Raw genomic sequence first — 56,066 nt, 5'->3', positions numbered from 1 at the left:
GGCACCATTGAACTGTGCAAAGGACTGCATGTGCTGCGAGCTTGCGATGTGGCTGCCAACTATGCGCGTGTTGATGCCGTGCTGTTGACACGCGACGAAGGCCTCGACCCCAACCAAATGACCTACACACAGCTTACAAAATACGAGATACAACCCATCCCCACGCCCCTGGAAAAGCCGTCGACAACAATGGTACAAAACGCTCTTGCCTTGCTCAACACAAGTTCGCCTGTGGTTGATGAAATCTCAAACGGTCTGTTAAGGCTCCGTATTCATACGGCAAACAACCAATTGGTGCAACACATATCGGTACACACAAAGGGACAATGGCGCAGCTGGGACAGCCCCCAACCTCACAACCGCTTATACATCATTAAGTCGGCACGGCCCCAATTGGGCTACAACTCCATCTTTCCACTATGGTCGGGCGGGCAAGCGCCTTTGCTTCGCGTGGGCAACAACACCTATCCCGTATTTGAGCAAGCCCACTTGCAAAACCCCTTTCTAGCAGGTAAGGTTTGTCCAATGCACATCTTCCGCCACGAAAAGGCTGGCCAAAACACACTACGCGTATGGTACGCATCGAACGATAACGACACAATAACCTCTACATGGACTCTACATGCCAACAGCCACGTGGTGGACGTGCAGTTAGAATATGTTGCACGCACGCCACAATATTACAGTTTAGCTTTCGAAGCCTTTCAGCCACAGGCAGAAAACGCGGTAACGAATGTTCTGCTTTCGCCCCTTTACCAGTTCAAACGTCTGCCAGTCACCCCCAATCTCTTGCCTATAACCCTCACGCCACAGCCCGTTAGCATCATCGAGACAGGCAACCTAAGCTGTTTCTTGGCACCCAACCCCCACCATCTGAAACGCAATTGGGGCATATACGATATGGGCTTATCGCTTAAAAACGCAGCCAACCAGGTGCAATCCGTGGCCTTTTCACCCATATTGGGCGAAAAAGACTCGTACAAAAAGAGAGGCGAAAAGCTTACAGTCCACTTCAAACTGGGACTATTGCCACTGCAATGGCACAACACCCTGCAATATCTGTCTGACAGTGTGTTTGCTGTTCGCGATTACAGAGTACAAACAACACCGCTCACCGATGCCGTTTTCCACACCATCAACTTAATAAAGAACGATGAGGCAGCAGGCTGGGATGCCGCCATGAGGGGGGTTCTAGACATCGAAAGCAACCCAAACGTACGCACGGAAGTGGTTCAGGCCGCACCTTTGGCACTGGTTTCGGCTGCAGTCATTACCCACGACGAACAGTTATACATAACACGTGCCCTACCCGCCATAGAGTACATGCTCTCGCGAAAGGGCTTCAGATGGGGCTACCCGCAGGCCAACGACCCGCAAACACAAACTCCAATGAACACGTTCTCGCCATTTGGGTCGCAATACAACACGGCTCACTTCGAGGCTTTACACCGACTTTTGGGTCATAACAACCCGTGGTTGGCCGACATCGCCATGCCCGAAGGCAAACCCAGATACAGCAAAGGCTACGGCGTAGACCAGACTTGGGCAGACGACTTGGCTGCCTTTCGGCTCACAAAAGCAGACAAATGGCTGGTGAGAGCCACTATCAGGGCCAACCACGAACTGCATACGGCACTATACAACAACCCCTCGAAGCCCATTTTGCCGTGGATGTTCTACCATGCGCAGGCTTATCCGCAGTGGTTCGACCTGCTCGACCTCTATGATGTATGCAAAGATAAGGCCTTACTTGCGGCCTCTGCCTACGCCGCGCACTTCACTATCGCGGGCATCCGCACTTATCCCCCTGTCGGCAACGACACCATCCTCATCCACCAAGGAGGCAAATATGTGGGCAATGCCAATGTGTTTTGGAAGAAAGACAAGCCTTACAAGCTGGGCTATCCGCGGAGAACGGGCGATGTAAGCGAGAAAAAGGTGGCCCAACACACGCTTTCGCCCGTAGGACTGGGCTTTGAACAGCCCATGACCTTCTTCAACCGCGAGGGCAACATCAACCATACCTTCATGTCAACATGGGCATCTTCGCTCTTGCGGCTTAGCGGTTTGTGTGGAAATAGCCTGTTCGAGACCTATGCGCGCAACGCCGTTATTGGGCGTTTCGCCTCTTATCCGGGTTATTATGCCGCCGGCTACACCGACCTCCCGCTGGATTCGGTTTATCCTTACAAAGGTCCCGACGTCACATCTCTCTACTATCACCACATCCCCTCGCACCTCAGCTTCGTGCTAGATTACCTACTTACCGAAGCAACACAACGTTCCAAGGGGGCCATCGGCTTTCCTTATGGCAAGCAAGAAGGTTTCGTGTGGTTCAACAACAGGGTGTATGGCGGCGAGAAAGGCTACATCCTGAACGACCGCGACGCACAACTTTATATGCCACAAGACATGTTGAGGCTATCTTCCACCCACGTAAACTGGCTCTCGGCAGTGTCTGCCAACAATCTTTGGCTCATTCTGATGAACGAGAAAGATAGCGCGCTGAACGTAAGCTTGCGCTTAAACACGCCGCTGGTATCGCCTAACGGCATGGCTACCGAACACCATTTTGCGCAAACCAACTCGGTTATGAGCGAAGAACGTAGCCTGAACCAAAACGCACTTACCGTCACTATCGCGCCCAAGGGCATAACGTTCGTGTCGTTGCCCTTGGCTAAATCGCTGCCAACTTACCCCTTCTCGCCCATTAGCAGTGGGTTTAAGATGATGCAACTAGACTCAAACCACAGGTTATACCTCTTCCGCATACGGTCGCCTTTTGGCTGGGATTCGCTCTACGGATACATAGACACTCCCTTAACAAAGGGTTACTCGGCCAGTTTAGCCTGCCAAGCAGGTAGCGCGAAGCCACAGATGGACGAGCGCATGGCCTTTCCCTACGAATGGAGCATAACCCACTTGCCCGCAACCATGGCCCTAAACATAACGATGAAGATTGGCAACCAGCACAAGACTATCATCACTAAGCTGATAACAATGTAATTACCTAAGTAACAATCTATATGAAAAAGTTTCTTTTAGCATGGGTAGTATTCGTTACTACTAGTTTAAACGCACTGGCCCAACACACGATTGAGGGTACAGTGGTAGACGACACGCGAACGCCTTTGTTAGGTGTAACCGTGATGGAAGAGAACACATCCAACGGAACTGTGACCAACCAAGATGGGCATTTCAGCCTTTCGGTATCAGGACAGAAGGCCGTACTGGTGTTCTCGAGTATTGGAATGAAGGCCGTTCACCAACAGGTGGGCAAAGCCAAAAGCATGTACATCGTGCTAGAACCCGATGCCAAAGACCTAGGACAGGTGGTGGTTATCGGCTATGGCTCGATGTTGAAGAAAGACCTAACAGGCGCTGTGGGGGCGATAGACATGCAAGACCTACGCAAATCTAATTCGGCATCGCTGCTTAACTCGATGGCGGGTAAGGTTGCAGGCGTAAATGTAACGGCTTCGTCGGGCGAATTGGGTGGAGATGTAAACGTGGTTATCCGCGGAAACAACTCCATCAACGCCGGAACGCAACCGCTTTATGTGATAGACGGCACACTTATCGACGTGAACAACGGCGAAGTGGCGACCTCTACCATATCGGGTCGTGCCACATTCAACCCGCTCGCGGGCATCAACCCAGCCGACATCGAGTCTGTGCAGGTGCTTAAAGACGCGTCGGCCACGGCCATTTATGGTTCGGCAGGAGCAAACGGAGTTATCGTTATCACCACGAAGAAAGGTCAATACAACAAGACCGAGGTGAGCTTCGATGCCCGTTTCGGCATCAGCAAGGCCACCAAGCACGTTGAGATGTTGCAAGGACAAGAGTTTGCCGACTATCGTTTCTCGCGTTTCCCCAACAGTCTTGAATGGGGAATAGACACAGACGGCGACGGGAAACCCGACCGCGCACGCATCTTTGGCCAAGAATTTGAAGACAACACATCGCACGATTGGCAACGCGAGCTACTTCGTACAGGCTTTTCGCAGAACTACAACCTCAGCATTAACGGTAGTAGCAAATCTAATTCGCTGCTGTATTCGCTCAGCGGAGAGTATCTTAAGCAGAACGCCATAGCCAAAAACAACAGCTTTACGCGCTATACGGGTCGCTTTAAGGTGGAATACGCACCCAACGAAAAGCTGCGCATAGGCGGTAACGCCACCATCGCGCGCACCGAACTCTATGGACCGGTGAGCATGGGAGGCGGACTTCAATACAACGGTTGGCTAGAAGCGATGTTCGTTTACAAGCCCTTCAACTTTAAAGTAGACCCAGGCGACCCCGATAACGGCAATGTATCAAACCCTGCACAATCACTGTTCGACTCGTATAAGAAAACGCCACTCACGCGTATTCTCGCTAATGGCTTCCTGCAATACAAGCCATTGCCGGGGCTAACCCTACGCACAAGCCTCAACACTGGCCTTACCTTCTCCAAATCAGAAGAGTGGTACCCCTCAAGTACATCGTGGGGATATGCCCGAAACGGACTAGCCAACGTACTGGAAACGACAACCGAGCAATGGCAAAGCACCACAACGGCCACCTATGTTAAGAGTTTTGCTGGCGGTCACAGCCTAACGGCCATGCTAGGTTTTGAAACCAGCAGCTACGTTTGGGCCAACCTGAACGTAACGGCCGAGAATTTCCCCGTGCAAACCTACAATCCCGTGTTCGACTTGCAGCAGGGTGGAGCCGCCATGCGCAAGCCCTCTACCGATAAGTATCGACAAACGCGCATGTCAGAGTTTGGCCGACTATTCTATTCGTTTAAGGATCGCTATCTAACTACGCTCACTTTACGTCGCGACGGCTCGTCAAAGTTCGGTGCCGACAACAAGTACGCCACCTTTCCATCGGTAGCCTTGGCTTGGAAAGCCCACAACGAGCAGTTCATTAAAGGCATAAAGGCCATTGATGAGTTGAAACTCCGCCTCAGCGCAGGTGTTTCTGGTAACGACCGCATCACGCCTTACCGCTCGCTTCAACGATTAGACAACACTTATTACCTCAACCTTAACGATGCAGCCGTATTGGGTTTGGCTCCATCAGAAAAGTCTAACCCCAACCTGAAATGGGAATCTACCGCCCAATACGACCTAGGACTCGACGTTAGTCTGCTGAAACACCGTCTCGGTTTTACGTTCGACGTCTATTACAAGCGCACCTCCGACATGCTTTTGCAAGGCGATGTGCCAGGTCAAAGCGGCTCGTACAAGCAGTGGCAGAACATCGGCGAGGTTGAGAACAAGGGCGTGGAACTATCCATTAATTCGCTCAACATCAACTCACGCAACTTTAAATGGCGCACAACATTCAACATTAGCAGCAACAGCAACAAGATACTTTCGCTTGGCAATGTAACCGCCATACCAGTAAACATCAACGACGGCACCATCAACGAAGTGTCGCGACTGAAAGTAGGCTCGCCCATTGGTGGTGCATGGGGCTACGTATGGGATGGCATTTACCAAAAAACAGACTTCGACGAGCACGGAAAACTCAAGCCCGGTGTGGTTAGCATCAAGGGCATTAAGGTTAAACCCGGCGATTTGAAATACAGAAGTCTTAACAGCGACAACGAGGTAGACCCTGTAAACGATAAAACCTTCATATCGCGAGGCGAGCCAAAGTTCTTCGGCGGCTTGCTAAACAGCTTCGAGTATAAAGACTTCTCGCTCTCATTCTTCTTCAATTACAGCTTTGGCAACGAGGTTCTCAACATTTCTCGCTGGAAATTTGAAGGCTATTCGGCCCACTACAACGTGGCTGCCGAATACTACCACAACCGCTGGACCGAAACGAATCCCACCAATCGCTACCCCGACATCAAATCGCCCAGAAAGAACGACGTGTCGTCTTACTATGTGGAGGATGCCTCCTTCCTGCGCTTACAAAACCTGACCTTTACTTACAGCTTGCCCCAAAGCGTGCTTAAACCCTTGAAAATAACCGTTTGCCAATTCTCGCTCTCGGCCGACAACCTATTTGTGCTTACCAAGTACACAGGCTTCGACCCCGAAGTGTCTTACCACAACAAGCTCATCACAGGCCTAGATAACGTAACCTACCCCCGCAGTCGTTCGTTCTCGCTGGGCATCAACATTAACTTCTAAACACATAGCATTATGAATACAAAGATAATGGCAGCCTGCCTGTCGCTCACACTACTTTGCAGCTGTGGCGATTTCCTTGACGAGAAGGTATATTCCTTTGCCGAGGGCAACACGCTCTTTGCAAATGCCAGCAACACAGAGAAAGCATTGACGGGCGCTTACGATGCCCTAAACGCCAATGCCATACAAAACCAAGCACCACATGCCTTATTCTCGCGCAACATCCACTTGCTTACACAACTAGGGTGCGACGAAATGATTGGCCGAACCGACTATATTGGCATTGCAGACATCAAGCCCTTCTGCAACTACACCTACAATTCCGAGTCGCGTTTTCTAGGCGATGCGTGGTTTGCACTTTACGCCGGCATATACAGAGCCAACGGCGTAATAGAGAATGCGCCCAAAGTGGCAGACATGACCGACGAACGCCGCAAAGAGGTTGTGCTAGAAGCACGTTTCCTGCGTGGGTTCTACTACACTTACTTAGCATGGTTCTGGGGGGGCGTCCCCCTGCAAAAGTCGGTAAACGACAGCGAATTGACACCCCGTTCTAGTTTAAAAGACGTGTACGAACTTATCATTAACGACTTAAAGAGCGCTTACGAGGGTTTGCCCGAACGCAACACTTACGACTCGCGCGCCAACAAATACACGGCCGCGGCCATGCTGGCCAAGGTGTATTTATACTTGGCTGCCTGTAAAGAAAACAATGTTGGGGCCGACCTTAACTTCACGCTCAACTCCTTCGACTGGGTAGACAGCAATGCGATGTATGCAGAAGCCAAGGCTCTTTGTGCAGACATTTACGCAAATGGCGCCTATATCTTAAACCCCGAATATGCCTATAACTTCATTGCCGACCGCCCCGCGCTGAAAGCCGAGCAAGCAAAAGAAGCGGTAATGGTGGCTACCTTCGGAAAAGAAGCACCAAAGTATTTTGTCTTCGCTCATCTCACGGGAACTGTAGGCAACATCACACAAGACGGAGGGGGTGCAGGCTGGTTTCCAGCTCTGGGCGAACTAATAAGCCTTTACGATAAAACGGATGTGCGCTACAAGCAAAACATTGGTGGAGCAAATACCAAGAACAAGGTAAATATTATGGGCGTGGAATACTATGTTCCCTCGGGACTCTACCAAAGCGGTGTAAACACCTTCCTCACAAAGTTCCGTCAGAGTTCGCCGGCAGCACGATTGGCCGTGGGCATACCCGCTGCTTCCAGCGTACTAAACTTCCCCATCCTGCGATTTGCCGATGTTATCCTGATGTATGCAGAGGCTACTTACAAAACAGGTGATGAGGCCGAAGCCCGCAAACTGCTCGAACCCATCCGACTACGCGCGGCAGGCAACAACGCTGCCGCTGCCCAAAACTTGGCAACGGCCTATCACAAAGACAACTTCATGGACGAGTTGAAGGACGAACGTTCGCGTGAACTCTGTGCCGAAGGCTGGCGAAGAATGGACCTTATTCGTTGGGGACGCTTGCAAAACGTGGTGCAAAACCTCAAAACTAGCAACGAAAGCGGTGTAAAACCCAACATTTTCCACTATAACACCAAACATGCACAAGCTGTTAAAGACAATTTCCAAAGCTACAAGATATGGTACCCCATACCCAAACGCGACAGGGAGGCCAACCCCAACCTGGTGCAAAACCCTGGATGGGAATAAGAGAAGTGTGTAGATAAATACACTTGCTATAGATTTGCCGTTAGAAAACATGAGGCAAGTGTAAGAAATATACTTTAACATGCGCCTTCAAGCGTCAGTACAAGTGGCTTGTAGTCCCACTACAAAGGGCTTGTACTGACACTACAAAGGGCCTTGTACTGATAAATTGCCGATAACTTTGTTGGCAAACTGGTTCATCAAGCCATTCTCGCCTTACCGCAACAGCTTGCCAACTAGCTAGCACACCCCGTCAACCCATAAAAATCATATATACTCATACATGCGAACGTTTATCACATCATTAGTTCTAAGTGTTGCAATTATCACTCAGGCACAAACATTTAGGCAGATAGAGCCTGGCGTATACTTACTCGCAGCTGGGCAAGAAGACGTCCACACGCCCCTGCGCTATAAAGAACCAGTGGCGAAACAGCTGAAAGATATGCCCGCAACGGATAATCCCTTCGCCAAAGAAGGGGTACACATCGAGGTGAATGCACGCGGGTGCGTGGTAGATATTCCGCTTGCAGCCGACGAAAACATCTATGGATTTGGCCTGCAAATGGGGTCGTTTGTGCAGAACAACAAGAAAAAGCGCCCTTTGGTAAACGACCATCCCTTGAAAGACCTTGGCTATACCCACGCACCGCAACCATTCTACATCTCTAACAAGGGATATGCCGTGCTGATAAACACCGCACGATATACCACTTTTTACATCGGAACGAACCGAAAGAACACAGACTATACGCCATCAGAAGACAGCCAAAAGGCAAAACTATCTACCGACGAGCTGTACCGTTCGTCAACACAAAGTAGTTCAAAGCCACGCGTACAGGTTGACATTCCAGGCGCAAAGGGGATTAGCGTACTGGTGTTTGCCGGGCCCGACATGAACACGGCACTTCGCCGATACAACCTTTTTGCCGGCGGAGGAAGCATGCCAGCACTCTGGGGACTAGGCATGAAGTTTCGATTGAAAACCGATTCTAAACAAGAAGATGCCTACCGCATAGCACATTATCTAAGAAACAAGCACATACCCTGCGACGTAATAGGCTTGGAGCCCAAGTGGCAAACACGAGCCTACTCCTGTTCGTACGTGTGGAACAACGAGCATTTTCCCAACCCCAACGAGCTAATAGCCCGCACACGTGCTATGGGCTACAAGCTCAACTTGTGGGAACATGCCTTTGTTCACTCCTCTTCGCCCCTGCACCCGCTGCTTAAACCCAAATCGGGTAGCCATTTGGTGTGGAACGGATTGGTGCCCGACTTCGCCGACTCTGCCACACAACACATCTTCGCCGCATACCACGACAGCTGCTTTGTGCAAAAGGGCATCGCAGCCTTTAAGATGGACGAGTGCGACAATTCTAACATTACACGAGGCGACCTGAACTGGAGCTTCCCCGAATTGTCGGCTTTCCCTTCGGGCATCGATGGCGAACAGATGCACCAACTCTTTGGACTGCTGTACCAGAAAACCCTTTACGGCGTTTTTCGCAAACACGGCATGCGCACCTGTCTAGACGTTCGTGCATCGGGTGCATTGGCCTCGCCCTATCCCGTTTCGATTTATAGCGACACTTACGACTTGGAAGACTACGTGCGCATGGTATGCAACGCAGGACTGACTGGCCTGCTGTGGTCGCCCGAGGTGCGCGAGTCGGCCGATGAAGAAGACTTCTTCCGCCGCGTGCAAGTGGCCGTACTATCGGCCCAAACCCTCTTTAATGGTTGGTATCTGCGCAACCCTGCTTGGCTGCAATTTGATAAACAGCTGAACAACGAAGACAAATTCTTGCCTACGGCCACCAAAAACGAAGATGTGGTGCGCCAGTTGCTCAACTTCCGCATGTCGCTGGTGCCATACCTCTACGCCCAATTCGCCCGCTATCGCACAGATGGCACACCGCCTTTCAAGCCCTTGGTGCTGAACTATCCAAAAGACAAGACCGCAGCGGCGATAGATAACCAATTTCTTATTGGCGACGAGTTGCTTGTCTGCCCCATTGTGGGCAAAGGCAACGAGCGAATGGTGTACCTGCCCGAAGGCAACTGGTACAACTTCAACACCAACGAAAAGCTGGAAGGTGGCCAAAGCCACAAAGTGCACTTCGCACTACACGAGGTGCCGCTCTTTGTTCGCGAAGGCACCATCTTACCCTTGGCCGAGCCCACAGACTGCATTACACCCCAAACAACGTTCGTACTGAATTGCCGCGTTTATGGCAAACAACCCCGCAGCACATCGCTTTTCGAAGACGACGGCATTAGCTATGGCTTTGAAAGCGGCATATATAATAAGGTGTGGCTTAGCTGGAACGGGCGCGGAAGCATTAAACGCACAGGCAGATTTAAGAGTGTAAGGTATAAGGTAAAGAGCTGGACGTTGATTGAATAAGCATATCATTGCACCCTTTCAACCATTCGCCACACTCGTAGCAACTGTACACATGTCTCATTTGTCAATTAACTCGCACTCAAAAAATGAAACGACCCAATAGCTATCTCCTTGCATACCTCCTTGCATTTGCAGGTACAATGCTCTGCAAAGCAGAGGGACTGACCCGCTATGTGAACCCCTTGATGGGCACACTTTCGAGCATGGAAATATCCAACGGCAACACCTACCCAACCGTTTGCCTACCCTTCGGCATGAACAACTGGGCACCCCACACGGGAAAGCTAGGCAATGGCTTTCTGTATACCTATCAAGAGAACTTTCTCTATGGCTTTAAGCAGACCCACCAAGCCAGTCTTTGGATTAACGATTACGGCCAACTATCGGTAATGCCCATTACGCACCGCAACGATTTTACCGAAGAACGCCGCCGCAGTTGGTTCTCGCACAAAACAGAAATAGCCCTACCCCATTATTACCATGCCTACCTAGGCGATGCCCAAACCAACGTGGAGCTTACGCCCACCGAAAGGGCAGTGGCATTTAGAATGCGGTTTAACGGCGGCGACAGTTCGTACGTGGTGATAGATGCCTGCAATGGCGGATCGTATGTTAAGCTCATACCCGAGCAAAGGCGTATTGTGGGCTATTCTACGAAAAACAACGGCGGGGTTGGCCCTGCCTTTAAAAACTTCTTCGTGATAACCTTCAACCGCCCTTTCCTCAACGCCACCATCTGGAAAGACAAGCAATTGCTGGATGGGCAATACGAACAGCAAGGGCAACATGTGGGAGCCGTGGTGGGATTCGACCTTAAACGGGGCGAAACCGTTGAGATGCACATCGCCACTTCGTATATCAGCGAAGAGCAAGCTGAGCTTAACTTACGCGAAATTGGCAGCCAAAGTTTCGACGAGGTGAAAGCAAAGGCCGAACAAACATGGGATGCGGAATTGGCCAAAGTAAGCGTTGCGGGCGGCACCGACGATGATATGCGCACCTTCTACACCTGCCTTTATCGCATGTTGATATTTCCACGCAAGTTCTACGAGGTAGATGCAAAGGGTGACACCCTGCATTACAGTCCATATAATGGGCGCATCATGCCTGGCATCCTCTATGCCGACAACGGATTTTGGGACACGTTCAGGGCGCAATTTCCTTTCCTCAACCTGATGTATCCCAACATCGTGTCCGAAATTTTACGTGGGTTGGAAAACGTTTATAAGGAAAGCGGATGGCTGCCCGAATGGTTCAGTCCCGGACATCGCGATTGCATGATTGGGCAACACTCGGCATCGGTTATCGCCGATGCTTACCTCAAAGGCATTCGCGGGTACGACATAGACTTGCTTTACGAGGCTATTCGCAAGAGCACGGAAGGCGTTGGCCCTGTTAGTTCGGTTGGCAGGAAGGGCTTTGCCCAATATAACGCATTGGGATATGTGCCTTGCGATGTGGACGTTAACCAAAACGTGTCGCGCACCTTGGAGTATGCTTACGACGATTATTGCATCTATCGCCTGGCCCAAACATTGAACCGCCCCAAGAAGGAGCAAGAAACTTTCCGCCAAAGAAGTCTTAACTATCGCCACTTGTTCGACAAGAACACGGGATTGATGCGCCCCAAAGACAGTAAAGGGCGTTTCTTAACGCCTTTCGACCCATACCGCTGGGGCGACCACTTTACAGAAGGCAACAGCTGGCAATACACTTGGTTTGTTCCGCACGATGTTATTGGGCTGCAAAAGCTGATGGGCGGACAAGCCAAGTTTGTGGAAAAGCTCGACTCGGTGTTCTCGCAAACCCAGCGTTACGACATTTCTTATTATAAGCGTGGCATCATCCACCTCATCAGGGAGATGCAGAATGCCGACATGGGACAATACGCCCATTTGAACGAGCCTATGCACCACGTGCCATACCTCTACGCTTTTTGCCAGCCGTGGAAGACACAACGCCTGGTGCGAACCATCATGTCGCGCCTTTATGCGCCACGTCCCGACGGCTATTGTGGCGACGAAGACAACGGGCAGATGTCTGCTTGGTACGTATTCTCGGCCTTGGGCTTTTATCCTTTGTCGCCCATCAGCGGCGAATATGCAGTGGGCAGTCCGCTGTTTAGGCAAGCCACCCTGCATCTTCTCAATGGAAAAACCATCCATATTGTCGCTCCGCAAAACAGCCCCACAAATATATATGTATCGCAACTTTTGCTAAACGAGCAACCATATCACTCTCAATTCGTGAAGCATAGCGAACTGATAAAGGGTGCAAAACTGGAATTTAAAATGCGTGCAGAAGCAAATGTGCCAGCCATTCTCCATCAATAAGCCCAAGCCTTTACCCACAAAATAAACAAAACATAAGTTCATGACATTCAAACAAGCCCTCCTCCTGGCAGCCTTTTGCCTGCTGTCCATCACCACCCACTCGGCAACAGCCAATTACAACGTAGTGCCTTTGCCGCAATCCATCACGATGACCAAAGGCAAACCCTTCGTGTTGAACGAAAGTACAACCATTACTTGCACCACTTCCAACGAACTGATGCAGCACAATGCCCATTTCCTGGCAGAATACATCGCAGATGCCACAGGCATAAAGCTGGCCCACACAACCACAGCTCCCAAGGGTGCAGGCCATATCTTGCTCACACTAGACAATAAGATTGCCGGCAAAGAGGCCTATCGCATAACTGTGACACAAAAGCAAGTGACTATCGCCGGCAGCACTGCAGCTGGTGTTTTCTATGGCATTCAAACACTGCGCAAGGCCTTACCCGTAGCAACGAGCAACAAGGCTGCTGCCCCAGTGGAACTGCCTGCCGTGCAAATTGCCGATGCCCCTTTGCTGCCTTATCGAGGCATGATGCTCGACTGCGGCCGACATTTCTTTCCCGTAAGCTTTGTTAAGCGTTTTATCGACATGATGGCCCTACACAACATGAACGCCTTTCACTGGCATCTAAGCGAGGACCAAGGCTGGCGCATTGAGATAAAGAAGTATCCTAAGCTGATGGAAGTTGGCGCTTGGCGAAGTGGGACGGTTGTGGGGCACAACTCGGATGTAGACGATCATCAACCGCATGGCGGCTTTTATACGCAAGAAGAGATAAAGCAGATTGTGGAATATGCCCGACAACGGCACATCGAAGTAATACCCGAGATAGACATTCCCGGACATACCAAAGCGCTATTGGCTGCTTATCCCGAACTGGGATGCACCGGCGGCCCCTACACCGTGGGCCACAACTGGGGCGTACACCACGATGTGCTCTGCGTGGGCAACGAGCGCGTTTATGCTGTTTTGCAAGACATCATCGACGAGCTAAACCAAGTTTTCCCCTCTGCCTACTTTAACATCGGGGGCGACGAGGCGCCTTCCACACGATGGCAACAGTGCAAACGCTGCCAAGACAAGGCCAAAGAGCAAGGCATAGACACCAAACACCTGCAACAATATTTTACCAAGCGCATGGAACAATACATCAACGGAAAGGGAAAGACGATGATTGGCTGGGACGAAATACTGGAAGGCGAACTGGCCAAGTCTACCATCGTGCTTAGTAGACGTTACCTATCCACTTGGACAAAGGCGGCAAAGGCAGGGCACAACGTCATCACTTGCCCTGGTAAATATGCCTATTTCGACTATTATCAGGCGAAAAACACACTTCACGAGCCGCAAGCCATCGGCAGTTTCTTGCCCGTGGAACAGGTGTATAGCTTCAATCCGCGCCCCGACACGGTGTCGGCCGACATCACAAGCCGCATCATCGGCGTGCAAGGCAACCTTTGGACCGAGTATGTGCCCACCACAGCGCAAGCCGAATACATGGTGTTGCCACGCATGGCGGCGCTTGCCGAGGTGCAATGGATGCCGGCTGCACGTAAGAATTACACCGAATTTGTGGAACGCGTCACACGTCTGGCTCGTCTTTACAACCATTACGGCTACACCTACGCCTTACACATCTGGCCCGAAAGGTACAACCACAATAGAGATGATTGGTAATCCAGATGACAAGTAATACGAAGTTTTCCAAAGCTTTGTTGTAATGGAAAAAATGGTAGTGTAATTTCAACTGCTTCGAGACTCAAATTCTCGATGTAATAGACATTTTGTAAGCTGAACCCTCTCGGAATCCTTTTATTTATTAGCTTTGTAACATTTGAAAACCCATGAATTAAAATCGTATCTTCTGCAATGGTCCAAATGTTAAAAAGAGAGAGGGTATCGGCGTGATTTTAGATGTATCTTTGCAAGGATTATGGTTGGCAATTTCAAGGTAGTTTCCGTATAAGTAATCGTTCTCTATGGAATGACCAACCAAATGTCTATTACTAAAATTAGAGAGGTTTTAGCTTACCAAATGTTATTACACTGATTTTTATAAATCACTTGGTTTGCACCGCTTGTGATATGCATTGCCTCTGGATGCTCTTTGACATAGCTATCAATGTGGCGAACGCGTTTATCTTCAAGGATTTCGTCGACAGCAATGAGGATACCGGTCTCCTCAACTTCGCCAAATCCGTAGTTGATGGCAGTGCCAAAGAGTTTCATTGTAGGGCTAAGGCCCATGTAAGCATTAATCAACGGCGGTATGTTATAACCGAATTCACGTATATGTTTATTTAGGATTCGGTAGTCTTCCTTAAAGTTGTCTTTGCAGAATAAGGCTGATAACTCTTGCTCAGGAGTTTCAATTTTCAGCGGTTTTATCGGCATAATGAGATGTTCTTTGTCGTCAAAATGCTTCTTCAAGAAATAGAGAATCATGTCTCTTCCCTTACGAATATATGACGGATACATCGTCATTTTGCCAAAGAAATATTTGCAATTAGGGTTTATTACGGTAAGCGCTCCGAGTCCATCCCATAGATTGTCGAGTGCAAAGATACTCTTACTATTAGTTCGAGCATTTTGATATTCGAGAGAAACAAAGCTTCTTCCTAATTCAACGGTATAGGGAGCATACTCTTTCATGAACTTTTCGGAGAAATGGAACATGTGACTTGTGGCAAGAATGGGTTGCCCTTTGTCGTCTATTTTCCAATCCGATCCGAAGAGATAACGATATCCTCCGATGATTTCTTCAGCCTCGGGGTTCCACACAATGAGTTGTTTGCAACAGTTATCCATCGTGTCGAATTCATCGATATCCATAGCTTTTCCAGTGCCTCCTCCTGCACTTCGGAACGCAATCTCACGCAGTCTGCCTATCTCTTTCATGACATTTGGTGCCTCGTGTGACGTCACAACATAAATCTCATTGTTGCTTTTGTTGGTCATACGAAGCTGTCGTTCAAGAGTGAGTTCACGCTTTAGGAGAGCTCGGTCAATGGGTTGGATAATCTCTTCTTCCATTTCTTATCTTCTCTTATTAGGATCGTTATTCTTTATTGTCATTCGATGAAAGTGCATAAACGCGTTCTTCTACGAAATTAGCCCATTCCATCGGTGTTTTCGTTTTATTGAAAGTCTGCCATGGAATAGGTTTACCAATGGTGATGCGAAACGTCTTTCCAACATTCCGATACATCTCATCCACGAGGAAAAGCATGGCTAAATTGAAGGGTAAATAGCGGTCACTGAACTTGGCAATGCGGTAGAATCGTTTTGAGTTTTGACCGCTAAAGTGGATAGGAACCACGTCTCTGTGGGTCTCAACGCTTTTGGTTATGAACGTCTTTTTCCATGGAAGATCGTGGATTTCTCCATTGATTCTACGGCTATTTAACCCTGCAGGAAACATCAATAAGTGGTTATCGCTGTTGAAACCTGCCTCTACCATGCGTGGAAAGTCACGGCTTTGCTTGCCTGTTTTGTTGATTCCTATGCTGACAGGCTTTAGTCCTGGAAGGTTCAATAATAGGTCATTAACCAGATATCTGAACTTACCATCATAGTGGCGACCGATGATTGAGCCTAATGAAACGCCGTCTTGACCTCCTAATGGGTGATTAGAGACGAAGGTATATAGCTTTCCATCGTTCTTATCGGGTAGGTTTTCAGCTCCTACAATGTCAAGCGTCATGTCGAGATATTGCACGCAAGCAGTAAGCCATTCAGTGCCTTTTAGGTTGCGATTCTCCCAAAGAAAGCGATTAACTTCATCTTCGTGAATAATCTTTTTCAGCCAAGCAACAAGAAAACAAGGCACAAAGCGTGCCTTACTACCCATCTTGTCTTTAAGAATTCTTTTGATGTCTATGGTCTTCTCTACACTTTCTTTCATCCTCGTTTCCTACTAACATCATGCAAAAATAACATAAGTTTTTCTAAAAAGTTACTTTTTCAACCAAAAATATTCATTTTTCCCGTTTGATGATTGATTTTCTTTCATTTTGTAATTAAATGCGATGGAGGATGATGTTAAACATCTGTGAAGATGTTGTTACATTTGAGAAGAAAACTAAAATAAGTGGAGAAAAGTGGGGAAGTGTGGAGAATTTTATGTATCTTTGACCCCGGATACCCTATATTTAGGTACGCATGCGCTTTTTAGGTAACATAGAAGCTAAGGCCGATGCCAAAGGAAGAGCTTTCCTTCCGGCCATATTTCGCAAGGTGCTTCAAGCTTCAGGCGAGGATAATCTTGTGCTTCGCAAGGATGTATTTGAGTCTTGTTTGGTGCTCTATCCTGAGCGTGTGTGGAATGAACAACTTGATATTCTGAGGCAACGGCTAAACCGGTGGGATAAAGAACAATGGCAAATCTTTCGCCAGTTTGTGTCGGATGCCGAAGTGATTTCGCTTGATGGCAATGGTCGTTTCTTAATTCCTAAGCGCTATTTGAAGTTTGCTGGTATAGAACAAGAATTGAAATTCATTGGTGTCGACGATACGATTGAGATATGGAGTAAGGATAACAGCGAGACTCCTTTCGTTAATCCACAAAATTTTGGCAGTGCTTTGCAGTCACTGATGGAATTGAAAGAAGAAAAGTAATAAACGAAAATAGATAGTGCGTAAGCACAAAACATCTTGGTTATGATAAAAAAAGCAGAGACCTATCACGTGCCTGTGCTCTTGAAAGAGAGTGTTGATGGACTGAATATTCAGTCTGGGGGTGTCTATGTTGACGTCACTTTTGGTGGTGGCGGGCATAGTAGTGAGATCTTGTCTCGGCTGGATGAACAGGCTCATTTGTATAGTTTTGATCAAGATGCTGACGCAGAACAGAATGTGATGCGTAGTGAAGTTGGTGCAGAACGAAGGTTTGTTGATGATTCAAGATTTACGTTTGTGCGTAGCAATTTCCGTTATTTGAAAAACTGGATGCGCTATTATGGCGTTGAGAGTATTGATGGATTGCTGGCTGACTTGGGGGTTTCGAGTCATCATTTTGACGACGAAAGTCGTGGTTTTTCTTTTCGTTTTGATGCGCAATTAGATATGCGTATGAATAAGAGAGCAGGCAAAACGGCGGCTGATATCGTGAATGATTATGACGAAGAAGCACTTGCAAATCTATTCTATCTCTATGGAGAAATAAAACAATCTCGGCGCCTTGCAGCCGCTGTTGTAAAGGCTCGGTCGCAGCAACACATAGCAACGACACAAGATTTACTTGGAATATTGGAGCCAATATTCAAGAGAGAACGTGAGAAAAAAGACTTGGCAAAGGTGTTTCAAGCCTTGAGAATAGAAGTCAATCATGAGATGGATGCACTGAAAGAGATGCTAAAGTCTGCAACAGAACTGCTGAAGCCAGGAGGTAGATTGAGTGTGATTACCTATCATTCACTTGAAGATCGCATTGTAAAAAACATAATGAAGACTGGTAATGTGGAAGGAAAAAGGATACAAGACTTTTATGGAAGGATTGAGACTCCTTTCACTCTCATAAACAATAAAGTGATAGTGCCTTCTGAAAATGAGCAACAGGAGAATCCCAGAAGCCGCAGTGCGAAACTAAGAATAGCAGAAAAGAATGAATGACGAAAGACTAAATAAGCTGAAAAACGAAACGGCTGAAGTGTCAAATACAGCGAAGGAAAAGGAAAGAGACCAAGAGAATAGCACGAAGAAAGAATCGGAAGCTGTAAAAAGTGAGGTCACAACTTCGGTTGATGGCGAAGGTCCTACGCTGAAAGAAGTGATAGAAAAGCAGGCCACAGAAGATGAATCGCCGTTTGCTTCGCATTTCACGTTGAAGAAAATCCTTGGTGGTGACGTGCTAACCACACAGACAATACGTCATCAGATAGGTGTGTTTCTGCTTATTACGGGTTTCTTGATAGTGTATATTGCTAATCGTTATAGTGTGCAGAACGACCTTATAGAGATTGATAAGCTACAAGATGAATTGCAAGATGCCCGATATAAAGCACTATCAAGTAGTAGTTCGTTGACGGAAAAGAGTAGGGAAAGCCACGTGCTCGAGCTGTTGAAGAACAATAAAGACAGTGTGTTGAAGATAGCAAGTCAGCCACCTTATATTATAAATGTACCCGAAGAATGAGTAAGTTTGATAGTAACAAAGTAATGCCGAGATACAGTGCCATCGCCATTTTGATGACGGTGATTGCTGTGTTAGTCGTAGGTAAGATGTTGTTCTTAATGACTGCGAAGCGTGATTACTGGATGAAGGTGGCAGATAGAGTAAAGAGAGATAGTGTCAGTGTAAAGCCGATGCGAGGCAATATCTTAAGTTGTGATGGACAATTAATGGCGAGTTCATTACCTGAATTCAAGCTGTTCATGGACTTTAAGGCCTTGCATGACGCCAAGAGTGATTCGCTTTGGGATGTTAAAATCGATTCTGTCTGTATGGGGTTGAATCATATCTTTCCCGAGAAATCAGCTGCTGCATTCAAGCAAGAGCTTGCTGAGGGACGGAAAAAGCAAAGTCGTCATTGGGCGATATGGAATAAACGTGTAGACTATAACACGTATACGGAGGTGAAAGCACTGCCTGTTTTTAACCTCTCTCAAAACAAAAGTGGCTTTCATGTTGAGGAGTATAACGCGCGAAAACGTAGTTATGGTTCTTTGGCCGGACGTACAATTGGGGCAATGTTTGGTGCGAAAGATACGGCGCGCTTTGGCTTAGAACTATCTTACGACTCTATACTTAGAGGATCAAATGGAATCATTCATCGCCGAAAAGTACTCAATCGATTCCTTGATATCATGGATACTCCGCCAATAGATGGTGCAGATATCGTCACAACTATAGATGTAGGCATGCAGGATTTAGCTGAGCGTTCCGTCATTGATGAACTGAAATTGATAAATGGAAACGTAGGCGTTGCTATAGTAATGGAAGTCGCAACAGGAGATATTAAGGCTATAGTCAACATGGAAAAGTGTGTAGATGGCGAGTATAGAGAAATCCATAATCATGCTGTAAGCGACCTTCTTGAGCCGGGATCTGTATTTAAAACAGCCTCAATCATGACGGCATTAGATGATGGAGTGGTTGATACAAACTATCAAGTCAATACGGGATCCGGTGTGTGGCCTATGTATGGACGTGAAATGAAAGACCATAACTGGAGACGAGGTGGCTATGGTGTGCTTACTTTACCACAGACTTTGATGGTGAGTTCGAATATAGGTGTGAGCAGAATTATTGATGATCATTATCGTAATGACCCTGAAAAGTTCATACGAGGAATATACCGTACGGGCCTCGCGGATAACCTTCGGATTCCTTTAGTGGGTGCTTCTCCGGCACGAATTCGCATGCCTAAGAAGAATGAAAGAGGTGAATGGGTGAACTGGAGTCATACAGCTTTGCCTTGGATGAGTATTGGATATGAGACTCAAGTGCCTCCAATCTCGACGCTAACCTTCTATAATGCGATTGCAAATAATGGCAAAATGATGCGTCCACGCTTTGTGAAAGAGGTAGTAAAGAATGGCGAAGTCATCATGGAATTCCCTCCAGAGGTGATGCGAGCACATATATGTAAGGAGAAAACTTTACGTGAAATACAAACGATTCTCGACCATGTGGTCAGTCAAGGACTTGGTAAGAAGGCTGGCTCTCCATCGTTTAGAGTTGCAGGAAAGACAGGAACGGCCCAGATGTCTAAAGGTGCTCAAGGATACAAGAATGGCGGAACAAACTATTTATTGAGCTTTGCGGGTTACTTTCCTGACGATGCTCCCCGCTATAGTTGTATTGTTTGTATTCAGAAATCAGGCCTTCCTGCAAGTGGAGGTGGCATGAGTGGTGTTGTCTTTCATAACATTGCAGAAGGCATTATGGCACAGAGCTTGAAGTTAGATGTTAAAGATGCGCGTGACACTTCATCGGTATTGATTCCTGATGTGAAAGCCGGTAACATCTTAGCTGCCGACTATGTGCTCACACATTTAGGCATAAATACAAATAAAAGCTGGAGCGGCAGTTATGCAGATGGCAATCCTATCTGGGGAAAAGCAGAGAAAAAGAATGGTAATAAGACCATACTCTTGGAACGCGAGACCATAAATAATGGAAAGTATATCCCTAATGTGGTTGGTATGGGAGCACGAGACGCAGTCTTTTTATTAGAGCGTCGTGGTGTGAAGACCATTGTTTCGGGACGAGGAAAGGTTGTTAAGCAGAGCTTAGAACCAGGACATTATATAAAGAAAGGTGAGCGTATCACGCTTGTTTTGGATTAAAAGAGAAACTGAAATACATACAATATGAAATTAAACGAAGTTCTCAAGAACATCACTCCGATAAAGATTGTCGGAAATGATAATGTAGAAATCACGGGTGTTAATATTGATTCACGCCGCATTAAGGCTGGACATCTCTTCGTTGCCATAAGGGGAACGCAGGTTGATGGACATCAGTTTATCGATAAGGCCATTGAGCTTGGCGCAGACGCTGTACTTTGTGAGGAGCTGCCTGAAAAGCTTTCAGACCACGTAACCTATGTACAGGTGGAGTCAACTGAGGATGCTGTTGGCAAGGTTGCTACCTTATTCTATGGTAATCCATCGCATAAGTTGAAGTTAGTTGGCGTGACAGGAACCAATGGAAAGACTACTATTGCCACCTTATTATATAATATGTTCCGCAAGTTTGGCTACAAAGTAGGACTTCTTTCGACGGTATGTAACTATATAGATGACGTGGAAGTACCAGCCGATCACACGACACCTGATCCCATAGAACTTAATGAGTTATTGGCTAAAATGGTTGAAGCTGGATGTGAATATGCCTTTATGGAGTGTTCAAGTCATGCCATTCATCAGAAGCGTATTGGTGGTTTGAAGTTTGCAGGAGGCTTGTTTACCAATCTCACTCGCGATCATTTGGATTATCATAAGACATTTGAGAACTACCGAAATGCCAAGAAAGCTTTCTTTGATGGCTTGCCAAAGGATGCTTTTGCCATAACAAATGCCGACGATAAGAATGGAATGATCATGGTGCAGAATACCAAAGCAACCGTTAAAACCTATTCTATCCGTTCGATGGCAGACTTCCGTGCACGTATTCTTGAATGCCATTTTGAAGGCATGTATCTTGAGATTGACGGCCGAGAAGTAGGCGTTCAGTTTATTGGTAAGTTTAATGTCAGCAATCTTTTGGCTGTTTATGGTGCTGCAATCATGTTAGGTAAGAAGCCTGAAGATATCCTTTTAGTGCTCAGCACACTTCATAGTGTCAGCGGACGACTTGAACCTATCCACTCACCTGAAGGCTTTACGGCTATTGTTGACTATGCACATACGCCTGATGCACTGGCTAATGTGCTCAATGCTATTCACGAAGTGCTCGACGGAAAAGGTCATGTGATTACCGTATGTGGTGCTGGTGGAAACCGTGATAAAGGCAAACGACCCCTTATGGCACAAGAGGCGGTGCGCCAAAGTGACAAGGTTATCATCACAAGTGATAATCCCCGATTCGAAGATCCACAAGAGATTATCAATGAAATGCTTGCAGGATTGAATGAACAACAGATGCGAAAGGTGATATCAATTGTTGACCGTAAGGAAGCCATTCGCACTGCTTGCATGATGGCTCAAAAGGGAGATGTTGTGCTGGTTGCCGGAAAAGGCCACGAGAACTACCAGGAAATAAAGGGCGTGAAACATCATTTTGACGATAAAGAAGTGCTTCATGAGATTTTCAAAGCATAAAAATAAGGGTTAAATTAAAAGCAAATGTTATACTATCTCTTTAGATTTCTTGAACAATATGGCATCAGTGGGTCACGTATTTGGGGGTATATCTCATTCCGTGCCCTATTGGCTTTGATTCTCTCCTTAGTCATTTCAGCATGGGCAGGAGAGCGGTTTATCAAGTTCTTAAAGCGTAAACAGATTACTGAAACACAACGGGACGCATCAATAGATCCCTTTGGTGTGAAGAAGATTGGCGTTCCTTCGATGGGTGGAGTGATTATTATTCTGTCCATTCTTGTACCAGTTCTCCTGCTTGGAAGGCTGCGTAATGTCTATCTTATCTTAATGATTATCACCACTGTTTGGTTAGGATTCTTAGGTGGTATGGATGATTATATTAAGATTTTCCGCCGTGATAAAGAGGGACTTAAAGGCAAATATAAAATCGTTGGGCAAATCGGTATAGGCTTAATCGTAGGACTTGTGCTATGGATGTCGCCCGATGTGAAGATAAATGAGAATATAGCCATAGAGCGACAGGGCAAAGAAATGGTGGTGAAACACCGTACTCAGGCCCATAAATCGTTAAAGACTACCATCCCATTTGTTAAGGGTCATAATCTAAGTTATAGCAATTTGATGAGTTTTTGCGGCAAACATAAGGTTGCTGCAGGCTGGATTCTCTTTGTAATTATGACGATTTTAGTCGTGACGGCAGTCAGCAATGGGGCTAATCTCAATGATGGCATGGATGGGATGTGTGCTGGAAACTCCGCGATTATAGGTGTTGCGCTTGGTATTCTGGCTTATGTGAGCAGCCATTTACAATTCGCTGCCTATCTAAACATCATGTATATACCTCAAAGCGAAGAGCTTGTGGTCTTCATGTGTGCCTTTATTGGTGCGCTCATTGGTTTCCTTTGGTACAATGCTTACCCTGCACAAGTGTTCATGGGAGACACAGGTTCGCTCACAATTGGTGGCATTATAGCCGTGTGTGCTATTATCATTCACAAGGAGCTTTTACTTCCGATACTTTGTGGAATCTTTTTCGTTGAGAGCTTAAGTGTCATCATTCAAGTTTACTATTTCAAGCTTGGCAAGCGGCGAGGCATCAAGCAACGCATCTTCAAACGCACGCCAATTCATGATAATTTCCGTGTCACCGACGACCAGCTTGACCCTGATTGCAAGTATCTTCTTAAGGCTCCACACAGTCCTAAGCATGAAGCCAAGATTACAATACGCTTTTGGATTATCACGATTATCCTTGCAGCGTTAACCATTATCACATTAAAGATTAGATAAGATGAGTAGAATCGTTATATTAGGAGCCGGCGAAAGTGGTGCCGGAGCAGCTGTTTTGGCAAAGCAAAAGGGTTTTGATGTGTTTGTTTCCGACATGTCTTCAATCCAAGATAAATATAAAAACTTGCTTGATAAGCATGGCATTGAGTGGGAAGAAGGACATCACACGGCCGATAAAATCCTTAATGCCGATGAAATAATCAAAAGCCCCGGCATTCCAAAAGAGGCGCCGATGATACAGAAACTCATGGCCCAGGGCACACATATCATTAGTGAAATCGAGTTCGCGGGACGCTATACACAGTCTAAAATGGTATGTATCACGGGCAGTAATGGCAAGACAACAACGACCTCTTTGATTTATCATATCTTCAAAACTGCAGGTTATGACGTTGGTTTAGCAGGCAATATAGGAAAGAGTTTGGCGTTACAAGTGGCCGAGGATCCACACGAATACTACGTTATTGAGCTTAGTAGTTTCCAGTTAGATAACATGTATGACTTCCGCGCTAATATCGCAGTACTCCTCAATATCACTCCCGATCACTTGGATCGCTACGACTTTAAGTTCGAGAACTATGCCGATGCGAAGATGAGAATCCTTCAAAACCAAACGCAGGAAGATAGCTTTATCTATTGGAATGATGACCCAGTGATTCAGAAAGAGCTTGAAAAGTTTGAAACCAAAGCCTTTGTTTGTCCGTTCTCTGAGCACAAAGAGCAAGGTGCTTTCGGCTATATTGAAGATGGAAACTATAAGCTTGACTATCCCACGCCATTCAATATGAAGCAAGAAGAGCTTTCGTTGACCGGCAAACATAACCTTCATAACAGTCTCGCGGCAGGCTTAGCAGCCAACATTGCAGGCATAAAGAGCGAGGCAATTCGTAAGGGATTAGGTGACTTCCCCGGTGTAGAACATCGTTTGGAAAAGGTTTGCAAGGTCAATGGAGTGCAATATATCAATGATTCGAAGGCTACAAATGTAGACGCCTGTTGGTATGCTTTAGACAGCATGACCACGCCAACGATTCTCATTCTCGGGGGTAAGGACAAGGGCAATGACTACACTCCGATTAAAGAACTCGTGAAGAAGAAGTGTCGAGCAATCGTTTATCTCGGTGCAGACAACAAGAAATTGCATGATAACTTCGATGACTTGGGCGTCATAATCAAGGATACCCACAGCATGAAAGATTGTGTTGAGGCTTGTCATACCTTGGCACAGCCCGGCGATACTGTGCTGTTAAGCCCATGTTGCGCCAGCTTTGACTTGTTCCACAATATGGAAGAGCGAGGCAATATGTTTAAGGATATGGTAAGAAAGCTATAGAAGAGAAGGCAAAGGAAGCTTTATTAATTCAATTTATAGGCTCCTTTAAGCTCGCTGAAAGCAAGAAAGTGTGAACCCTTGAAAGCAGTTTAACCCCTCTTTTAGGTGGGACACATGATTTCATGAAACTTAGATGATGAGTCGTGCTTAATGCATGAGGGATAATCCTATAGTCAAAGCGGCACACAATATAGGCCGTTTTAGTGTGCAATATGGCTCAAAAGACGGCATGAAATGCCCCAAATGATGGCATGAAAAGGCTTAAATCAGAAGATGGGGCGTAGGATATTGAGAGTCAATAGGTTAGCGGTTGACTCTCGCATGAAATGAAAATGAGCATTGACGCGTAGCGAGCGATGCTTTTAGAATAAAGAAAATATAAAATAATATTTGATAGACGGTGATGGCTTCTGACGCCAATCCTCTATTGCCAAAACCTTCCTCAGCATGCGATGTGGCACTTATTGTAATGGGATACATCGCGTGTTTAGTTGGTATTACAGGGTAAATAAAAGACAATGTTAGGCAATGATGGCGCGGATAAGACTCTCTTTTTCGAATAGTTATGGACAAAAAGACGCTTAGTAATATTTTTAAGGGCGACAAGGTCATTTGGATGATCTTCTTCTTCCTGTGCATTATTAGTGTTGTAGAGGTGTTTTCGGCCTCTTCAGGACTAACTTATAAGAGTGGAAGTTATTTCTCTCCATTGATCAAACACCTTGGAATCTTGTTGATGGGCATATTCTGTATGGTCATCACGCTTAACATAAAGTGTAAGTATTTCAAGATACTTACGCCCTTCATGTTAGTCATTTCGTTCATCACTTTGATTTGGGTTTTCTTCGCAGGTCAGTCTACCAACGGCGCACAACGATGGGTAAGTTTCATCGGAATACAATTCCAGCCGTCGGAAATTGCCAAAGGTACTCTTGTATTGGCTACGGCTCAGATACTTAGTGCGCTACAAACGGATCATGGAGCAGATAAGAATGCCTTTAAGTTTATCCTCATAGTGTGCGCCTTTATCGTGCCCCTTATCGGATTGGAAAACCTTTCAACGGCGGCACTTTTGTGTTTAGTTATCTTGTTGATGATGGTCATTGGCCGTGTGCCTATGCGTCAGTTGGGGAAACTAATGGGCGTAACTCTTGTGCTAATCTTAGTCATTTTTGCCGGTGTAATGTTGCTCGGTACAGACCGAGGTGACGTTGAAACATCAAAGAATATGACTGAACAGGTGGCGCAACAAAAGAAAGATGAGGGACTGTTGGGCAAGATTTTCCACCGTGCCGACACGTGGAAATCGCGCATTGATAAGTTCACTTCTTCAAAAGAAGTCACGCCGGCTGAGGTCGACTTAGATACAGATGCTCAGGTGGCTCATGCCAATATCGCCATCGCTTCATCGAATGTGGTGGGTAAAGGACCAGGAAACAGCGTCGAACGAGACTTTCTTTCGCAGGCCTTTTCAGACTTTATCTATGCTATTATCATTGAAGAGTTGGGCGTAGAAGGGGCAGTTGCCGTTGCAGTTCTTTACATTATGCTGCTCTTTCGCACTGGGCGCATTGCCAGCCGATGCGAGAATAACTTCCCCGCTTTACTGGCTATGGGTCTCGCTTTGCTGCTTGTCACGCAGGCATTGTTTAATATGTGTGTCGCCGTGGGACTTGCTCCAGTCACTGGTCAGCCTTTACCGCTCATCAGTAAGGGTGGAACTTCGACGATGATTAATTGCATCTATGTCGGTGTAATCCTGAGTGTTAGTCGCTCGGCAAAGAAGAAAGGTGAACCAGGTCAGGGCGAGACAAAAACAGAAGTAAGCATAACGGAGTGAGCTTCTGTATTGAAACGTCAGTAAAACGCATTGTAAAAGGAGTGAAAAAAGAAAGTAAAATGGTATAAAACTAATTTTTTTGATTACTTTTGCAATATCATAGTAATTCGTAAAACATGGATAAGGAATTGAGAATAATCATCAGTGGTGGAGGTACTGGAGGGCATATCTTCCCGGCAGTATCTATTGCTAATGCTATCAAAGCAAAGCAACCAGAGGCTAAGATTCTTTTCGTTGGGGCGTTGGGACGCATGGAAATGCAGCGTGTTCCAGCCGCAGGATATGAGATTAAGGGCCTTCCCATCTGTGGTTTCGACCGCAAACATCTGTGGAAGAATATCGCTGTGCTCTTCAAAATATGGAAAAGCGAGCGCATGGCACGTCAGATTGTGAAACAATTCAAGCCAATGGTTGCCGTAGGTGTAGGTGGATATGCCAGTGGACCGACACTAAACGTGTGTGCAAAAGAAGGAATTCCTTGTCTGATTCAAGAGCAAAACTCCTATGCCGGAGTAACAAACAAGTTGCTTTCTAAGAAAGCTGACAAGATATGTGTAGCCTATGAAGGCATGGAACGCTTCTTTCCTGCAGACAAAATCATCATGACTGGTAACCCCGTTCGGCAGAATGTGCTTGATTCAAAGCTTACCGTTGAGGAAGCACGCGAGTCATTTGGCCTCAATCCAAACATGAAAACAGTTCTCTTAGTGGGTGGAAGCTTGGGTGCAAAGACTATCAACGATAGTATGTTGCAACATCTTGATATCATCGGAAAGACTGATATTCAGTTCATTTGGCAAACAGGTAAGGCCTATTATGAAGGCATTCAACAACAACTTCAGAATGAAGAGTTGCCAAATCTAAAGGTTACTGACTTTATCAGTGATATGGGAGCAGCTTACAAAGCAGCCGATTTGGTCATTAGTAGAGCAGGTGCAAGCAGCATCAGTGAATTCTGTTTGATAGGCAAACCCGTAATCCTTGTGCCTTCACCTAACGTTGCAGAGGACCATCAAACAAAGAATGCGATGGCCTTAGTCAATAAGAATGCCGCCATATATGTAAAGGACAGTGAGGCTGTTAACGTACTACTGAAGACTGCAATCCAAACAGTTGGCAACGCTTCTACACTCGAATCATTAAAAGAAAACATATTAAAACTCGGAAAAAAGAACTCGGCCGACGTCATCGCCGACCAGGTAATAAAGCTAGCATTAAATTAAATGGAACTGAAAGATATTAAGGCTGTGTACTTCATTGGGGCTGGAGGTATTGGCATGAGTGCCTTAGCTCGTTACTTCATTCATCGTGGTTTGGTTGTTGCAGGCTATGACAAGACGCCGTCAACCCTAACACATCAACTTGAGAAAGAAGGCATGTTGATTCATTACGAAGAGGATATTGAAGAGATTCCTCACGTGTGTAAGAATCCTCAATCGACGTTAGTCATCTACACACCTGCCATTCCTGACACGCACAAAGAACTGCAATTCTTCCGTGAAAAGGGCTTTGAAATCCAGAAACGGGCTCAAGTTTTGGGAACGCTTACACGCAGTCATAAAGGTCTTTGCTTTGCAGGCACGCATGGAAAGACCACTACTTCGACGATGTGTGCACACATAATGCATCAGAGTCACATGGATTGTAATGCCTTCTTGGGAGGCATTTCAAAGAACTATGGCACTAATTATATCTTGTCAAAGAATAGTGATTACATCGTTATTGAAGCCGATGAGTTTGATAGAAGCTTTCATTGGTTGAGGCCATGGATGAGTGTTATCACTTCAACCGACCCCGATCATCTTGATATCTATGGTACAAAAGAGGCCTATCTTGAAAGCTTTCGCCACTATACGGAACTCATTCAACCAGGTGGAGCATTGATAATCCATCGCAATCTTGAGATGAAACAGCATGTGCAAGAAGGCGTAAAAGTATATGATTACAGTCGTGAAGCAGGCGACTTCCATGCAGAGAATGTTGTGATTGATAACGGAGAGATTTGTTTCGACTTTATTTCTCCGATTGAAAATGTAGCGCGTGTTAATCTCGGTCAGCCCATTCCAATCAATATTGAGAATGCCATCGCCGCCATGGCAATGGCACAATTGAATGGATGTACAGCCGAAGAACTACGTTATGGCATGAGAACTTATGCCGGTGTTGACCGCAGATTCGACTTTAAAATCAAGGATAATAGACATGTGTTCTTGTCTGATTATGGTCATCATCCAAAGGAAGTACTTCAAAGTGCGAGGAGTCTTAAAGAACTGTTTAAGGGCCGTAAGATTACGGTTATGTTCCAACCACACCTCTATTCGCGTACACGTGACTTCTATCTTGAGTTTGCTGATGCACTAAGTAACTTTGATGAAGTCATTCTTACAGAGATATATCCGGCACGAGAAGAGCCTATCGAAGGGGTAACGAGTATGTTGATTTATGATCATCTGAAACCAAACGTAGAAAAAACGATGATTAAGAAGGACGAAGTTCTTGACTATGTGAAAGGTCGAGACTTTGATGTTCTTGTCGTTCTTGGTGCAGGTGACCTCAACAACTACGTTCCTCAGATTGCCAAAATCATTGAAAATAAGTAATAAAACGAAACTAACGGATGCGCATCAGCTGGAAAAAGACCTTCATTGTAACATCAGATGTATTGATAGCAATATATCTTTTGTTAGCATTTACGGCTTTTAATAAGCCCGATGAAGCAGCTCGTTTGTGCACGAAAGTAAACATAAATATTCAAGATGAGGCTACAAATGGCTTCATAGATGCGCGAGAAATTAAGGCAAGATTAGAGAAAGAACAGCTTTATCCATTGGAGAAGCCAATGAAATATGTCAATCTTCGCAAGATGGAAGAGGCGTTGAAAGCCAGTCCTTTCGTTAAAACCGCCGAATGTTATAAAACAGAAGATGGCGAGGTTAACATCTCTTTGACTCAGCGAATGCCTGTTGTCAGGATCAAAGCTGCCAATGGTGATGATTATTATCTTGACGATAATGACTGCATTATGCCTAATTCTCATTACACATCTGACTTGATTATCGCCACGGGTAATATCAATAAGTGGTTCGCATCCAATTATATTTCGCCTCTAAGCAAAGCTCTGATGGGCAATGAACTATGGCGTAATCAGATAGAACAAATCAATGTGTTACCCGATCTCGGTGTAGAGCTTATTCCACGCGTGGGAAATCACATTGTTTATCTTGGTCAAATGCCTTTCTATAAGAATAAGGAGAAGCGCAAAGCTGCCGTAGTTGACTTTGTAAACAGAAAGATGAACCGACTTGAAAAGTTTTATAAGTATGGACTTTCTCAGGCTGGTTGGAATAGATATAGCTACATAAACCTTGAATTTGACAATCAAATCATCTGCAAACGACGCGACAAACGACGTGATGATAATGAGAGTCTTGGTGAGGCGTTAGCAGCAAGTGATGTCATCGGAAACGTCGAAGCTGAACCTAAAAAGGAAGAAAAGCCTGAATCTTCTGCAGCAGAATCGCCCACAAAGGCTAAGGAAGAACCGAAGAAAGTAGCTGAAAAGAAATCAGAAAAGCCTTCAACTTCTTCACCAAAGGCTAAGGAAGAACCGAAGAAGAAGACCGAAAAGAAATCGGAGAAAAGCTCAACCTCTTCTTCGAAAGACAAGGAGGAACCAAAGAAAACAACGACAAAGAAGTCGGAGAGTCATACAGATAAAAAAACCGATAAAGCCGAAGTAAAGAAACAAAAGCCTAAGGATAAATCATCAAAAGACGCTCCGAAGTCGAAAGATAAAAAGAAACAGAAGTAGAATAGATAAAGAATTACGCATGGCAGAATTTATCGTTGCAATAGAACTGGGGTCAACTAAGATCACCGGTATCGCTGGAAAGAAGAACCTCGACGGCAGTATTACCGTGCTTGCTGTGGTCAGAGAGAACTCAACGCAATGCATCCGAAAGGGTGTTGTGTATAATATTGACAAGACGGTACAGTGTCTTACCAATATTGTTACAAAGCTAAAGACAGCGCTCAAGACGGATATCGCCCACGTATATGTAGGAGTTGGTGGGCAGTCTATGCGCAGTGTACGTAATGTTATCGTTAAAGATCTTCCCTCAGATACCATTGTTTCTCAAGAGATGGTTAACCAATTAATGGATGCTAACCGTACAATGAGTTACCCAGATCGTGAGATTCTTGAAGCCGCTACACAGGAATATAAAGTTGATCAGCAATATCAGCTTGACCCAGTAGGCATTCAATGCACGCGTCTTGAAGGCAACTTCTTGAACATTCTCTGGTTGCGTACCTACTATCGTAACCTTAATAAGTGTTTCGACCAGGCAGGAATAGCCATAGCAGAGATGTATCTTGCACCAATGGTTCTGGCCGATAGCGTGTTGACCGAAGCCGAAAAGCGAGCTGGTTGTGTGCTCGTTGACTTGGGAGCAGAGACAACTACAGTCTCCGTTTACTACAAAAACATTCTCCGTCACTTAGCCGTTATCCCACTTGGAGGCAATAACATCACCAAGGATATTGCCTCTTTGCAGATGGAAGAGGCTGATGCTGAGAAGATGAAGATAAAGTATGCCAGTGCTTTTACAGACAATAGTGACATCGATAACAATCTAATGCTCTCCATAGATGCCGAGCGTCAGATTGAAAGTCGTAAGTTTATAGAGGTCGTTGAGGCTCGTGTTGAAGAGATTATAGAGAATGTTTGGTTCCAGGTTCCAGCCGAATATGCCAACAATCTCTTAGGAGGTATCATCCTAACCGGTGGTGGTTCTAACCTTAGAAACATTGAAACGGCTTTCCGAAATCATACACATATTGACAAGATTCGTACTGCAAAGTTCGTCTCACAAACGATAAATTCTACCAACGAAAGCATCAATGCACACGATGGAATGATGAATACCATCTTGGGTATCCTGGCAAAAGGTGACATGAATTGTGCCGGACCAGAAATCAAGAGCGATCTCTTTGGAACAACACCTGATGCTAAAACCACCACAACAACAGTGGATTTACACCAGAAACCACGTACACTCAATGAGACAACTGGTAGTGGAGTAGTGCGTACAGAGGCTGAAAAGCAAAAGGCTGAAGAGGAAGAACGCCGTCGTAAGGAAGCCGAATTGCAGGCTGAACTCGAGGCAAAACGTCAGGAAGAAGAGCGACTTGCCAAAGAGAAGAAAGAGAATAGTACGTCTCATAAGCTATTCAAGGAGTTGAAAAGCTTCTTTGGTAAGATGATTTCTGAAGACGAATAACAGCATAAATACATAATTCTGACATCATAAATAGACAATATGGCTGACAATAATCATAAAACTTCGATCTTAGATTTCGGTGAACCCGATAAGGCAGATAGCATCATCAAGGTCATTGGTGTAGGCGGAGGAGGCGGTAACGCCGTTAACCACATGTATCGAGAAGGCATACATGACGTCACGTTTGTACTCTGTAATACGGACAATCAGGCGCTAAACGACTCGCCTGTACCCGTGCACTTACAACTTGGAAAAGAGGGACTTGGCGCAGGAAATAAGCCAGAAAAGGCGCGTCAAGCAGCCGAAGAAACACTCGACGACATTAAATATGCGTTGAGTGATGGCACAAAGATGGCATTCATCACTGCCGGAATGGGTGGTGGAACAGGTACAGGAGCGGCACCAGTCATTGCTCGTGTGTCTAAGGAACTTGGCATTCTGACGGTCGGAATCGTTACAATTCCTTTCCGTTTTGAGGGCGATCGCAAGATTGATCAAGCCTTAGATGGTGTTGAAGAGATGTCAAAGCATGTCGATGCACTATTGGTTATCAACAACGAACGCCTCAGAGAAATCTATCCAGACCTTACCGTTCTCGATGCTTTCGGTAAGGCTGACGACACGCTTAGCATTGCAGCAAAGAGTATTGCGGAAATAATCACGAATCACGGACTTATTAATCTCGACTTCAATGATGTCAAAACCGTACTTAAAGACGGTGGAGTGGCAATCATGAGTACGGGATATGGCGAGGGCGATGGACGTGTAAAGAAAGCTATTGACGATGCTTTGAACTCACCATTACTCAATGATAACGATATCTTTAATGCCAAAAAGATTCTCTTAAGCATTAACTTCTGCAATGAAAAGAACGATAACTCGGGCCTCATGATGGAGGAAATGAACGATGTTAACGACTTCATGGCGAAGTTTGGAAGTGACTTTGAGATCAAATGGGGACTTGCTTTAGACCCTGAACTCGGTAAACGCGTCAAGGTAACTATACTTGCTACGGGCTTCGGTATAGAGGATGTAGACGGCATGAACAGCCATCTTAAGAAACATACTCAAGAAGAAGCCGACCGCATTGCACAGGAAGAGGAACGCAGAGCAGAGCGAGATGAACGACGAGGACACTATTATGGCAACATCGGTAAGACCAATCAATACAAGCGTAGACCTCATATCTTCTTGTTCCGACCTGAAGATCTTGACAACGAAGACGTCATCTTGGCGGTTGAAAACACACCAACTTATAAACGAACACGCCAGATGTTAGAGGAAATTCGCAATATGGCATCGGGTGCTCACTTGGTGAAGAACGACGAAAAGAATAGTGAAGAGCCCGAACAATCGGTCATTCGCTTCGATTAAGTGTGATTTTTCGGATTGGTAAATGAGGTAAATAAAGCCTCACCCCCAGCCCCTCTCCGAAGAGAGAGGGGAGTAGTTAGCCTTTGAAATGTAGGAAGTTATTTTGGGGGTAATTAGTGATGGCGCCATTGCTGATAATAAAAAGCAAAATGAATTGATGTAAAAGGCAATTCAATTAGGCTTGTTTTATGCGATAAAATGACGCAAATTGTGTCGCGAAATGACGCAGTTTGCAAGCCAAAATGACGTGGTTTATTGCATAAAATGACGCAAATTGTATGATGAATTATATTCTTCAACACCATAGGTGTTGAGCTTTTGATAACCCAGGATTGCCAAACGATAGTGTAGGCTACCCTGGGTTTATGTATATTGTGTGGGGAACAACGCCGTAGGTGTTACGCTTTCTAAGCGTAATCCGTCATTAATCTTCTTGTTATAACCATACTTTCATAACAAGCTTTGGCCTTATTTTGAGCACCTTATTCAATTACTGAACGATGAAAAAGATAGAGAAAGATTTGCACATTCACTCGAAATGTCTTATTTTCGCAATAGTTCTATAATGGGAAAGCATGAAAACTATCATGAAAAGTCCCTATGTAAATTTATAAAAACGATAAACTATGCCCATAAACATGAATCAACAACAAAACCGACTAACATCAAACAACGAAAGAAGAAATGTTTAGTTACAATATAATTACTCCCATTTTGGTCATGGTTTGCATTGCATCAATCTTGTCTTTGATAGTACCTCACATGCTGCATAACATGAAATATGGGGAATTTCGCACTATACCTGGCGTGTTGATTGTGCATTCTTTTCCGAAGTATAAACCGATTTTGATTCATGAAATAACAAAGGTTGAATACTCGATACCACCTCGTTCTTTCGGCGCTTTTTGGTTTTCAATTTATACATCGAATGGAAACGTGGTGAAATTCAGCATTGATTTGCACAAAACAGCAGAGCGAGAGCGCCTTGAAAGAGAGCTGCGCATGAATGGATATGAAGGTCCTTTTCAGTATATTCCTCGTTAAATAGCGTTGGAAATCCTATCGGTGACTCCTAAAAACGAATTTCCTGAAAATGGGTTTGCAGGCAAAATCAATCCTTGTTTTCCTTTGCAGTATCGCTCAATTCTACTATCTTTGCAAGTATCAACAAAGAAAAAACTATGCAAACGAAATGTCATCTTTCGGTATTAATACATAAGCAGGCCGAGAAATATGGTGACCGTGACGCGGTCACCTTCCGCAAATTTGGCAGTTTAGAGTGGCGTTCCATCTCATGGAATCAGTTCTCTCTGCGTGTAAAACAAGTCAGTAATGCTCTTCTTAACCTTGGAGCTAAGCCACAAGAAAGCATTGCTGTCTTCTCACAGAACTGCATTCAATATCTCTATACGGACTTCGGCGCTTATGGAATACGCTTGGTTTCTATTCCATTCTATGCCACATCAAGTGAACAACAGATTCAATACATGGTCAATGATGCCCAGGTTCGTTTCCTGTTTGTAGGCGAACAAGAGCAATATGACAAAGCCCATCGTGTGTTTCCGTTATGCCCCTCGCTTGAACGCATCATCATATTTGATCCCAGTGTGCGTATAAGTACACACGACCCCAATGCACTTTATTTCGAAGATTTCATTGCTTTAGGTGAACAACTGCCTCGACAGAGTGAGGTAGAAAGGCTTTGGCATCAGGCAAACGATACGGATCTTTGTAACATTCTCTATACCAGTGGCACGACAGGAGAAAGTAAAGGCGTGATGCTTACGCACGGACAATATCGTGCTGCGATGGATGCGAACGACAAATGTGTGCCCGTTGGTGAAAAAGATCGCGTCATAAATTTCTTGCCTTTCACGCATGTCTTTGAACGAGGTTGGGCATATTTGGCGCTGACGGAAGGCGCTCAACTGATTATAAACACTTATCCTAAGGAGATACAACAAAGCATGCGCGAGACACATCCAACGTGTATGAGCGCTGTTCCGCGTTTCTGGGAGAAGGTGTTCATAGCAGTTAAGACGAAGATGGATGAGTCGAATGCTATTCAACGCAAGCTTTTCAATCATGCATTAGCCGTAGGACGGAAGCGAAATGTAGAGTATTTGAGTCGTGGAAAGCGTGTTCCGATGAATGTAGAACTTGAATATCAGGTTGTAAACAGAACGATATTGAGTCTTGTTCGCAAACAGATTGGACTTGAAAATCCCAATATCTTCCCCACAGCTGGAGCCTATGTGTCGCCGGAAGTCGAAGAGTTTGTGCATTCGATTGGCATTTGTATGATTGTTGGCTATGGCTTAACGGAAAGCTTAGCAACGGTTTCTTGCGACCACAAAGATGAACCTTACACGATAGGTTCAGTCGGACGACCGATTGATAACATTGAAATCAAGATAGGAGAAAACGATGAAATACTGCTCAAAGGCCCTACAATCACGCCAGGATATTACCATCGTGACCAGATAAATGCAGAGGCGTTTGATGCTGACGGCTTTTTCCACACGGGCGATGCAGGCTATCTTCAGAATGGAGAACTATTCTTAAAGGAACGCATAAAAGACCTTTTCAAGACCTCAAATGGTAAATATGTGGCACCACAGATGGTTGAATCATTGCTCTTAGTGGATAAGTTCATCGATCAGGTGGCTATCATTGCTGACCAAAGAAAATTCGTTTCAGCTCTCATTGTGCCCGAGTTCCCTATGTTAGAAGCATGGGCTAAGGAGCACAACATCGTCTATTCAAGTCGTGAAGACCTTTGTAACAACGAAGAAGTGCATGCAATGATGCGCGAAAGAATAGAGACTTTGCAACAACAATTAGCAGCATATGAGCAGATAAAGAGATTCACTTTGTTGGCTCACCACTTCTCAATGGAGAGCGGAGAACTAACAAATACGTTGAAGTTAAGACGTTCTGTAATCTATAAAAACTACAGAGATTGTATTGACAAAATGTACGAAGAATAATATGATTACAGCCGAACAACTAAAAGATATCATTGAGCGTACCGATGCACTTCATCGATATTTGGGCATAGACCAAAAGAAAATAGAGTTTGAAGAGGAGCAGTTGCGCACGCAAGCTCCTGACTTTTGGGACGATCCTAAACGTGCAGAAGCACAGATGAAAAAGGTAAAAGGCATTGAGAAATGGCTCAAAGGCTATAACGCTTGCCGTGAGTTGGCAGATGAACTCCAATTGGCTTTCGACTTCTATAAAGACAATATGGTAACTGAAGAGGAAGTTGATACTGACTATGCAAAGGCAGTTAAGGCCGTAGAAGATTTGGAATTAAAGAATATGTTGCGTCAAGAGGAAGATGCAATGGATGCTGTTCTGAAGATAAACTCCGGCGCAGGAGGTACTGAAAGCCAAGATTGGGCACAGATGTTAATGCGTATGTATCAGCGATGGAGTGAGTCTCATGGATACAATGTGAAGGTAACCGACATACAAGATGGTGATGAAGCCGGCATAAAGAGCGTCACTATGACGATTGAAGGAGGTGATTATGCCTATGGATATCTAAAGAGTGAGAATGGTGTTCACCGTTTAGTTAGGGTGTCACCTTACAATGCTCAAGGGAAAAGAATGACGAGTTTTGCGAGCGTGTTTGTTACTCCTTTGGTCGATGATACTATCGAAGTGTACGTTGATCCGGCTAAAGTTAGCTGGGATACCTTTAGATCTAGCGGTGCAGGAGGACAGAATGTGAACAAGGTTGAGTCAGGAGTTCGCTTGCGATATCAGTATGAAGACCCAGATACTGGAGAGCAAGAAGAGATCTTAATCGAGAATACTGAGACCCGAGATCAGCCTAAAAACCGAGCTAAAGCGATGCTCCTTTTGAAGTCACAACTTTATGATCGTGCTTTAAAGAAAAAGCAAGCAGAGCAAGCTAAGATAGAAGCGGGCAAGAAAAAGATTGAATGGGGTAGTCAGATTCGAAGCTATGTATTTGATGATCGCCGTGTAAAGGACCATCGAACAGGGTTTCAAACCTCCGATGTTGATGCCGTTATGGATGGTAAACTCGATGGTTTTATCAAAGCATATCTAATGGAATTTGCCGCCACCGATGCCGAAAAGGAAGAATAATCACAAGTAAATAAACATTATAAATAATCTAAAAACCCTAAACTATGAGCAGTAACAAAGCGTTAAGAAAGGCTAAGCATGAAGCCTATGAAAAGAAACAGGAAGCTAAAGGCAAGAATGTCGTGAACTATATCTTTGTTGGTTTGATTGTCCTTGCAGTCTTATATCTCGTCTTTATGGTTGCCATGCAATGAGCAGTGGATTGGAAATAGAACGCAAATTCCTTGTAAAGAAAGGCTGGGCATATAGAGATCAGGCTTTCAACTGTACGCATATAAAGCAAGGTTACATTCCCGCTGACGGGGCAACTGTACGTATTCGTCAGCGCGATGACCATGCTTTTCTGACCATCAAGGGTCGTTCTACGAATCATGGTCTATCTCGTTATGAGTTCGAAAAAGAGATATCACCTGACGAAGCCGAGCATCTCATGACGCTTTGCAAGGGTGGTGTCATCGATAAACACCGCTATTTAGTCAAAAGTGGCAGTCATACTTTCGAAATAGATGAGTTTCATGGCGACAACGAAGGACTCGTTATGGCTGAAGTGGAGCTGCAAAATGAGGCTGAACCTTATGAAAAACCCGATTTCATCGGTATGGAAGTAACAGGCGACAAACGTTTCTACAACTCCCATATGCTGCGGTTTCCTTTCAAATTATGGCGCAACACGCTACCTGAAGAATATCGATAAACCTATGAACATCGAAGAAATACGCACATTCGCACTGTCACTTCACCCCGAAGTTACCGAGGATTTGTTTACCGAAACCGCGCTTTCCATCCGCATACATGGCAAATGGTTCGTGCTCATCCGGCTCGAAACAGACGAGCCGAACATAGCCGTCAACATGCAACCCGATGTGGCTCGTGAACTGAGAGAACGCTATGATGCCATCCGCCCGGCCTATCATATGAATAAAGAACATTGGAGCGACCTCTTCGTCGAACGCCTTGACGACGGCTTAATCAAGCAACTCATCCGCCAATCGTATACAAATATTGTTCAGAAACTGCCTAAGAAATATCATGCTTCACTTGCACTCAATCCTTAACATCCTACACTTCGTAATATAAAGAAATTATAATAATAAGCGGGTTAAACGCAGTATATCAACACGATAATTGTAAATTACCTTTTAAAATAATACTGATTTTGAAATATTTTTTATAGTTTTGCTTTCAAAATATCATCAAAATGAGATGTAATGGCAGAAGAAAGAGTAAACTTCGGAAGTAAGATTGGTGTTATACTTGCCACAGCTGGTTCAGCCGTTGGCCTTGGAAATATTTGGCGTTTCCCCTATATGACGGGAGAAAATGGCGGTGCTGCCTTCATACTTATATATGTAGCTTGCGTCTTTATCTTAGGTATTCCTTGCATGATTGGTGAGTTCTTGATAGGTAGACACGGTGCTTCTAACACAGCAAGAGCCTATACTCGTCTCGCAAAAGGAAGCAATTGGAGGTGGATAGGCTACTTAGAAGTGCTCACGGGTTTCCTCATAACGGGTTACTATGCCGTTGTATCGGGCTGGTGTCTCAACTATATTTACGCCTCTATCATGGGCGAATTAAAAGGCGATCCAGCCTATATCACCTCATATTTCACGGCATTTTCAAACGATCCTATACGTCCCGTCTTTTGGACTATCGTTATCTTTGGCATCACACATTTTATCATTGTACATGGCGTTCGCAATGGAATTGAGAAGGCTTCTAAGCTGATGATGCCCACACTTTTTATCCTTTTGCTCGTCATTGTCGTTGCAGCGTGTCTGCTTCCAGGTGCAACTAAGGGCATAGACTTCTTGTTTAAGCCCGACTTTTCAAAGGTAACGCGTGATGTTTTCCTTGGTGCCTTGGGCCAATGTTTTTATTCTTTGAGCATCGGCATGGGCTGTTTGTGCACCTATGCAAGTTATTTCAGCCGACAAACCAATATCAAAACCTCGGCGATTCAAATTGGATTAATCGATCTTCTCGTAGCCATCTTGGCGGGATTAATGATATTTCCTGCTGCCTTTTCAGTCGGAATAAGTCCCGATAGTGGCCCTTCGCTCATCTTTATCACCCTTCCCAATGTGTTTAATCAGGCATTTTTAAGCATTCCTGTCATCGGATGGGGTGTTGCTTTGCTGTTCTATGCATTGTTATCTCTGGCAGCTTTGACCTCATTAATATCCCTTCATGAGGTCAACACGGTCTTCTTTTATGAAGAACTCCACATCACTCGCAAAGCTGGTGCATGGATAGTGACGATTGCTTGCTGTCTGATTGGTGCAATATGTTCAATATCTATCGGGCAAAAATCAAGCATGTCACTCTTTGGAATGGACCTCTTCGATCTCTTCGACTTTGTTACTGGCCAGCTGATGCTACCTATTTGTGGCCTGTTAATGTGTCTTTTTGTGGGCTGGGTTATACCTAAACAGATTGTGAAAGACGAACTTTCAAACTGGGGAACACTGCGTTTCAGCTTCTATAAGCTGTTTCTCTTCACCATGCGCTTTGTTTGTCCACTTTGCATTCTGGCAATTATGTTGCACCAGTTTCATCTTATCTAATTGATAGCATCCCTGTTTATATGTTCTCATTCCCTGCTGATAACACTACGAAACCTGGCTAAACCCAACGCCATAGCGGCTGGTTGGGGCCTTGGTTACCATATCATCATCACCTTAATACACCTTTAACGTTTACTGATTCCATGAACATTCACGACTTTTTGTATTATAATAAGTCTGACCGCAATACGATTTTAGTGTTGCTTGGCATAGCTGTTGCGGCCCTTTTAGTTTGTTTTCTGTTCGACAATAACGACGAAACATTGAGCGAAGGCTATACACAAACTCAGCAATTCCCGCAGAAACATTTTTCAAAAAACCAGTCTTCATCTTATTATGATGTAGAAACGCACCCGCATGAACTATTTCCTTTCGATCCAAACACGGCCGATAGTACGGCTCTTTTGCGTCTTGGCTTGCAGCCATGGCAGGTAAGAGCCATCTACAAATACCGCGCTCGAGGAGGAGTTTATCGTCAACCTTCAGACTTTGCACGCCTTTATGGACTGACGCAACAACGCTATCGGCAACTTAAACCCTATATACGCATAGGACAAGATTACCAACCTGCCGCTCTGTTACCTGAGGCACAACGACGCAAAACAACAGTAGATAGCCTTTATCCTCACACAATACAGAAGTTAAAATTGGGCGAAACCATAGATCTTAATACGGCCGACACAACCCTATTGCAGCGTGTTCCCGGTATCGGACACTATTATGCGCAGCGCATTGTGTATTATCGTGGCCGGCTTGGAGGCTTCAATGACGTCAATCAATTACAGGAAATAAATGGTTTTCCGACCGAAGCTATAAAATATTTCAAGGCAGATTGCGTTCATATTACAAAGCTAAATGTAAACCGAATGACGTTTTCCGACCTGCAACATCATCCTTACATAGGCTTTTATCGGGCTCGCGACATCATGGATTATCGGCGACTTCGAGGACCATTACGAAGCATTAATGACCTCAAACTGCTGAAAAGCTTTACGCCAGAAGCCATTGATCGCTTGCGTGCTTATGTCGTATTTTAAATTAAAAAGAAATGAAAAGATGGTTAATGTTGGCCTTGGTAGCCTTCACTTGTAGTGTAATGTTCGCTCAAAACAATACAGACGAACTCATCAGTCAATATAGTAAAGATAAGCATGTGCAGTATCTCCGTGTGCCACAATTCCTACTTAAAGCAGCATTAACAAAGTTAAAGAGTGCCGATGCCATTGAACTCGCACAGCAAGTAAAAGGGGTTCGCGTTCTGATGCTCGACAATTGTGGTCGTCATAAGCGTAATTCTTTCCGCAAAGATGTTAATAACTTGCTCACAAAAGGCTATCAAGAGTTTGCTAAACTCAAGGATGCCGACAACGACATTCTTGTGCTTGCAAAGGGTGACGAGAAGCTCATCACGGAGATAGGTGTATTGATGACGGGCGAGAAAGGCTGTAAATTCGCACAGATAACGGGTGAAATGAACCCCAAAGATATTAGTGCCATGGTCGAAACGGTCATGGATATGTAGGATATTACGGATGTAGCAAGCACGCAACGCCGTAGGTGTTACACCAATATTCCATTGAATGTATCCGCCAATAGGGATGTTATAACCATGCAACGTTATGGATATGATGTCAATATTTTAATAGATGTATCCGTCAATGGGGATGTTATAACCATGCAATGTTATGGATATGGTGTCAATATTTCAATGGATGTATTCGCCAATGGGGATGTTACAACCATGTAACGTTATGGATATGGTGTCAATATTTTAATAGATGTATCCGCCAATGGGGATGTTACAACCATACAACGCTATAGGTGTTACGCTAATATTTCGATGGATGTATTCGCCATTGCGAATGTTATAACCATGTAACGCCGTATGTATTGCGCCGGTATTCCAATGAAGTATTTTGCAATAAAAATGCCCTCATGGTGCAACGCCGTAGGTGTTGTTCTTTTGATAGCCCGGAGTTGGCGAGGAACGAGCCTACCCCGGGTAAACGTTCGCAAGGAGATTCAACGCCATAGGTGTTGAGCTTTTTCTGTGAAAGCATGGTTATAACGAGGAGATTCATGGCGGATTACGCTTAGAAAGCGTAATACCTACGGCGTTGAAACGTTTATTCCATAAAATGATTGATATTTACACACAAATTAACAAATGGCGGATTGCACCGAAAAAGCACAACACCTATGGCGTTGAAGAATATTATTCATCATACAAAATGCGTCATTTTATGCAACCATCTGCGTCATTTCGCGGCACAATTTGCGTCATTTCATCGTATAAAACAAGGCTAATTACACGACTATTTGCATCAATTCATTTTGCTTTTTATTATCAGCAATGGCGCCACCTCTAATTAACCTTCAAACAACCCCTTCTATTTCCACGACTAACTACTCCCCTCTCTCTTCGGAGAGGGGCTGGGGGAGAGGCTTTATTTCCCTCCAATTACCCCTCACTCTCATTCAATCAGCGTTCTATTCTCCCACCTTTACCTTGCATGTTTGCTATGATTTCCGCCTCACTCACAAGGTTTTGGTCACCGATTATCGTGTTCTTTAATGCCGAAGCTGATAGGGCAAAGTCGAGACAATGCTGGTCGTCATCAGGCCATTTCAGTCGGGCATGGATGAAAGCAGCCACAAACGCATCACCACATCCCATAGGGTCGACGACAGGTTGAATGTCATAGAGGCGTGTTTTGTAGAGTTTTCCTTCCGAAAAGAGTACACCTGTGAGGATGTGATGCGTCGAAGCAAGTTGGTTTCTCAGTGCAATCAGCATGCGTTTGCAGTTTGGAAACTGACGTTTTAATTGGTGAAAGTAGTCGAGATAGGCAGCTTCGTCAATCTCATAGTCAGCATCTTGTGCTTCAAAAGGAATGTGTTTGAGACCACTTCCGACTTCCCATTCGTTCTGATCACCAAAGATAAAGCTGCTGTATTCCATGAGTTTATGGATGGTTTTTGCCGCATTTGCCCCCTCATAATGCCATAGATTGGCTCGATAGTTGATGTCACATGTAATCTCAACGCCCATGCTTTTAGCCGTCTCTAAGGCATCAAACGTGGTGTCAAGTGCATCTTTACTCATGGCACAAGTGATGCCCGAGCAGTGGAAAAGCATGGCATTTTGGAAGATGGGTTGCCAGTCGATATCTCCATGTTTGAGTGTAAAGAACGAGCTGTTTGCCCGATCATAGACGACCATTGAATTGCGCATAGCGGCTGCAGGCTCAAAGAAATAACTGCCAAGTCGGTCACCTCCGTAAACAACGTGGCTGACATCAAGGCCAAACTCGCGTAGGTGCATGAGGGCAGCACGGCCTATTGCGTTGTCAGGAACACGCGTAACATATTCCACTTCGTCGTTCATGACGGCCAAAGATACGGCAACATTGGCCTCGGAACCACCGTAATCGCCATTGAAGACGTGGCCTTGTGTCAGTCGATAATGGTTTTCTTTCGACAAACGAAATAGGATTTCTCCGAAGGTTACTATCTTTTTATTCATGTATTAATTGGCTTTTACAAAATATTTTAGGTCAACAAATAGGATGTTTTGGAACAAAAAAAGGGAACAATATCAAAAGATTGTCATGCCGGATAAGGCAGAAACACACATGTTTCGTGCTATACAAGAGCATGAAATGACTGACATTCCGAGCGAATGTCTTTGCTTTTGATATTGTTCCTCTATCATATCGTGTCATCAGACACGTCAAACGAGCCTTTATTTCTTAATCAGTTCTTTTGTGTCTCGTGCGATAACGATTTCTTCATCCGTAGGAACGACAACCACTTTCACCTTACTATCAGGTGTAGAGATAATGGCTTCTTCTCCATGAATGGTAGCATTCTTAGCCTCATCAATCTTGATTCCCATGAACTCTAAGCCTTTACAAGCTTGTGCTCTGGTGCCCGTTTGGTTCTCACCAACGCCAGCTGTGAACACCACTACATCGACTCCGCCTAATGCAGCGGCATAAGCGCCGATGTATTTCTTAATGCGATAGTCATACATTTTCAGTGCTAACTGCGCACGTTTATTGCCTTCTTTCGCTGCGTTTTCAATGTCGCGCATGTCACTTGAGATACCCGTTATGCCGATAACACCACTCTTTTTATTGAGATAGTCACACATTTCTTGTGGCTTTTTGCCCAATTTGTCCATGAGATAGGTAACAGCTGATGGGTCAATATCACCGCAACGAGTTCCCATCATCAGGCCTTCGAGGGGGGTAAGTCCCATTGAAGTATCGACTACTTTGCCGTTAGTGATGGCAGCAACACTGGCTCCATTGCCGATGTGGCAAGTGATAATCTTTGCCTTATTGAAGTCAAGTCCGAGCATTTCACATACGCGATGCGAGACATATCGATGGCTTGTACCATGAAATCCATAGCGACGCACATGGTAGTTTTCATAGAGATCATAAGGTATAGCGTATAGATATGCGTAGTCAGGCATGGTGCTATGGAACGCATTATCAAAGACACAAACCTGTGGAGTGTTAGGCATAAGCTCATTAACTGCACGGATTCCTTTCAAGTGTCCAGCGTTATGAACGGGTGCAAGGTCGCAAAGCTCTTCGATATCTTTCTCTACTTGCTTCGTGAGAATAACGCTCTTGTCGTATTTGTCACCTCCCTGCACGATGCGATGTCCTACGGCTTCGATGTCATCGAGGCTCTTAATTGCTCCGAATTCGGGGTCAAGTAGGCAGTTAAATACTAAGCTTACGCCTTCCTTATGTGTGGGAAGGTCGGCCATAATCTGCTTCTTCTCACCATTAGGTAACTTCACTTTGATGAACGCTTTGTCTAAACCGATGCGCTCAACTCCGCCTTGTGCCAACACAGACTCATTGTCCATGTCGTAGAGTTTGTACTTAATCGAACTGCTTCCGGAGTTTAATACTAAGATCTTCATAATGAATATGTTGAATAATTAATTTTGAATGTGGGGTAAAACAAGGGTAGTTGGTTGAATGTAGACTGTAGGTTTGCGATGAAGGTTGAATGTTTTAATAACCAAAACAGCACGCATTGATTCAATGGTTTGTTTCAGATAATCATGTAATAGATTTAACATTTTTGAATTTTCATTGATAAACGATACAACGATTCATGGGTCATTGCTCGTTTATCAATAAGGATTCTCCGTGCGAAACTTTTCAGTTGTCTGTCACTTTACTTTTCGTTTGCCTTTGCTTCTTGGGCTTGACATGCCGTGATAGCAACCATATAATAGATGTCTTCGATTGAACATCCACGACTAAGGTCATTAACTGGGCGTGCAATTCCTTGGAGAATAGGACCTATTGCGATTGCATCTCCGAGACGTTGAACAAGCTTATAGCCGATGTTTCCTACCTCAAGATTAGGAACAATGAGTACGTTGGCATGACCAGCGATGTCGCTTTCTGGTGCTTTCTTTGCGGCAACATCAGGTACAAGCGCTGCATCGGCCTGAAGTTCTCCGTCAATCAATAAGTTAGGATCAAGCTCATGAGCGAGCTTTGTAGCTTCAACCACCTTGTCAACTACCTCATGTGAGGCGCTGCCTTTAGTCGAAAAGCTCAACATTGCCACGCGTGGTTGTGTGAAGCCGGCAACGCTTTTAGCTGTCTCTGCGGTACAAACTGCAATCTGAGCTAACTGACTTGCATCGGGAACGGGCGTCACAGCAACGTCTCCAATGACTACAACACCATCCTCGCCATATTGCTTTTGTTTCGTGATTAATAGCAAACCACCGCTCACACAGCTAATACCTGGCGCACATTTAATAATCTGTAACGCCGGACGTAGCGTGTCTCCGGTCGTACTTAAGGCTCCACTGATCTGGCCATCTGCACCTTCTGTCTTGATAATCATACAGCCTAAGTAGAGATTATTCTTAGTAACCAGCTCGCGAGCTTGGTCTAATGTCATACCTTTTTTCTTGCGAAGTTCGGCCAGTTTCTCGGCATATTCCTCGCTCTTTGGATTGTTCTGGGGGTCAAGAATGGTTGCTTTGTCGATGTTTTTCAATTCCCATTGTGTTGCCAACTCCTTGATATGGGCAGGGTTTCCAATTAAAATCAGCTCAGCGATTCCGTCAGCTAACACTCTATCGGCAGCCTTCAGAGTGCGCTCTTCCTCTGCTTCGGGGAGCACAATGCGCTGCTTTTCTGCCTTAGCGCGCGCCACAATTTGCTGTAATAAATCCATAGTTTGCTATATTTTCGATAAATATTTAGAGTTATTTCGATAGTGATAATTGTCACTTCTACTTTGCAAAAATAGCAAAAATAAATGAAATAGTGTGGCTGTATAGGCTAAAAAAGCCTAAAAAATCACTCAAGTTCGTTCGTCAATATACTTTCAAGTTCTTCTGCCGAAAGTCTAAGTTTGAACTGACCCTTTATGGCTACGCTGATGCGTCCAGTCTCTTCACTTACTACAATGGCTATAGCGTCGCTGTCTTGGCTTATTCCCATTGCCGCACGATGACGCAAACCAAGTTCTTTTGGGATATCAAAGTTGTGACTAACGGGTAGGATACAGCCTGCAGCTTTAATGCGTTTGCGAGATATTATCATAGCCCCGTCGTGCAAAGGAGAGTTCTTAAAGAAGATGTTTTCAATGAGTCTTTGGTTTATATTGGCGTCAATAGTATCGCCCGTTTCAACGATATCATCAAGTGGAGCGCTTCGTTCGATGACAATTAATGCCCCAACTTTGCCCTTAGCCATATTCATACAAGCCATTACAATCGGCATAATCATCTGACGAGTTGCCTCGCGACTCTTCCCATCCCGACGCTGTCCAAAGAACCGGCTGAGTTGTTTAATGCGCTGATGTGCACCGAGTGAGTAGAGGAAACGACGGATTTCTTCTTGGAAAAGCACTATCAAGGCGATGGCACCCACGCCAACTAACTTATCAAGTATAGACCCAAGGAGGCGCATTTCGAGTACTTGACTCACGAAAAGCCATACCAACACGAACACCATCACACCGATAAAGATGTTCAATGAGCGGCTTTCTTTCATCAAACGATATAGATAATAGAGAATCAATGCAACCAAAAAGATATCGATTACATCTTTTATTCCGAAGCTAAAAGGCATTGTTTATATATTTAATGTATAGTGTTTACTGTATAATTTGATTCTACATTTGAGACTGAATGACTGATTTTTTCTCTTCTTTGCCTACTTTTCTACGCATTAACTATGGCAGTTGAATCTTTGAAGGCGACTGAATTGCCGACACAATCTTTACTGATTCTACGGCTTCTTGCACGTCATGAACGCGCAGAATGCCTGCACCTTTAAGCAAAGCTGCCGTGTTGAGCACAGTCGTTCCATTCAAGGCGGTTGTCGGATCACCCCCAACGAGTTTATAAATCATTGTCTTTCGCGAGATACCTACAAGCAAAGGAAGTTGTAAAGTGCCTAATCTTTCCATGTCATTATATATCTCATAGTTCTGTTGAAGCGTCTTTCCGAAGCCGAAACCTGGGTCAAGTATGATGTCTTTTACACCGCGATTGCGCAGTTGTTGCACCTCATCTGCAAACGAAATCATCATGTCATGAAGGTTTGATTTGACAGACATCAGGATATAGGGAACTTTTAACTGTCCGATGATGTCAAACATATTTTCGGCTTCATGGATAGGCGTGTTGACGATACCCGTAACTCCTCCCTCACTCACATCATTGATAATATCAGCTCCCCAGTCTTCAATGCAGTGACGAGCTACGTTGGGTCGGTAGGTATCTACAGACACAACAGCGTCTGGTTGCTCACGTCTCACAACCTGCAATGCAGCTTTCAGTCGTGCCATCTCTTCCTCTTCACTCACCTCTTTGGCTCCCGGGCGCGTAGAAAATGCACCAACATCAATCATCGTTCCACCTTCTTGAATAATCTGATTGGCGCGTTCGGCAATGTCATGTTCGGTTTGTTTGCGACTGCCCACATAGAAACTATCGGGTGTGCAGTTGAGGATTCCCATCACTTTTGGCGTGGCGAGATCTATCAATTTGCCTCTAATGTTGAGGGTATAGCTTATTGGTTTCATATTGTGCAAAGTTATTATATTTCATGTTATAATCCAAATTAAATCATGGTCTAACCGCAATTCATTAACATTATATAGAAAAGCATTCGATGAAAAGGCTGCATGCACAATGCTTTTTTATTGCTTTTGTTATGCCATTACCATTGAAAGGCTGCCTCATAGCGATGTCATGATACTTAAATATATTGTCAATTATTTGGCGACTCCGATGGTTCATATTCAAAAAAAGCGTAACTTTGCAGTGTAACATCATTGATTCTATGGATATAAAAGAACTCTATGACCTCTATCTGCAGCATCCTTGTATCACTACGGATAGTCGAAACTGCCCCAAAGACAGTATTTTTTTAGCGTTGAAAGGTGCTTCTTTCGATGGCAATAAGTTTGCAAAAGCAGCATTGGAAAAGGGTTGTGCCTATGCCATTATAGACGAACCAGCTTATGCTGAGGCCGATAATGACCGACTGATTCTTGTAGACGATTGCCTCAAAACATTCAAAGAGATTGCTCGTGAGCATCGTCGCAGCTTTCAAATCCCAGTGATTGGCATTACAGGTACTAACGGAAAGACAACTACCAAAGAGCTTGTTTCTGCTGTTTTAGCCGAGCGTTATCGCGTGATGCACACCGAAGGAAACTTCAATAACGATGTAGGCGTTCCTAAAACACTGTTGCGTCTTGATGCAACGCATGAGATAGCAGTGGTCGAAATGGGTGCAAGTCATCCGGGAGATATAGAGAAACTCGTCACGTATGTAGAGCCAACATGCGGTATGATTACGAATGTTGGTCGGGCACACCTGTTGGGTTTCGGTAGCTTTGAAGGCGTAAAGCGAACCAAAGGCGAACTTTATGACTACTTGAAAGCCCATGATGGACTGCTGTTTCTCAACGAAAGTAATGCTGATCTCGTAGAGATGGCACGCCAGCGTGAAATGAATCGCATCATGACCTATGGGCAAAGTGACGATGCAAACGTGCAAGGCGAGGTCTTAGATTGTGCTCCTTTCCTGAGGTTTACATGGAGAAATATGGCCACAACGGAATCAAAGGTGCGTACTTATGACGTTCAAACCCACCTGATTGGTGCCTATAACATCGACAATATGCTTGCAGCTATCACGATAGGACTGCATTTCGGTGTTACGCCTGAACAGATAAACCACGCTCTTTCGCACTATATTCCAGCCAATAACCGCAGTCAATTGGAGGTAACGGCAAAGAATAAACTCATTGTTGACGCCTATAATGCAAACCCATCAAGCATGGCTGCCGCAGTCGAAAACTTCAAATTGATGAATGTGGAGCATAAAATGGCTATCTTGGGAGATATGCGTGAGCTTGGAGAAGTATCGGCTTTGGAACATCAAAAGCTTGTAGATAAGCTTGCAGAAGATGGATTTAAGGAGGTGTGGCTTGTCGGAGAGGAGTTTGGAAAGACACAAACGGCCTTCCGAAAGTTTAAGAATGTCGATGAGGTGAAAGCCGAAATCGCCGCGCATTGCCCTGAAAACTACTACATATTGATAAAGGGTAGCAATGGAATTAAACTCTTTGAATTGCCCGAATTGCTCTAAATGACTTTATAGCGTGTTGGTCATCATGTGTGATGAAGGCTTGTAACCTAAGATTGTTGCATGGTCTTTGACCTGTATGCTATATGAATCTATTTTATGCCTCCCTCTTTTCTGTTGAAAGGAGGGAGGCATTTGATTTCTTTTTACAATCTCATGCGCAAAACTCGTAGATTTGAAACGAGATAGGTTTTCGGTTGAAATACGCCGTGTTTTTCGCCATTTTCTAACCTGTTGAGAATGAAAGGGTTATGAAAAATCAGCCGGAAGGTGGTGAGGTTAAGCCCTGGATATATTACGAAAAGGCGCAAATCAGCTTACATTTTGCCCCATTTCAGAGTGCAATTTGATATGTTTGACTCGGCCATTTGATGCAAATGGTGAGCTGATTTGATAGAAGTTGCGATACACCTATACATAATTTACCTGTAAGTTGGGTGGATTTAACACCATAAAGGCTGTTTTTCTCCTTTACCTTTTCTAAATGGGCATGGAATGAAGTGTTAAATTTTGGATAATAATCTTCACATAGTTGCTGGGTCAGGTCCTTTGCTTTTGCTTCCAAGTGGAGGATGGATGTAAAGCGAATTTGTGCTGTTGATCGCAAGTTTTTCGGTGAAGTGCGATATGTTTACATCGAAAGCGTCTTATTTGTTGAGGCAAAGGAAAAGAGAAAGCCGCTTGTCTCAGCTGAGTACAAACGGCTTAATGAAAGGAGGAAGTGGTACCACCAGGAATCGAACCGGGGACACAAGGATTTTCAGTCCTTTGCTCTACCAACTGAGCTATGGCACCTTTACTTCTTGATTTGCGTCTGCAAAGGTAGTTTTTTTTCTGTAAACACACAAATTTTTCAATCAAAAAATATCATAGTTGCAGATTTTTGTGTAACTTTGCACGTGCAAATTGCAAGGTTACGGGATTTAGCGCAGTTGGTAGCGCACTACGTTCGGGACGTAGGGGTCGGGCGTTCGAGTCGCCTAATCCCGACACTTTTAGAGGAGAGGAAAGCGAAAAGGCTTTCCCTTTTTTGTTTTATTATGGCGAGAGTAGGAGGCCAAGGGTTGGCGAATAACGCCGTTTTGTCTTGTTATCTTATTCATCAGAGCGGCCAGTTTCAAGCTGGTTTATTCGTTTTCTGTATTTTTCTATGCGCTAACTCCTTTTGTTTCATTTTATTTACTATCTTTGCAATATAAACAAAATGATATGACACAAGAAGAAAAAACACAGATAGAAGAGCGTATAGTCGATGTATTGAAAACCGTTTATGACCCAGAAATACCTGTGAATATATGGGATTTGGGCATGATTTACAAGATAGATGTAAAGGAAGACGGCAGTGTTGACCTCGACATGACATTCACAGCACCGAATTGTCCGGCGGCAGATTTCATCTTGGAAGACGTCAGAACAAAGGTTGATAGCGTTGAAGGCGTGACCTCAGCAAACGTGAATTTAGTGTTCGAACCAGCCTGGGATCAGAGCATGATGACTGAAGAGGCGCGCGTAGAATTAGGATTTGACTAAATGGGAAAGAACATTTATTTCTTGAGTGACGCCCATTTGGGCTCATTGGCGATAGCACATGGCCGTACGCAAGAGCGTCGGTTGGTGCGTTTTCTCGATAGTATCAAGGACAAAGCTTCGGCAATTTACCTGCTCGGAGATATGTTTGACTTTTGGGATGAGTATCGTTATGTTGTGCCAAAAGGCTTCACTCGTTTCCTCGGAAAGCTCAGTGAACTCACTGATAGTGGGGTAGAGGTACACTTTTTTACAGGAAATCACGACCTGTGGACATACGGTTATCTGGAAGAAGAGTGTGGCGTTATGGTGCATAAAGCCCCTGTTACGACTGAGATTTACGGCAAAGTGTTCTATTTAGCCCATGGAGATGGGCTGGGAGATCCTGATAACAAGTTTAAGTTTCTGCGCAAAGTGTTCCACAATCGTACGTGCCAACGTCTTCTAAACTTTGTTCATCCACGTTGGGGAATGGCTTTAGGTTTGAACTGGGCTAAGCATAGTCGTTTGAAGAGAGCAGACGGAAAAGAAGCTCCTTTCATGGGAGAAGACAAGGAATATCTTGTGAGATTTGCTCGTGAATACAAACATTCTCATCCCAATATCGACTTCTTTCTCTTTGGACATCGGCACATAGAGCTCGACCTTCCCATTGATAAAACGACACGGATGCTGATTCTTGGTGATTGGATTTGGCAGTTTACGTATGCTGTTTTCGATGGAGAACATCTGTTTTTGGGTGAATATGTGGAGGGCGAATCAAAGTTCTGACGGCTAAAGTTGAACTTTTAGAGTGCTCTGTTTGTATAGAACTTTATCGTGTTGATAGGGTGGTTTCAGCGGTATTTATTTGTAATTAAACTTTAATATGATGAAGAAGACGCTTCTCATGCTTTGTTTTTTATGCTCGTTTTTCGGTGTTTCAGCCCAGCATGCCATGGATGGTGTGTGGACAGGCAAGCTGAATGTCGGGCCGCAGACATTGACTCTCGTGTTGCATGTGGCTCATGAGGCTTCGGGAAATGCGGTGTGTTCGCTCGACAGTCCAGACCAAGGAGCCATGAATGTACCTGTAAAGAGCGATTATTGCTCGGCAGATTCTATCAATATCAGCCTTGAACAGTTAGGCCTTAGCTATCAAGGCAGGTTGAAAGGTGACGAGATTGTCGGAACGTTTACGCAGGGGGCGACGTTTCCATTGACGTTGAAGCGTGGCGAAGAAACGTTGAAGCGTCCGCAAAATCCAGTGGAACCATTCCCTTATAAGACAGAAAAAGTGACGTTTACAAATGCTACTGATAAGGCAACGCTTGCTGGAACACTGTCGTATCCAACAGATTATAAGAAGGGAAAAACACCCGTTGTGTTGATGGTTACAGGCAGTGGACAAGAAAACCGCGATGAGGAAGTCTTCGGACATAAGCCATTTCTCGTGATAGCCGATTATTTAGCACGGCATGGTGTGGCCTCTTTGCGCTACGATGATCGTGGTTTTGGCAAGTCAACAGGGGGCGATGTGAAGCATGCAACGACAGCTGATTTCGCGCGGGATGCTGCAAGTGGCATTGAATTTCTACGCACATTAAAGTGCTTTAGCAAAGTAGGTGTGCTCGGACATAGTGAAGGTGGCTCGATAGCCTTCATGCTTGGTGCGAAAGGAAAGGTTGACTTTGTCATCAGTATGGCTGGAATTGGAGTGCGAGGTGATACTGCACTCACGGCACAGGCCAACAGATTGCTGGAACTCTCGGGGCAACCGATGCGATTATCTACCTTGCAATACCGTGTGAATGCCTATATGAAGAAGTCTCCTTGGCTGAATTTCTTCATGGATTATGACCCTTCCGGCGATATAACTAAAACGCTTTGTCCTGTCATGGCCATAAATGGTGAGCGTGATGTTCAGGTGATTTCATCGCTTAACCTTATTGGGATTAAGGGTCATCTGACTGAAAATCCGAAGAATTTTGTTAAGGAATATCCGGCTCTTAATCATCTTTTCCAGCATTGTACGACAGGAAATGTGTCGGAATATCGCATGATAGAAGAAACTATTTCTCCTGAGGTGCTGGAAGATATCGTTCGTTTTATCAAGCAATAACAAACTCGAAAAGAAATATTCCTTTGTTTTTGGAGTATAGAATAGTTTATAGTCTTCCACTGTCATGATATGAATAATAGGTGCCATCTGTAACGATAACATGATCAAGAAAATAGATTCTGACGGCTTCGCAGGCTTTCTTTACGCGCTGAGTTAATTGATCATCGGACTTGCTTGGCTGTATATGATTGCTCGGATGGTTATGGGCTAAGACGAGAACAGTGGCATTACAGAGTAAGGCTTCTTTGAGAATAACGCGCACATCGACTGCTGTTTCGGTGATTCCTCCATGACTAATGGCCATGGCCTTAATGAGTTTATAATGCTGATTGAGTAGCATTATCCAGGCTTCTTCTACATCTAAGTCCTGCATTCGTGGGTGAAGATACTCATAAATGGCTTTAGAGGAGTCGATAGATGTACGTTCTTGTGCCTTTTCCATGGCTCTTCGCTTCCCTAATTCGCATGCTGCGAGGATAGAAATAGCCTTTGCTGGTCCTACTCCTTTATATTGTTCTAACTCACGAATGCTTAGTTTTCCGAGGGTGTTTAGATTGTTATTGCAATCTATCAAGATGCGTTTCATCAGGTCAACAGCACTCTCTTTTTGTGTGCCGCTACCGATAAGGATTCCTAAAAGCTCGGCATTGCTCAAAGCAGATGGGCCAAGTCGCTCAAGCTTTTCACGTGGTCGGTCTTCTTTTGCCCAATTAACAATACTCTTATAGGTGTTGTTTAATTCTGTTTCCATGGTTATTTTATTTAGGTTTTCTCACCTTTTTAAAAGGTGATATAGTGTGATAGGTAGAACCTTTTGTAGTTGGTTCCCTCCTAAGAAAGACAGGTTGAGGCGCTTATTTATAGAAGTTCTTCTCGTAAGCACTAAAGATATCTTTGCCTAAAACACAGCGTTTCCACCATGCTTCGAGGAAACCGCAACCGTAACCTGTAAGTTGTATGAAGGCAGCGGCTATACTTAATATTCCTATTTTCGCACTATTGTTCTTGGAAGTAGCGTCAGCAAAGATTAAGAAACTATAGAGAATGAGCGGTTGGAGAGCAAGAATCGAAAGCCCAAGACCTGTTGCTTGTGGCATGCCTGCCGGTAAAACAAAGAATAAGATGATGCCTAAGAGGAATAGAAAGGCAAGGAATGCACAGCCCAAAGTAAACACCATAGGAAGCAAGTGGACAAGTTTTAGGCTGTCAGGATACTTCTTATAGAGGTTGATACGTGCGATTCCGCTGTTATATACCTGTCTCCAGAACTTGCGAAAGTCAGTTCTTCGTTTGTGCCATACCCATGCTTTAGGAAATAATCTGCATGAATAGCCTGCCTTAAAGATACGGATACTGAAGTCGATATCCTCTCCGAAGCGCATCTTACTGAAGCCCCCGAGTGTCTCATATACATCGCGTCGGATGCCCATATTAAACGAACGAGGATAAAACTTGTCTAATTTCTTCTTGCCACCACGTATACCTCCTGTCGTGAAAAAGCTTGTCATGGCATACGAAATGGCTTTTTGTTTGTCGGTAAAAGACTCGTGTGCGCAGTCAGGACCACCGAAAGCATCCGCAGGTTCGCGCCTTAACTCGTCTTCAATTGCAGCGAGATAGCGCGTAGGAAGCACCACATCACTATCGAGAATCAATAGATATTCGCCCGTAGAATGAGCCGCTCCGTAGTTCCGACTCTGCCCCGGTCCGCTGTTATCTTTCATGAAATACTTAATATCAAGACGCTCTTTGTATTGTCTGCACACAGCTTCGCATGTGACTTTTGAACCATCTTCGACGATGATTACTTCGAAATCATGAAACGTTTGCATGGTGAGACTCTCCAAGAGTTCAGCCACTTCGTCGGGTCGATTGAATACAGGAACGATGATAGAGTATTTCATAGTAGTAATAATTTAATAGAAATGAAAAAGCCTACCCGCGGATTTCACGCAGATAGACTTGTGTAGTCATAATATCTTTTATTCTGAAATACGACCTAAATAGCTACCATCGCGGGTGTCAACCTGGATAGTTTCTCCTTCGTTTATAAAGAGAGGAACGCGGATTTCAACTCCCGTTTCCAGAGTAGCAGGCTTAGTTGCGTTTGTAGCTGTATTGCCTTTGATGCCTGGTTCGCTATGAGTAACCTTCAAAGTAGTCTTTACTGGCATCTCAGCAGAAAGGATAGTGCCGTCTGTTGTGTCTGTAACAACGTCAACAATGTCGCTTTCTTTCATGAACTCTACACCCGTAATTTGGTCTTTATTGATTGGAATCTGCTCGAAAGTCTCTTGATTCATGAAGATGTATCCAGTCGGATCTTCATACAAATACTGGTAAGGACGGTGCTCAACTCGAACGTCATCAAGCTTAAAACCGACTTGGAATGTGCGCTCAAGTACGCGTCCATCGGCAACGTTTTTCAGCTTTGTGTTCATTACAGTGTTGCCTTTCCCGGGCTTACGGTGCTGAAAGTCGATGCACTTCCAAATGCCTCCGTCCATTCGGATGCATGTACCAATTTTGATTTCCTGTGAATTAATCATTGTTATTGAATTGAATGTTTATTGTTATCTCTTTGAAAAACGAATCCAGAATGCCTGAATTCTACGCATGCAAAGTTACTATATTTT

At 44.8% G+C, this 56,066-nt stretch carries 42 protein-coding genes and 2 tRNA genes; 33 read left to right on the top strand and 11 right to left on the bottom strand.

The genetic code is table 11. From position 1 onward, the window contains the following. From HMPREF9420_RS06440 to HMPREF9420_RS06415, 6 genes are all read left to right on the top strand, one after another. Positions 1–3,006: hypothetical protein (locus HMPREF9420_RS06440; RefSeq protein ID WP_007134700.1), on the top strand; the 3,006-nt coding region annotated here is incomplete at its 5' end. 20 nt (positions 3,007–3,026) lie between these two features. Further along, positions 3,027–6,140, top strand: coding sequence for a SusC/RagA family TonB-linked outer membrane protein (locus HMPREF9420_RS06435; RefSeq protein WP_007134699.1), 3,114 nt, complete (start codon positions 3,027–3,029; stop codon positions 6,138–6,140). A 12-nt stretch (positions 6,141–6,152) separates the two neighbouring features. Further along, positions 6,153–7,817: a RagB/SusD family nutrient uptake outer membrane protein gene (locus HMPREF9420_RS06430; RefSeq protein ID WP_007134698.1), complete on the top strand. Its 1,665-nt coding sequence runs from the start codon at positions 6,153–6,155 to the stop codon at positions 7,815–7,817. A gap of 280 nt (positions 7,818–8,097) precedes the next feature. Then, a complete protein-coding gene (locus HMPREF9420_RS06425; RefSeq protein WP_007134697.1) occupies positions 8,098–10,224 on the top strand; it encodes a glycoside hydrolase family 31 protein in 2,127 nt (708 codons plus the stop codon). 86 nt (positions 10,225–10,310) lie between these two features. Next, entirely contained in the window at positions 10,311–12,557 is a 2,247-nt protein-coding gene (locus HMPREF9420_RS06420) for a GH92 family glycosyl hydrolase (RefSeq protein WP_007134696.1), read from the top strand. A 40-nt stretch (positions 12,558–12,597) separates the two neighbouring features. Continuing rightward, positions 12,598–14,241, top strand: coding sequence for a beta-N-acetylhexosaminidase (locus tag HMPREF9420_RS06415; protein ID WP_007134695.1), 1,644 nt, complete (start codon positions 12,598–12,600; stop codon positions 14,239–14,241). Between the two features lie 351 nt (positions 14,242–14,592). Here the strand turns inward: HMPREF9420_RS06415 and HMPREF9420_RS06410 are convergent, their stop codons facing one another. Together HMPREF9420_RS06410 and HMPREF9420_RS06405 are read right to left on the bottom strand one after the other, a co-directional pair. Further along, positions 14,593–15,597 (bottom strand): GNAT family N-acetyltransferase, encoded by a 1,005-nt coding sequence (locus tag HMPREF9420_RS06410; protein WP_007134694.1) that lies wholly within the window; start codon positions 15,595–15,597, stop codon positions 14,593–14,595. 25 nt (positions 15,598–15,622) lie between these two features. Continuing rightward, positions 15,623–16,468: a hypothetical protein gene (locus HMPREF9420_RS06405; RefSeq protein WP_007134693.1), complete on the bottom strand. Its 846-nt coding sequence runs from the start codon at positions 16,466–16,468 to the stop codon at positions 15,623–15,625. A gap of 257 nt (positions 16,469–16,725) precedes the next feature. On the opposite strand from HMPREF9420_RS06405, the gene mraZ reads away from it, so the two are divergent. From mraZ to HMPREF9420_RS13155, 22 genes are all read left to right on the top strand, one after another. Further along, positions 16,726–17,181: a division/cell wall cluster transcriptional repressor MraZ gene (mraZ, locus tag HMPREF9420_RS06400; RefSeq protein WP_007134692.1), complete on the top strand. Its 456-nt coding sequence runs from the start codon at positions 16,726–16,728 to the stop codon at positions 17,179–17,181. 42 nt (positions 17,182–17,223) lie between these two features. Further along, a complete protein-coding gene (rsmH, locus tag HMPREF9420_RS06395; RefSeq protein ID WP_007134691.1) occupies positions 17,224–18,174 on the top strand; it encodes a 16S rRNA (cytosine(1402)-N(4))-methyltransferase RsmH in 951 nt (316 codons plus the stop codon). After that, positions 18,167–18,697, top strand: a complete 531-nt coding sequence (locus HMPREF9420_RS06390; RefSeq protein ID WP_007134690.1) for an FtsL-like putative cell division protein — start codon at positions 18,167–18,169, stop codon at positions 18,695–18,697. The genes rsmH and HMPREF9420_RS06390 overlap by 8 nt, the downstream gene beginning before the upstream one ends. Beyond that, complete coding sequence (locus HMPREF9420_RS06385; protein WP_007134689.1) at positions 18,694–20,853, top strand: penicillin-binding transpeptidase domain-containing protein; 2,160 nt, start codon at positions 18,694–18,696, stop codon at positions 20,851–20,853. The genes HMPREF9420_RS06390 and HMPREF9420_RS06385 overlap by 4 nt, the downstream gene beginning before the upstream one ends. Before the next feature lie 24 nt (positions 20,854–20,877). Further along, positions 20,878–22,329 (top strand): UDP-N-acetylmuramoyl-L-alanyl-D-glutamate--2,6-diaminopimelate ligase, encoded by a 1,452-nt coding sequence (locus tag HMPREF9420_RS06380; RefSeq protein WP_007134688.1) that lies wholly within the window; start codon positions 20,878–20,880, stop codon positions 22,327–22,329. 24 nt (positions 22,330–22,353) lie between these two features. Further along, the gene (locus HMPREF9420_RS06375; protein WP_007134687.1) at positions 22,354–23,622 is read left to right on the top strand and encodes a phospho-N-acetylmuramoyl-pentapeptide-transferase; all 1,269 of its coding nucleotides are present in this window, start codon (positions 22,354–22,356) and stop codon (positions 23,620–23,622) included. Between the two features lies 1 nt (position 23,623). Then, entirely contained in the window at positions 23,624–24,955 is a 1,332-nt protein-coding gene (murD, locus tag HMPREF9420_RS06370) for a UDP-N-acetylmuramoyl-L-alanine--D-glutamate ligase (protein WP_007134686.1), read from the top strand. Positions 24,956–25,520: 565 nt separating this feature from the next. Beyond that, positions 25,521–26,795 carry an FtsW/RodA/SpoVE family cell cycle protein gene (locus tag HMPREF9420_RS06365; RefSeq protein ID WP_007134685.1) on the top strand — a complete coding sequence of 425 codons (1,275 nt, stop codon included), beginning with the start codon at positions 25,521–25,523 and terminating at the stop codon, positions 26,793–26,795. Between the two features lie 116 nt (positions 26,796–26,911). Further along, on the top strand, positions 26,912–28,018 hold the full coding sequence (murG, locus tag HMPREF9420_RS06360; RefSeq protein ID WP_007134684.1) for an undecaprenyldiphospho-muramoylpentapeptide beta-N-acetylglucosaminyltransferase: 1,107 nt from the start codon (positions 26,912–26,914) through the stop codon (positions 28,016–28,018). Next, positions 28,019–29,395, top strand: coding sequence for a UDP-N-acetylmuramate--L-alanine ligase (gene murC, locus HMPREF9420_RS06355; protein WP_007134683.1), 1,377 nt, complete (start codon positions 28,019–28,021; stop codon positions 29,393–29,395). It begins immediately after the preceding gene. A 17-nt stretch (positions 29,396–29,412) separates the two neighbouring features. Then, positions 29,413–30,606: a hypothetical protein gene (locus HMPREF9420_RS06350; RefSeq protein ID WP_007134682.1), complete on the top strand. Its 1,194-nt coding sequence runs from the start codon at positions 29,413–29,415 to the stop codon at positions 30,604–30,606. A gap of 19 nt (positions 30,607–30,625) precedes the next feature. Continuing rightward, positions 30,626–32,077 (top strand): cell division protein FtsA, encoded by a 1,452-nt coding sequence (ftsA, locus tag HMPREF9420_RS06345; protein WP_007134681.1) that lies wholly within the window; start codon positions 30,626–30,628, stop codon positions 32,075–32,077. A gap of 39 nt (positions 32,078–32,116) precedes the next feature. Further along, positions 32,117–33,451, top strand: coding sequence for a cell division protein FtsZ (gene ftsZ / locus HMPREF9420_RS06340; RefSeq protein ID WP_007134680.1), 1,335 nt, complete (start codon positions 32,117–32,119; stop codon positions 33,449–33,451). A 1,181-nt stretch (positions 33,452–34,632) separates the two neighbouring features. After that, positions 34,633–36,441: an AMP-dependent synthetase/ligase gene (locus tag HMPREF9420_RS06330; protein WP_007134677.1), complete on the top strand. Its 1,809-nt coding sequence runs from the start codon at positions 34,633–34,635 to the stop codon at positions 36,439–36,441. Between the two features lies 1 nt (position 36,442). Continuing rightward, positions 36,443–37,573: a peptide chain release factor 2 gene (gene prfB / locus HMPREF9420_RS06325; RefSeq protein ID WP_007134676.1), complete on the top strand. Its 1,131-nt coding sequence runs from the start codon at positions 36,443–36,445 to the stop codon at positions 37,571–37,573. A 44-nt stretch (positions 37,574–37,617) separates the two neighbouring features. Then, a complete protein-coding gene (locus HMPREF9420_RS14190; protein WP_007134675.1) occupies positions 37,618–37,767 on the top strand; it encodes a hypothetical protein in 150 nt (49 codons plus the stop codon). Continuing rightward, positions 37,764–38,267, top strand: coding sequence for a CYTH domain-containing protein (locus tag HMPREF9420_RS06315; protein ID WP_007134674.1), 504 nt, complete (start codon positions 37,764–37,766; stop codon positions 38,265–38,267). Before HMPREF9420_RS14190 ends, HMPREF9420_RS06315 begins: the two co-directional genes overlap by 4 nt. 4 nt (positions 38,268–38,271) lie before the next feature. Continuing rightward, positions 38,272–38,628, top strand: coding sequence for an MmcQ/YjbR family DNA-binding protein (locus HMPREF9420_RS06310; protein ID WP_007134673.1), 357 nt, complete (start codon positions 38,272–38,274; stop codon positions 38,626–38,628). Between the two features lie 153 nt (positions 38,629–38,781). Beyond that, positions 38,782–40,140, top strand: a complete 1,359-nt coding sequence (locus tag HMPREF9420_RS06305) for a sodium-dependent transporter (protein ID WP_007134672.1) — start codon at positions 38,782–38,784, stop codon at positions 40,138–40,140. Positions 40,141–40,283: 143 nt separating this feature from the next. Then, positions 40,284–41,177: a helix-hairpin-helix domain-containing protein gene (locus tag HMPREF9420_RS06300; protein WP_007134671.1), complete on the top strand. Its 894-nt coding sequence runs from the start codon at positions 40,284–40,286 to the stop codon at positions 41,175–41,177. 11 nt (positions 41,178–41,188) lie between these two features. Beyond that, complete coding sequence (locus HMPREF9420_RS06295) at positions 41,189–41,662, top strand: DUF4252 domain-containing protein (RefSeq protein WP_007134670.1); 474 nt, start codon at positions 41,189–41,191, stop codon at positions 41,660–41,662. A 368-nt stretch (positions 41,663–42,030) separates the two neighbouring features. Next, on the top strand, positions 42,031–42,174 hold the full coding sequence (locus HMPREF9420_RS13155; protein WP_248628080.1) for a hypothetical protein: 144 nt from the start codon (positions 42,031–42,033) through the stop codon (positions 42,172–42,174). A 448-nt stretch (positions 42,175–42,622) separates the two neighbouring features. Here the strand turns inward: HMPREF9420_RS13155 and HMPREF9420_RS06290 are convergent, their stop codons facing one another. The 5 genes from HMPREF9420_RS06290 to folP all read right to left on the bottom strand — a co-directional run bounded on the left by HMPREF9420_RS06290 (position 42,623) and on the right by folP (position 48,228). After that, positions 42,623–43,666, bottom strand: coding sequence for a sugar kinase (locus HMPREF9420_RS06290; RefSeq protein WP_007134668.1), 1,044 nt, complete (start codon positions 43,664–43,666; stop codon positions 42,623–42,625). Between the two features lie 219 nt (positions 43,667–43,885). Continuing rightward, a complete protein-coding gene (locus tag HMPREF9420_RS06285) occupies positions 43,886–45,085 on the bottom strand; it encodes an acetate kinase (RefSeq protein ID WP_007134666.1) in 1,200 nt (399 codons plus the stop codon). A gap of 260 nt (positions 45,086–45,345) precedes the next feature. Further along, positions 45,346–46,368, bottom strand: a complete 1,023-nt coding sequence (pta, locus tag HMPREF9420_RS06280; protein ID WP_007134664.1) for a phosphate acetyltransferase — start codon at positions 46,366–46,368, stop codon at positions 45,346–45,348. Between the two features lie 125 nt (positions 46,369–46,493). Further along, positions 46,494–47,270, bottom strand: a complete 777-nt coding sequence (gene cdaA, locus HMPREF9420_RS06275; RefSeq protein WP_007134663.1) for a diadenylate cyclase CdaA — start codon at positions 47,268–47,270, stop codon at positions 46,494–46,496. Positions 47,271–47,373: 103 nt separating this feature from the next. Next, positions 47,374–48,228 carry a dihydropteroate synthase gene (gene folP / locus HMPREF9420_RS06270; protein ID WP_007134662.1) on the bottom strand — a complete coding sequence of 285 codons (855 nt, stop codon included), beginning with the start codon at positions 48,226–48,228 and terminating at the stop codon, positions 47,374–47,376. Positions 48,229–48,488: 260 nt separating this feature from the next. Between folP and HMPREF9420_RS06265 the strand changes: the two genes are divergently transcribed. Next, on the top strand, positions 48,489–49,805 hold the full coding sequence (locus HMPREF9420_RS06265; RefSeq protein WP_044078805.1) for a UDP-N-acetylmuramoyl-tripeptide--D-alanyl-D-alanine ligase: 1,317 nt from the start codon (positions 48,489–48,491) through the stop codon (positions 49,803–49,805). Positions 49,806–50,524: 719 nt separating this feature from the next. Here the strand turns inward: HMPREF9420_RS06265 and HMPREF9420_RS06255 are convergent. Continuing rightward, positions 50,525–50,597: transfer RNA gene (locus HMPREF9420_RS06255), tRNA-Phe, on the bottom strand. 122 nt (positions 50,598–50,719) lie between these two features. Between HMPREF9420_RS06255 and HMPREF9420_RS06250 the strand changes: the two genes are divergently transcribed. From HMPREF9420_RS06250 to HMPREF9420_RS06235, 4 genes are all read left to right on the top strand, one after another. Then, positions 50,720–50,792 (top strand) — tRNA-Pro (locus tag HMPREF9420_RS06250). 219 nt (positions 50,793–51,011) lie between these two features. Then, entirely contained in the window at positions 51,012–51,332 is a 321-nt protein-coding gene (locus tag HMPREF9420_RS06245; RefSeq protein ID WP_044078804.1) for a metal-sulfur cluster assembly factor, read from the top strand. Then, entirely contained in the window at positions 51,333–52,100 is a 768-nt protein-coding gene (locus tag HMPREF9420_RS06240; RefSeq protein ID WP_007134657.1) for a UDP-2,3-diacylglucosamine diphosphatase, read from the top strand. Between the two features lie 97 nt (positions 52,101–52,197). Continuing rightward, entirely contained in the window at positions 52,198–53,430 is a 1,233-nt protein-coding gene (locus HMPREF9420_RS06235; RefSeq protein ID WP_007134656.1) for an alpha/beta hydrolase, read from the top strand. A 46-nt stretch (positions 53,431–53,476) separates the two neighbouring features. Here HMPREF9420_RS06235 and radC read toward each other — a convergent pair whose 3' ends face one another. From radC to efp, 3 genes are all read right to left on the bottom strand, one after another. Further along, on the bottom strand, positions 53,477–54,181 hold the full coding sequence (radC, locus tag HMPREF9420_RS06230) for a RadC family protein (RefSeq protein WP_007134655.1): 705 nt from the start codon (positions 54,179–54,181) through the stop codon (positions 53,477–53,479). A 103-nt stretch (positions 54,182–54,284) separates the two neighbouring features. Further along, a complete protein-coding gene (locus HMPREF9420_RS06225; protein WP_007134654.1) occupies positions 54,285–55,334 on the bottom strand; it encodes a glycosyltransferase family 2 protein in 1,050 nt (349 codons plus the stop codon). Positions 55,335–55,412: 78 nt separating this feature from the next. Then, on the bottom strand, positions 55,413–55,979 hold the full coding sequence (efp, locus tag HMPREF9420_RS06220) for an elongation factor P (protein WP_007134653.1): 567 nt from the start codon (positions 55,977–55,979) through the stop codon (positions 55,413–55,415). Between the last annotated feature and the right edge of the window lie 87 nt (positions 55,980–56,066).

It is taken from the genome of Segatella salivae DSM 15606 (genome assembly GCF_000185845.1).
GTDB lineage: Bacteria > Bacteroidota > Bacteroidia > Bacteroidales > Bacteroidaceae > Prevotella > Prevotella salivae.
The sequence above is the reverse complement of the archived record's forward strand: the minus strand, read 5'-3'. Positions and strand labels throughout refer to the sequence as shown.

Excerpts from the sequence above, each read along its gene's own strand:
- HMPREF9420_RS06435 (WP_007134699.1), top strand. The coding sequence starts at position 3,027 with ATGAAAAAGTTTCTTTTAGCATGGGTAGTATTCGTTACTACTAGTTTA.
- HMPREF9420_RS06430 (WP_007134698.1), top strand. The coding sequence starts at position 6,153 with ATGAATACAAAGATAATGGCAGCCTGCCTGTCGCTCACACTACTTTGC.
- HMPREF9420_RS06425 (WP_007134697.1), top strand. The coding sequence starts at position 8,098 with ATGCGAACGTTTATCACATCATTAGTTCTAAGTGTTGCAATTATCACT.
- HMPREF9420_RS06420 (WP_007134696.1), top strand. The coding sequence starts at position 10,311 with ATGAAACGACCCAATAGCTATCTCCTTGCATACCTCCTTGCATTTGCA.
- HMPREF9420_RS06415 (WP_007134695.1), top strand. The coding sequence starts at position 12,598 with ATGACATTCAAACAAGCCCTCCTCCTGGCAGCCTTTTGCCTGCTGTCC.
- HMPREF9420_RS06410 (WP_007134694.1), bottom strand. The coding sequence starts at position 15,597 with ATGGAAGAAGAGATTATCCAACCCATTGACCGAGCTCTCCTAAAGCGT.
- HMPREF9420_RS06405 (WP_007134693.1), bottom strand. The coding sequence starts at position 16,468 with ATGAAAGAAAGTGTAGAGAAGACCATAGACATCAAAAGAATTCTTAAA.
- mraZ (WP_007134692.1), top strand. The coding sequence starts at position 16,726 with ATGCGCTTTTTAGGTAACATAGAAGCTAAGGCCGATGCCAAAGGAAGA.
- rsmH (WP_007134691.1), top strand. The coding sequence starts at position 17,224 with ATGATAAAAAAAGCAGAGACCTATCACGTGCCTGTGCTCTTGAAAGAG.
- HMPREF9420_RS06390 (WP_007134690.1), top strand. The coding sequence starts at position 18,167 with ATGAATGACGAAAGACTAAATAAGCTGAAAAACGAAACGGCTGAAGTG.
- HMPREF9420_RS06385 (WP_007134689.1), top strand. The coding sequence starts at position 18,694 with ATGAGTAAGTTTGATAGTAACAAAGTAATGCCGAGATACAGTGCCATC.
- HMPREF9420_RS06380 (WP_007134688.1), top strand. The coding sequence starts at position 20,878 with ATGAAATTAAACGAAGTTCTCAAGAACATCACTCCGATAAAGATTGTC.
- HMPREF9420_RS06375 (WP_007134687.1), top strand. The coding sequence starts at position 22,354 with ATGTTATACTATCTCTTTAGATTTCTTGAACAATATGGCATCAGTGGG.
- murD (WP_007134686.1), top strand. The coding sequence starts at position 23,624 with ATGAGTAGAATCGTTATATTAGGAGCCGGCGAAAGTGGTGCCGGAGCA.
- HMPREF9420_RS06365 (WP_007134685.1), top strand. The coding sequence starts at position 25,521 with ATGGACAAAAAGACGCTTAGTAATATTTTTAAGGGCGACAAGGTCATT.
- murG (WP_007134684.1), top strand. The coding sequence starts at position 26,912 with ATGGATAAGGAATTGAGAATAATCATCAGTGGTGGAGGTACTGGAGGG.
- murC (WP_007134683.1), top strand. The coding sequence starts at position 28,019 with ATGGAACTGAAAGATATTAAGGCTGTGTACTTCATTGGGGCTGGAGGT.
- HMPREF9420_RS06350 (WP_007134682.1), top strand. The coding sequence starts at position 29,413 with ATGCGCATCAGCTGGAAAAAGACCTTCATTGTAACATCAGATGTATTG.
- ftsA (WP_007134681.1), top strand. The coding sequence starts at position 30,626 with ATGGCAGAATTTATCGTTGCAATAGAACTGGGGTCAACTAAGATCACC.
- ftsZ (WP_007134680.1), top strand. The coding sequence starts at position 32,117 with ATGGCTGACAATAATCATAAAACTTCGATCTTAGATTTCGGTGAACCC.
- HMPREF9420_RS06330 (WP_007134677.1), top strand. The coding sequence starts at position 34,633 with ATGCAAACGAAATGTCATCTTTCGGTATTAATACATAAGCAGGCCGAG.
- prfB (WP_007134676.1), top strand. The coding sequence starts at position 36,443 with ATGATTACAGCCGAACAACTAAAAGATATCATTGAGCGTACCGATGCA.
- HMPREF9420_RS14190 (WP_007134675.1), top strand. The coding sequence starts at position 37,618 with ATGAGCAGTAACAAAGCGTTAAGAAAGGCTAAGCATGAAGCCTATGAA.
- HMPREF9420_RS06315 (WP_007134674.1), top strand. The coding sequence starts at position 37,764 with ATGAGCAGTGGATTGGAAATAGAACGCAAATTCCTTGTAAAGAAAGGC.
- HMPREF9420_RS06310 (WP_007134673.1), top strand. The coding sequence starts at position 38,272 with ATGAACATCGAAGAAATACGCACATTCGCACTGTCACTTCACCCCGAA.
- HMPREF9420_RS06305 (WP_007134672.1), top strand. The coding sequence starts at position 38,782 with ATGGCAGAAGAAAGAGTAAACTTCGGAAGTAAGATTGGTGTTATACTT.
- HMPREF9420_RS06300 (WP_007134671.1), top strand. The coding sequence starts at position 40,284 with ATGAACATTCACGACTTTTTGTATTATAATAAGTCTGACCGCAATACG.
- HMPREF9420_RS06295 (WP_007134670.1), top strand. The coding sequence starts at position 41,189 with ATGAAAAGATGGTTAATGTTGGCCTTGGTAGCCTTCACTTGTAGTGTA.
- HMPREF9420_RS06290 (WP_007134668.1), bottom strand. The coding sequence starts at position 43,666 with ATGAATAAAAAGATAGTAACCTTCGGAGAAATCCTATTTCGTTTGTCG.
- HMPREF9420_RS06285 (WP_007134666.1), bottom strand. The coding sequence starts at position 45,085 with ATGAAGATCTTAGTATTAAACTCCGGAAGCAGTTCGATTAAGTACAAA.
- pta (WP_007134664.1), bottom strand. The coding sequence starts at position 46,368 with ATGGATTTATTACAGCAAATTGTGGCGCGCGCTAAGGCAGAAAAGCAG.
- cdaA (WP_007134663.1), bottom strand. The coding sequence starts at position 47,270 with ATGCCTTTTAGCTTCGGAATAAAAGATGTAATCGATATCTTTTTGGTT.
- folP (WP_007134662.1), bottom strand. The coding sequence starts at position 48,228 with ATGAAACCAATAAGCTATACCCTCAACATTAGAGGCAAATTGATAGAT.
- HMPREF9420_RS06265 (WP_044078805.1), top strand. The coding sequence starts at position 48,489 with ATGGATATAAAAGAACTCTATGACCTCTATCTGCAGCATCCTTGTATC.
- HMPREF9420_RS06245 (WP_044078804.1), top strand. The coding sequence starts at position 51,012 with ATGACACAAGAAGAAAAAACACAGATAGAAGAGCGTATAGTCGATGTA.
- HMPREF9420_RS06240 (WP_007134657.1), top strand. The coding sequence starts at position 51,333 with ATGGGAAAGAACATTTATTTCTTGAGTGACGCCCATTTGGGCTCATTG.
- HMPREF9420_RS06235 (WP_007134656.1), top strand. The coding sequence starts at position 52,198 with ATGATGAAGAAGACGCTTCTCATGCTTTGTTTTTTATGCTCGTTTTTC.
- radC (WP_007134655.1), bottom strand. The coding sequence starts at position 54,181 with ATGGAAACAGAATTAAACAACACCTATAAGAGTATTGTTAATTGGGCA.
- HMPREF9420_RS06225 (WP_007134654.1), bottom strand. The coding sequence starts at position 55,334 with ATGAAATACTCTATCATCGTTCCTGTATTCAATCGACCCGACGAAGTG.
- efp (WP_007134653.1), bottom strand. The coding sequence starts at position 55,979 with ATGATTAATTCACAGGAAATCAAAATTGGTACATGCATCCGAATGGAC.